The sequence below is a fragment of the Butyricicoccus sp. genome (assembly GCF_050872565.1).
Classification (GTDB): Bacteria; Bacillota; Clostridia; order Oscillospirales; family Butyricicoccaceae; genus Butyricicoccus_A.
This window is the reverse complement of the sequence record NZ_JBNMHC010000001.1, coordinates 1-54,641: the sequence shown is the minus strand read 5'-3', so window position 1 is coordinate 54,641 and position 54,641 is coordinate 1. Positions and strand designations below refer to the sequence as shown.

Genomic DNA, 54,641 nt, shown 5'->3' with positions numbered 1-54,641 from the left:
GCGTGTTGATGCCAAGAACATCGCAAACTGGATTCTGTCTGATATTTCTAAGTATCTCAATGATAAGAATCTGGAGCTGAAGGACACCAAGCTGACCGCACAGAAGCTGGTTGATATGATTGAGCTGATTGAGAAGAACACAATTTCCGGCAATGCTGGTAAGAAGGTTCTGGTTCAGCTGTTTGAGACCGATGATTCTGTTGATACCATCGTTGACAAGCTGGGTCTGAAGCAGGTATCCGATGAGGGTGCGATTCAAAAGCTGGTTGACGAGGTTCTCACTGCCAATCCGAAGTCTGTCGCAGACTATAAGAAGGGCAAGAAGAACGCCATTGGCTTCCTTGTTGGTCAGTGCATGAAGGCTTCCAAGGGCAAGGGCAACCCGAAGATGATTAACCAGCTGCTCAGCAAGACGCTGGATAGCATGGAGTAAAACATACAAGAAAAAGAGCAGGCGCAGAAATGTGCCTGCTCTTAATTTTTAGCTCTTGACAAAAAAAGTTACTCCGTGTTACTGTTACAAAAAGACTAACTATTAAATGTCAAGTTCCAAACTAATAACTAAAGCCCCAATATAGCCGTTCAAAAAAAGTATAGCAAAGTAGACATCCCGGAGGGTGCCTGCATGAGTTTAAGGAGTTAAAGTATATTACGTTGCGCTACGGTATGGCTGCCGAGATTTCTCCATTGCAAAAATCAACCGCACCAACTTCTTTGTAGCGTGAGAGAGTGCGACATTGTAATGTTTTCCCTCCGCACGTTTCTTGGCGAGATAAGCAGAAAAGGTTGGATCCCAAAAGCAGACATATTTGGTGGCGTTATAAAGGGCATAACGCAGGTATCTAGAGCCACGTTTTTCCATACGGGAATAGGGACCAGTGAGTGACATCTGCCCAGATTGGTATGTAGATGGTAACATCCCGGCGTAGGCAAGAATCTTATCCGGCGAATCGAACCGTGAGAAGTCACCAATCTCAGCCAGAATCATCGCACCCATCCGAACGCCAATACCCGGAATAGTGGTAATAGGAGAAGATATTTCTTCCATCATCGCCTGAATGGCAGTTTCAATGTCTAGAATTTCAGAATCCAGTTCCCAAATCAGCCGAATCGTATGTTGCAATTCAAGAGATTTGGCAGGCATAACAGAACCGACAGAGCGACGTGCCGCATCCCGAATGGTCTCGGCCATGGCGCGTCCATAACGGCCTTTGGAGGCGGTGCTCAGAACCGCTTTCAAATGTGTCATGTGCGATCTGGCAATCTGCTTGGCTCCGGGAAGTTCGCTGAGAAGTGCATAAACTGAAGCACCATGCAGCGATGGAACCAACTTTTCCAGTTCTGGAAAGAGGATGCAGATCAATCTGGATACGGATGTCTTTAGCTTTGCTCTCTCACGAACTTTGTCAAATCGGTATCTTGTAAGTGACTTTAACTCCTCATTGTGGTATGATGTGTTTGTGTAGGACTTGAGGTCCACATCAGACAGCAACATAGCTGCGATAGTTCGCGCATCAACACGGTCAGTCTTAGTTTTGCGAAGGCTCAGACTTTTCCGGTAGAGGTTAGTATGTAATGGAATGATGACATAGGTGTCCAGACCTTCATCAAGCAGAAATCCGAGGATGTTGTAGCTGTAGTGTCCGGTAGCCTCAAGCCCTACTTTTATTTTATCTTCTGGATGGGTACAGAGACGCATTGTCTGCAAGAGTGTGTCAAAGCCCTCAGCGTTGTTTTGGATAGTGAATACATCTGCCAGAACTTTGCCTTCTGAGCTGATGATGAAGCAGTCGTGCTTGTCCTTTGCAACGTCAATTCCCACACAAACCATAAAAATACCTCCGATGTGTTTATTTTGATGCTGATTCCACAGAACGCTTTACTCTTGTAACCTTGTTCTACATAAACCGTCTGGCGGTATCTAACTAATTAACAATACTGTAAAGGGCTGTGGTTGGAGCCTTTCTGAAACCGTCTTGCGGTAGGAGGTGTAAACCAATCCACAGCATCCCTTACAGTGTAGCATATATCCTTGGAGTGGGATATTTAAAACTACTACTTTATAATACAAGGAGGTGCCTTTTTATGGAAAAACGCAGAGTATTTGGTTCGTTGCTGGCAGCAGTGTTGGCAGTTGGCATTCTGGCGGGCTGTGGCTCGAACAGCCCTGCACCGACATCGACAAAACCTTCCGGCAGCGGAAGTGCACCGGACACAGTTGGTGTGTCCACGGATCCGGAGAGCTTGACACACGAAGAGCTGATTCAGCGTTCCGATGAAATCGTGATCGGTTCTGTCACAGAGATTTCGGATGGGTATCAGCTCAGTGGAGATTCGAGTGTATACACCGATTACCACATCAAAGTGTCGAATGTTTTGCGGGGAGCAGATGAGTCGGACAACTTGACGATTCGGCTGAGCGGCGGCGAGACAGGGACGCTCGTGATGGATGCAGACGGCGAAGCAAAATTGGAACAGGGCAAGCTGTTCTTGCTGTTTTTGCAGCGAGCGGAAACAGAGGAAGATTGTTATACAGTGATCGGCGCATGGCAAGGTGCATTTGCCCTCTCTGATAAGGGAATGCCGGTGACACCTGATGTACAGGTGCTGACAGACGGGGAAACAACAGATATTACCTGTGTCAATTCGTATAACGAAACAGAAACATGGGCGTTGCAGGATGTTCGAGACAATATCCATACGCTCAGCGAAGACGGCGGTAACGAAGGATAAGCAAACCGGATACAGACAGCAGGCGCAGAGATGTGCCTGCTGTTTTTTCTGCCATTTTTCTGTTTACTTTCACACGTTACCATGTTACAATATAGCTGTTAGTGAGGGAGGCGAGATGGATGAACAACAAACTCAGGGGAAAATCCATGGATAGCCTGTTTCAGGCAATCCTGCATCTGAACACGCTGGAGGAGTGCAGCAATTTCTTTGAAGATCTCTGCACGATTAGCGAGCTGCGTGCGATGGAACAGCGCTTTCAGGTCGCTGCCATGCTGGATGAAGGACGTATTTACAGTGACATCGCAAAGGAGACCGGTGCATCGACCGCGACAATCAGCCGCGTCAACAAATGCTTGACGTATGGTTCAGACGGCTATCGCACGGCACTCGATCGCATGAAGCAGACAGAAGGAAACGATACAGATGAGTGAATATTCAGAGTACGGACTGCTCTCGGAGTACTATGACCGCTTCACCGATGACGTGCCATACGAACGGTGGGCGGATTTTTTTGAGCATATTTTTAAGCAAAAGAACATCAAGCCGTCTGTGATTTTGGATCTGGCGTGCGGCACCGGCTCGCTGACCAGTATCTTGGCACAGCGCGGCTACGATATGATTGGTGTCGATCAATCGGAAGATATGCTGATGATTGCGCAGGAAAACTGCATGGATGCCAATCCGGACAAGCCGGTTCTGCTCCTGCATCAGCCCATGCAGGAATTGGAGCTGTACGGCGGCATAGACGCCTGTGTGTGCTGCTTGGATTCCGTCAACTATGTGGAAGATCCAGAGATGCTGCGTGAGGCGATGAAGCGCGTCTATGAGTATCTCACGCCGGGCGGACTGTTTTTATTTGATGTCAATACCCGCAGCAAGCTGGAACGCATTGATGGGCAGAGCTTTGTCCGGGAAGATGAAGATGTGTTCTGTGTTTGGCAGTGCATCATTGAGGAGAATTTGTGTCATTATCATTTTGATATTTTTGAACTCAATGAGGAGGGTGCATGGAATCGTTATGAGGAACATCATATCGAACGCATCTATGACAACGCAGAATTGATAGACATGCTGCAGCAGGCAGGCTTTACAGACATCGAGCTGCGCGGCGAGCTGTCCGATGAGCCGCCAAAGGAAAAGGAAGAGCGTATTTTCTTCCTTGCCAGAAAACCAGAAGAAGAAGGAGAACCAAATAATGAGTGATAGATTGATTCGTGCGATTTGCCGCAATGCGGAAATCAAATTTACTGCGGTGTGCACAACGGAGACCGTAGAACGTGCCCGCCAGATTCATCGCACCCTGCCGCTGGCAACGGCGGCTCTGGGCAGAACCCTGTCCGCGGCTTCTATGATGGGTCGAGAGCTGAAAGACAAGAGCGGCTCTGTGACGATTCAGATCAAGGGCAATGGCCCGCTGGGTGCCATCACTGCGATTGGCGACTGTGACGGTTGTGTGCGCGGTTATTTACAGAATCCTGCTGTAGAACTGCCGCTGCTGCCGAATGGACATTTGGACGTCGGCTCCGGCGTCGGACGTGGTTATTTGATGGTCATCAAGGATATTGGTGTCGGCGAGCCGTTTACCGGCACAACGGCGCTGCACAACGGTGAAATTGCAGAAGACATTACCAAGTATTTCGCAGAGAGCGAGCAGGTGCCGTCTGCGGTTGCTTTGGGTGTTCTGGTAGATACCGATCAGCATGTCAAGCAGGCGGGCGGCTACATCGTCCAGCTCATGCCGGGCGCAACCGATGAAGACATTACCCGTTTGGAGAACAACATTGCCAAGGCTGGTGCTATGACTACCATGCTGGAGAACGGTATGTCTTTGGAAGACATTGCACACGCTGTCTTGGATGGCTTTGAGGTGGAGTTCTTAGAGGACACGCCGATTACCTATCGTTGCGGCTGTAATCACGCTAAGGTGACTCGTGCGCTTATCAGCTTGGGCAAGGATGAATTGCAGCGTCTGCGTGATGAAGAGGATGGCATTGAAGTCACTTGTCAGTTCTGCGACAAAGTATACAAGATGACACGCGATGATATTGCTGTGATGCTGGAGGCAGCGACAGCAAAAGAGGGGAACAACGGCTGATAGCCGTGAAAAACAGCACGTTTTGCTAAAGAAAAAAGAATTTTGAAAAAAATCAAAAAAACTTTGAAAAAAGTGTTGACAAAACCGCATCCAGTGAGTATACTATAATAGTCGCTGGACGGTACGGAAGTTTAGCTCAGCTGGGAGAGCATCTGCCTTACAAGCAGAGGGTCACAGGTTCGAGCCCTGTAACTTCCACCACCCTGGCCCGGTAGTTCAGTTGGTTAGAACGCCAGCCTGTCACGCTGGAGGTCGTCGGTTCGAGCCCGATCCGGGTCGCCAGTAAACTTCTATCGTTTCATCGTCTTCGGACGGTGAAACGAAAAAAAGTTTTCTGAAATGAAAAAAAGTTCTTGACAAACAGGGGGCTTCGATGATATAATAAATATCGTCGTCTGACAGAAAAACAACTTGCCTCTGTAGCTCAGTCGGTAGAGCAGGGGACTGAAAATCCCCGTGTCGGTGGTTCGATTCCGCCCGGAGGCACCAACAATATGCGGATGTAGCTCATCTGGTAGAGCGCCACCTTGCCAAGGTGGAGGTAGCGAGTTCGAGCCTCGTCATCCGCTCCATACGGTGCCATAGCCAAGCGGTAAGGCAGTGGACTGCAACTCCTTGATCCCCAGTTCGATTCTGGGTGGCACCTCCAATTTGAGTGATGCATTGAGTAATTGAGTTATCTCAGATTCAATGATAAGCTCCACAGAATCACCGTCCGGATGGACGGTGATTTTTTTTATAATCTTTCTGATGATCTGCTGTTTTTCTTCCATCGTAAGATCATCGAATCCAAGGCATACCTGAATTTGTTTTGCAATTTCAGAATTACCTGTGTTTTTGCTCTTTAATTTTATAATGTGGTTTTCTAAATCCGTTTTCTCGGTTTCGAGGGAACGGATTTTTTTTTGCAAAGAATCACTAGGCATGTCGATCAATAGATCAACTGCATGGTCGATTCTTTGTTCAATGCCCTTCAGTTTTTTCTGCAATACAAGAATTTGTTCTTGTCGTTGTTTAAATTCTAATGCGTAACTTTTTTCCAAGGCAGTCTGAATTTCAGAAACAGAAGCAGGAGATAAGAGCTGCTTGATATAATCACATACAGCATGATCCATTCGGTCACGTGGAACGGAGCGAGAATCACATTCTTTTCGGCGTGTATTGCTGGAACATTCATAGGAGTAGTATACGTAATCTTTATGCGGCTTCTTCTGTCGATGACCATATAATTTGCTGCCGCATTTGCCACAATACAAAATTCCTGATAATAAAAACGGTTCTTTGGCTCTTACATATCCATTATGGCTACGCTCTTGCAAAATTTGCTGTACAGCGTTGAAATCCTCATGAGAAACGATTGCAGGCAATGCGTTAGGAACCGTGATTATTTCTGACTTACCTTTGTTGCGAAAACGTTCTCCAACTGGAGAATAGACGTAATCACCGGTATAACGCGGGTTTTTGAGAATGTAATAAAATGCACTGGTCGTAAAGTTTTTTCCAGCTCGTGTTTTTACGCCTTCCTTGCGTAATTCATCCAGTAGCTTATTATATCCTTGTTTGGTTAAACAGGTATTAAAAATACGCCGAACAACAGCAGCTTCCGTTGGATTCAGCTTATATCGTTGATCTGCCCCAACTGTATATCCGTATAGCACTGTTCCACCGGTATATTTAGCTTGCAGCGCAATTTCTCGTAATCCTTTTCGCGTTTCTCGCGCCAGATTCGCACTATAGTATTCAGAAAAACCCTCCAACACGGATTCTAATACGATGCTTTCCGGACTGGAATCCAAGTTTTCCAGCACAGACAGCAGCTGCACACCGTTTTTTCTCAGCTCGCGCCGGTATACCGCATGATCGAACCGGTCACGGGAAAAACGATCCAGTTTATGCACAACAATAGCTTCAAATAATTGCTTACTGCTGTCTACAATCATTTGCTGAAATTCAGGGCGTCTATCTGATCGAGCGGACATAGCACGGTCAATATATGTATTTACTATGACATGTCCGTTTCGTTCAGCGTATTCTGTGCAAGCGCGTATTTGCGCTGTGATAGATTCCTCCGATTGATTTTCGGAAGAATACCGCGCGTAAATTGCAATTTTCATTCTACACCAACTTTCTGCAGTATCGTATGGTTGTTTATGCTCTCATCAACTGCCTTGTTGATGGGAGCTTTTTATTTTTTCAGACTATAATTCCTGTATCCGATGGTATTCTTCAGCTAATACAAAGTTTACGACTTTTTTACCGTGTTCATCAAGAATACGGTATTTTTTTATCAGTTCTAATTCTTCGGAGCAACATACGATGGATTCATCTGATGTGTTGCATAGCATCTCGCCTTCACCAGTCCGAAGCCAATGCTCATTGATCCTGTATTCATCGCAAATTGCCTTTATATTTCTATCCGTAACAGAAGATTGTTTGCTCTCAATTGAAGATAATGCGCTTTGTTTAATGCCTATTTTTCTTGCGAAATCGGTCTGATTCAGTTTTAAAGATTTTCTAATCATTTTCACTCTATCATTAGTGTCCATGTGAAAGCCTCCTTTGATTACAAAAACATTATAACAAATATAAATGAGTATGTAAACTCAAAAAAATTAAAAGCTCATAGCTGCATAGGTTGACAAACGCAAATTTATGTGATACATTGAGTGCACAAACTCAATATATGTTCTTTTAGTGTCTCAGATGAGTATATATTACTTGCGAGTTTCTAAAAAGAACTACTTATGAACAGTATAGAAGCAGTTTGAAAGCATTTGAATCACGTAAACGCTGGAGCGCGGTCGCAGAACATCCTTCAATATTCACCGTATCTTTCTACAAATTTCTTGATATTTCTGTTCGGTTCAACTCCGAACTCCGGCACCAGCAGCCTACATCTGTGATGTATGGTAAATCGTTTGTAATTGTTGATTTTATAAGCCGCAGGCGTAAGCAACGGCTCAGTGGATCGGAAGGATCTGCTGCCCCTGTGCAATTCAGGCAGCCTATTTATTTTAAAGAAAATAGGAGTGATTTGACTATGAAGAGCGGAGGATATTTTAAGAAAAAAGAGGTTCCGTTTACACAGATTTCTAATGAGGCTGTGCGTGATCCTAATTTATCGCTGCGAGCAAAGGGATTGTACTGTATGATTCAGAGTTATATTTTGATTCCGGATTTTACCCTCTACAAGTGGTATCTGAAAAATGAATCGGGTCTCGGAGATACAGCGTTTCAGACGGTTTGGAATGAATTGAAAAACCGAGGATATTTGAAACAGGCACGGGTACAGACAGAAAAAGGAAATTTTGTCTACGAATATGAACTCAAGGAAAAGGCAGACTTAGAAACACCGGCATTTGTATCTGTTAATAGAAACGGAAAAATTACGTCATCCATACCAACTCTGGCATCTAAAAAAGAAAATCTGTCCACACCCCTATTTTCACAGGGGTGGACAAACCGTCCTGTAGCTGAAGGGGAGGGTATTAATAATAATATAGTTAATAATAATTATGCTAAGAGAGATAGAGTGATAGAAGTGGCGGCAGAGCCTGAGAAAAAGAATCAGAATGCACACGGAAACTTTGAGAAAAAGCTGTTTGACCACTTGAATACATATGGAGAACTACCGGTGGATATTGGAACACGGAGAAACTGTACGGAAGCAATGCATTTTCTGCTGGGAGCCGTTGAAGACGAAACTGCTGAATTGTTTAGAAGCAGTTTAATCTGCATGTGTACAACAGAAAAACCGACTGTGTTGAAGGGAGAAAATGTCAGCCGCGTAGATGTAATGAAAAAACTCAATGACCAGTTAGAAATTTATGCCGATGAACATGGACACAATCATTTTAGCTTATTCAATTTCATGTCAACTGTCGTAGATGACTATCGACAGATTTGCATGACACAGAATGTCAAGAGCAAGCAGGCGTGTATGAAGAACTGCATCTGGCAACGAATGAGCAATGCAGTGCAGTGCGGCGTGAAAGAATTTAAACGGAATGAAATGATTTCTCGACAGGAGCTGCGCGACTACCTGATTGAAAATCATGAGTTGCCATCTGCCATTCTGCAATCAGAAACCAGTTGTACAGAAGCTGTGCACTTGTTAACTCACTACGAGCAAAAATATAGCGATGATGAACTGACACAAGCAGCATTTGAGCTGGCAAATTACAGCTTGGTGCAGATGTTGATGACAGAGGAACGGATGAATTTACGTGGAGCAGTGGTTACAGGATCGAAAGTCTTGGAGTTTTTGAACCGTTGCATTGAGTTTACAAACAACGTTTACTATCCATTTGTGTTTGACACAATTGAAGACATCGTTGAAGATTATCGCGCAGCAGAGATGAAAGCAGCAGAGGATAAGCGCACGATTAAAAATAAGATCAGCTATATGCAATCGTGTATTTGGTCTCGATTGGTCACGCAAAAGGTTCATAACGGTGTGATTATGGCGCAGATTAAAAATTGGTGAGTAGCCAGATAGATTGCTGTAATCGGGAGAGATAGCAGCGCTGATCTATCTGTCAAGGGTAAAATGAACGGCGGAAACCGCCGCCCCTGACAAACAGATCATGCGCTACTGCGGTGGCAACAAGGGACGTAAGCCGCAGGGCGGACTTACAGTCCCCACCTGTAAGAAAAATTTGTTTTTGGAGGTAAACAATATGCTGAACGAAGTAATTGTGATGGGAAGATTGACCGCAGAACCGGAGCTGAAGTACACGAGTAATAATATTCCGGTGTTGTCGTTTTCGATTGCAGTGAGCCGGAGCTATGAGACAGATGGAAAAAGAGAATCTGATTTTATCAGTGTGACTGCGTGGAGAAACACAGCGGAATTTGTAGCGAAGTATTTCCGGAAAGGCGCGATGATGATTGTGTTGGGGCATTTGATGCAGCAGCGATGGACGGATGACAACGGACAGAACCATTCTAAAATGGTCGTTGTTGCGGATCGTGTTCGATTTGGAGAGACAAAACGCTGCTGTGACATTCGAGAAACCAATAAGCTGTACGAGAGCGAAGGCATCAAGGTTGACCCGACAACAGGGGAAGTTGTAGCTATGGAAGGAGAGGAAGAATCATGACTGCAATGAGAGATACGTACAAAAAAATCTCACCGGACACGATAGAGCGTGTCCGGCAGATTGATTTGCTGACGTATATGCAGACATATGAAGTGGATAATCTTGTACGCATGGGAGCAAAGACTTACAGAACGCGAGAGCATGATAGTTTGAAAATTTCAAATGGAAAATGGTTCTGGTGGTCTCGTGGTTTTGGCGGTGTATCAGCACTCGACTACTTAATCAAAGTTCGAGAAATGAAGTTCACAGATGCCGTGCAGCTGCTTGCGGGAAGTGGGATTGAATATGAAACATATTCAAAACAAAACGAGCCACCACGGGAAAAAAGATTAGAATTGCCTGCAAGAAATAGAAATTGCAGTCGTGTCATTTGTTATTTGAAAAGCAGAGGACTTCACGAAGCGCTGATTCATGAATGCATCCGGACTGGACTGATTTATGAAAGCGCAAAGTATCACAATGCAGTTTTCGTTGGAAAAGATGAAAAAGGCATACCAAAGTATGCAGCGTGCAGAGGTACTGTGACAGGAAGCTCATTTAAGGGTGATGTTTCTGGCAGCGATAAAAATTTTTCTTTTCGGTTGGCTTCCGCAAAAAAATCTAATTCTGTACATTTGTTTGAAGCAGCGATTGATCTTCTGTCATATGCAACATATTTGATGTGGGAAGGGCAGGATTATCACAGAGAAAATCTTTTGTCCTTATCTGGTGTATATCAACCAAATGATTCCGGAGAGATGAAGATTCCGATTGCGTTGAAATATTTTTTGAAACAGCATGAAGAAATTCAAAAAATTTATTTGCATCTGGATAATGATGAAGCTGGTCGTAGTAGTGCGCAAGCTATTACAGCTGAACTGGAAGATCGGTATCAGGTGATTGATTGTCATCCATCGACAGGAAAAGATGTAAATGATTTTTTGTTGACGTATTTACAATCTAAACGCAGAGGAAGAAACAAAGTTTTCGCGGCGGAGCGGGAATTGGAAATCGGATAAGAAAGAGAGAAAAGTTTAATGGGTATGTTTCTTATAGGATTTTGGTCAGGATGCGTTGCGGGAGTAGTAATTATGTGTCTCATGTTCACAAGTGGAAGAGGAAGATGAGAAAGATGAAAATTAAAAAATGGTTTCAAGTACTTGGATTGTTCGCGTTAGCAGTAGCGGATGTTTGCATTTATTCCTTAGATTACATGCTAATCAAGATATTGCTTTCGCTGGAATGGTAGCAATATTCTTTCGGATTGTTGAGAATATAGGGGCGAAGCCCCTTATATTCGTACAACAAAAAAGAAAAATCACCACCAACGAGGAAGGTGGTGTGCACAAAACAGCAAGCAATGCAAGTGGGTGCCCACTTGCCACTTTTACAGTTTGTTCATAACTGAACAAACTGTAAAAGCAAATTTGGGGACACCCCAATCCCCGAAATATTTACAGGAGATAAAAATGGAGAACAGAAAGAGACCTTTACGAATGATTATTCGTGTAGATGAAAAGGAAAAAGAAATCATTCTCTCAAGAATGAAAGAGGCAAAGCAAAAAGACTTTTCTACATTTGCTCGGCGGATGCTGCTGAATGGACTAATCATTACGCCGAATTGGGAAGAGCTAAAAGAAATTCATAGACAACTCTCTGGTGTCAGTAACAACGTGAATCAGGTTGCGCGAATTGCCAACAGTACACGTAGCGTTTACAAATCTGATGTTGACGAGTTGACACGTCAAGTTGCAGAGATTCGTTCGATGATGTTTGATTTAGTTGAATTGATGGGGAAAATTGAGAATGGCGGAAAGTAAATATGGGTGTTTCTAAAATTCATCCGATTCGCTTTACACTTTCAAAGGCATTGAATTATATTATGAATCCGGCAAAAACAGAAGATGGAAAATTATTGTCAGCTTTTCAATGTACACCAGATGCAGGCATGGCAGAAACTGAATTTAGGATGACTGCACGACTTGCTGAAAAAATGAACAGAGAAAAGACAAAGTTTTCCCATTCAGAAAAGAAAAATATTTTAGCGTATCATATGATTCAATCGTTCGATATGGATGATAACCTAACCCCGGAGCAGGTGCATGAAATTGGAAAAGAGTGGGCAGACGAAGTTTTAGGTGGAAAGTTTGAGTATGTGATTGCGACTCATACAGATACAAACAATCTACATAATCATATTATTTTCAATGCGGTTTCTATTGAAGATTTAAGTAAGTGGCATGTATGGAATGATGCAAAGCTGTTACGAGATAAAAATGACTTGGTTCGGCGTAGACATGGATTGAATATCACGCAGGCAAGACAAAATGAACGATCAAAAAATCCGAAATATCATCAGTCGTTCCGACAGCAGATCAGGAAAAGCATTAATGAATGCATCAGAAAATCTGAAGACTTTGAACAGTTCAAGCAACACTTGGCAGAGCATGGCGTTGAAATGAAAGAAGGAAAATATCTGTCATTTCGTGTGAAAGGGCAGCAGCGTTTTACACGAGATAGATCATTGGGTGATAAATTTTCACGTGTGGCGATTGAAAAACGAATTGAAAAACAACATGCATATCGAAATCGTGTTGCAAAGATGGCTCGATCTACGAAACTGGCGGCAACGAAAGAATTGGCAAATACGTTGTTACTCATGCGGAGTGAAAGTATTCAGCAGTTTTCTGATTTTGATGCGCGGATGGAATCGCTGCAACAAGATATTTTGGATTGTCGATCTACGATGAGTAGATTAAAAGGAAAAGTGCATCAGCATAAACAAGCCGTACAGTTGATTCGTTTGTATAACGAACTCAAACCGATAGCAGATCAATCCGAAAATAAATCTAAAGCGGGATTTCAAAAAAGACGGTTTGATAAGCAGCACGAAAAAGAATTACAGACTTTTGAAACTGTGAATGCAAAGTTGAAACAGTTGGGATTGCGAACAGATATTTCAGATGAAAAATTAAAGCATGTGCTGGAAAACAAAGAGGATGAGGTGATGCAGTTAGAAGTGCTTATTGACCAGATTGCGAAACGTGCTGCGGAATTGGCAAAGGCAAAAGATGTTGTTGCACGAATTGAAAAGGGAGAACAATTTGTATTTGCAAGAGACTTTTCCAAGTACGAGCAGAGCATAACGCAGGAAGAAAAGAAACAGCAGCGAAGAAAGGAAGAACGAGAGCTGTGAGAAGGATTTTAACAGTAATACAGATTATTTCTGTCATTGTCCTTGTCGGTGCGTATGGAGCTTTTGCATACATGCACTGGCAAGAAGATAAGAGTATACAAACGTATCAAGAATGCAGAACATTATATAAAGTGGATGCGATGGACAATAAGATAGAAAATCAAACGACAGAAGATAATAACACAGGACAGGATTCAAGAAAAAACGCGGAAATTGATTTTCATGCTCTGCATGAAAAAAATAAAGATGTGATTGGCTGGATTACGATTCCGGGAACTAATATTGATTATCCGGTTGTACAGGGGAGCAATAATACACATTATTTAAAGTACGCGTACAATCGCAAACGCAGCTGGATGGGAAGTATTTTTATAGATTATCGGAATGAATCAGATTTTTCGGATTTCAATACTGTAATTTATGGGCACGAGTTGTCAACAAAAAAGACAATGTTCAGTCAGTTGAATAAGTATCTATCAAAAACATTTTGGGAAAAGCATAAGGAAATTGTAATTGATACGGATGATGAAGAGCAGCATACATATACCGTTTTTTCCGTTTATGTATCTCCGGCGAAGAGTATAGCGTTTAACCCCGACATTGAAGAAGATATATTCCCGGCGTTTTTGCAGAGCATCAAGGATGCTGCACGATATGACACAGAGATTGAACCGAACGCAGATAATAAAATTGTGACATTGGTTTGCTGCTATGAAAAGAATTTCTCAAAACGAGTTGTTGTACATGCCATGCAAATATCTTAGGAGAGGTGAAAGAAATGCATGAGAGAACAGCTGAAACAAATATTTTACAAAAGGCAGTTGCATTGATTGTATTACCGATACCGGCAGCATTGTTGTTATTGTTTACTGCCGGAAGTTTTATACTGATGATTGCATCTAGCTTATGTGCGATTATGGCATCTATATTGGTATTGTCAATTATTATGCTGCTTGTTACTCATGCAGCCATTACTGTGCAAACTATACTTTGTGGACTTGGTGCTGTCATATTGTTAATGTCTTTTTCGGTTGGGATACTATTTGGAAAAGATGCAATAGAATTTTTGCTGATGCAGACAGTGCAGCGTCTGATGCGTGTAATAGGAGGAGACAAGTGATGAAGAAAAAGTTTTGCGGAATGGCATGGATATTGGTATTGATGTTGGCGTTTACTGGATGTGGGCAGCGGATGGTTGAACAGACTTGGTATAGTGATCGAGATGATCTGAGCACTCTGACGCTGAAAGACGGAAAATATACAGACAGCGGTTGGTTGACAACAGGAGAATATACAATTCAAGGAGATACCATCACATTAACCAGCACGGTGGATGGAACGCATGAGCTGAAAATTCAGAAGGATAAGGAGGGAAAAACTGTTTTATTCTTTGATAATGGAGAACATTCGCATACATACTATGCAGACGCTGGGCGGGCAAAATTTGCGAAAGAAAATCGGGAAGCAGCACAAGAAGCAGCTGATACACTACAAAAAGCGGAAGATAAGAAAAAGTTAAAAGAAACTTTACCGGGGTACTGGATTTCAATAGACACGGAGACGTATCCAATCATCTTTGAAGAAAATGGTACGGTTATCAGTTATGAATTTTTTGAAAATACCGATCACAAAAAGCAGCTTCATACATACAAAGTGACAGATGACGGTATTTCTGTGGTAGTTGATGGAGATACAACCGTTACATGCAAGGCAAAGTTACAGAATGACGGTACGTTACAATTTGACGGAGGGCAGAACATAAATGTGACATATAAAAAGGTGACGCAATTAGAGCTATCTAATGACATTTTGAATGGAGAATGGACAAATAAAACGGGAGATTTGAAGCTGGTGTTTAACGCGGATACATTTTATGTGACAAGCCAAGCCTTGATAGGAACGCCTGAACGCACGGATTATGCTATTGTTGGATATGATACAGCGATGGTAAACGGAGAGATCGAATATCTGTTTCTCAGTGAATCTAAGACAAAATATTATCTGATTACAGTTCAGCGTGTCAGCAAAAATTCGGATGCCAAATGCATTACCATGTGGACGAAGAGAAAGTAGGTGATATATATGAAAAAGCGATCAATGCCGATTATTTTTTTCATTCTGGCAGCGATAGCTGCATTTATTTTATCATTGGTTGCGTATCCAAGCCCGCAGCAATCAACCGAAAAAGAGTCCTCTTCTTCGGTTAGTACAGGTAGCAATGATACTGTCCCAAAAGAAAAAGAAGAGAAACACGAGAAAAGAGCGAGGTCGGCAGACAAAAAATATGATGATGGACATATTGTGTTACATGCCGGACAGAAAAGAATAGCGAAAGATCCATATTTGCCGACTGTAGAGAGTACAGATGACCAAAAATATACTTTTCCACGTAATCCGCCGGATGATAGCGTGGCAGAAGAAGTAGCATCATACGCAATATACTTCTTCCCATACGAGACAGATTATATTTGCTCGTATAACCAAGCTGAAATAAATGGAGAAGATATTGAATTTTACGAGTATTATGATAAAGATAATCTAACGCTGCTATGTGTATTGACACGGGATGAGAAAGAAAACTATGCGTTATATGATGTTACGGATAATTCATATACACCCGTGACAATTAGACATTTAGAAGAAAATGAAGTATCATAGGTTACGAAAGGGTGATTCTTATGCATTTAATCAAGAAAATAGCGAGTGCAGCAATCTCTGGCATGATTCTTGCGCTGGGAACGGTTGCACTGGCAGCGAATGTGCATGTAAATACGTTGAGCGGATCAAAACAAATGATTTTAGCTGAAACATCTTCTGATTCTTCCAGTTATGCAACGATTTCAGCATATGAGGAAATCGGAGAAGGAAATTGGGTGCTCAAAAGAAAGACGGCATCGGGAAGAGTCGGTTCTAATGGCATTGTTCCAATTGAATCACGGAAGCAGGGAACAAAAACAACACCGGAAGGCATCATGCGATTGCAAGCGGCGTTTGGACAGACTGACAATCCGGGAACGATATTTCCCTATCATAAGATTACAAACAATATGTACTGGGATTTGAACAGTGGATCAAAAAATTATAATCGCTTGGTTTATTCTAATCCGGGCGGCGATTATGAACAGTTGATTAAATATAAGACATATAAATATATGTTTACGACAGACTATAATACAGAACAGATCAAAGGAAAAGGTGGAGCAATTTTCCTACACTGTAATGGATCAGGAGCAACCAGCGGGTGCGTATCTATGCCGGAAGAAGATATGAAATGGTGTATGACGTGGCTTGATCCGAAAAAGAATCCGTCATTGATTGTGACAACGATACAAGGTAAATATAAGTACTTGATGCCGGAAAAAACATCTGTAACAGCAGCTTATATTCCGGATAGTGGAAATATTATTAGTTGGACAGATGCAGCAGGAGCTGCGCAGTATATAATTCAGAGAGCTGATAAACCAGATGGGACATATGAAACGATACATACAGCTATCGCCGGTGAAAATACATGGACAGATACGAATGGAAATAAGAGTGATTATTACCGAGTTGTGACGAGTAATACCATAGATGGAAAGACTGGATTTACTGTGGTATCTAAGAACGTATCACCGCAGATGCCGTTTAAAGATGTTTCTTATAACGCATATTATTATGATCCTGTAGTTTGGGCAGCAGAATTAGGTGTTACGTCAGGAACATCAGCAACGACATTTTCCCCTGAAAATGGATGCACAAGAGCACAAGCTGTCCAAATGATTTATAATTATGTTGGTAGACCAGATACAGATGATATGGAGATGTCATTTGCAGATGTGCCTTCTGATGCATGGTATGCAGACGCAGTCAATTGGGCATTCAATGTCGGTGTGACCTCCGGCACATCCAGCGCTACATTTTCACCGAATGATACATGCACTCGTGCTCAAATTGTTCAAATGCTTTGGCGTCAGCAAGGTTCCGAAAGAGTAGCAAAGAAGTCCAACTTTACGGATGTATCTGCCGATGATTGGTTTTATGATGCAGTAAATTGGGCTGCTGAACAACACGTGACTTCCGGCACATCAGCGACGACGTTCTCTCCACGGAATATGTGTACGCGCGGACAAATTGTAACATTCCTCTATAAGAACTTTAATAGATAAATACGCGGAAGAATCCCTGCTGTAGATTTAATCGTGATAGATGATTAAATCTGCGACAGGGATTTTGTTATTACTTATGATTTCTTGTTAGAACGCATTTTTGGTTTGATAGTTTTACATAAAATTAGTAGCAGGTTTTTGAATATAATTTACAAAAATTAAGATGATGTTAAAAAAGTGTTGCAAATATGTTAAAATTTCGTGTATTATATATGATGCTTCTGTGAACGAAAGGACTAAAATAATTTATTAAAGAATGGACGGTGTGTTGGTGAATAAAACGATCATAAGGCGCATTGCGCTATTCATGACAATGTTGATTGGATTGGAGTGCCTGCCTGTAGAAGCGTTGGCGGTGGAGAATCAAACCGATGCTTCTACACAGACTCCAGTTCTTGATGTCAATGAAGAAGAGCCTCCGATTGAAGTGGTTGGAGAATTAGAGGATCAACGAAGTGCATATACAAAGTCATTTCGATTAAGTGACGGAACGATTTCTACGGTTGAATATGAATCGGATGTTCATTATAAGGATGAAAATGGGGAATGGCAGCCGATCGATAACAGTCTGACATTTGAAGATGCCCAAGGAAATGTTGGTGCGGAAGCTGAAGCGGCGAGTGCGGCGGAAGAAACAGCACAGAACGCAGAAAGCGCGGTAAATGCACAGCAGGTGCAAGCTCCAAAAGAAGACGCAGAAGCAACTGAAAATACTGAAGAAAATAAAGAACAGAGTACGGGAGCGGTTCTTGAGGATACCTTAAATAATGAATCATCTGTCAATCAAGAACAGGAGTCTACGGATGAGACGCAAACACAGAGCGAATTGACTGAAAACAGTGATGAAAATTCTATAGCAGTTCAGAGCCAATCGACAGATGATGTTGAAGAGACAGATGGTTATAAAACGGGAGCCGGAAAAGTAAATTTCAAATTTGCGAAGAACGCAAACCAAAAGAATCTTGTTCGTATTAAGCAAGGAAATTATAAACTTTCTATATCGTTACAGAAGAAGAATAAAAATAAGGCTGTGGAAATTGAAAATACAGAGTCTATTACAGCCGAAAACAGTGATGCAGACGATCTGGCAGCTCAGATGTCAGCTAAAAATATTTCATCGTCTGTTATTTATAAAAACATTCAAGACGGTATTGATCTGCAATACGTGACAAGTGGCAGTAACTTAAAAGAAAATATTATTGTAAATCAGACGAGAGATGAATATCAGTTCTCTTTCGAGATTAAGGCACAGAACCTTGCGATTAAACAAGAAAACAATACGATTGTATTGTATGATTCAGCAACAAATAAAAAAATCTATGAAATGCCTGCAATGTATATGGTTGATGCAGACGGAGAACAATCGGATGCCATTACATATACCTTAACACAGAAGAACAAAAAGAAATACACACTTACTATTACTGCGGATGCAGCTTGGATTAACGCAAATGAGCGTGAACTGCCAGTTGTAATTGATCCATCCTTAGATGCCAGCAATACTGGTTCTGGTATGGAAAAGACTGAAATTTTCAACTATTATGCAGCTCAAGGCGGCAGCGTTTATCATAACGGGTACGGATTTTTAGGATATGATAGTTCTGGAGACCATTTATATAGACATATTGTTCAGTTTAAAAGCCTACCTTCGCTTCCAAGAGGCAGCGTTGTTGCGGAAGCAAAGATGTACTATGCTCAGATGGGTTATAGCACAACTGGGCAAAGTTCGTTATGCATTGCAGCTAAAGAAATTCCATCTACTGATAAACAATGGGGTAAGACACAAACATGGTCAAATCTCCCTGCAATCAGTAATACAGTTTCAGACTATCAGAATTTGTCAAAAGATACTACTGGAAAATATGTGGGATGGGACATTACAGAACTGGTAAAGAAACGATATAAGGCAAACGACAACAATTACAGCAGCTTTGCGCTTGTCAATTACGATGAAAGCACATTGAATAACAAAAAATGTGCGAAAGTAACAATTGACCAGAGTAATACGAACGGAAAGTTTAAGGATGGTCATCCAATTCTTCAAATTACATATCGTGATACACGAGGAATAGAAGACTATTATACCAATACATCCCAGTCTGTTGGTCAGGCAGGAACGGCATACATTGGTGACTATAATAATCAGTTGACACTGATAAAAAATGATCTGTCCAATAACGGCTCAGCTATGGATTTTGTGTTGTCTCATGTATATAATTCTGAAACAGCTTATGCGAATTTCACCACGGATGCCAATATGCATACCAAACGGTATACGAATATGAATATTGGCAGTGGATGGCGTTTAAGTATTCAGGAAACTGTAGTTCCGTTTACGATTGGCAGCAAAAAATATTATATCTATAGTGACGGTGATGGTACTGAGCATTACTTTTACTATAACGAAAATGACAAAAAATATGTGGATGAAGATGGACTGAATCTGACTCTATCTTTTTGGACTGCATCAGCAACTGGATATGAGTATATTACGATGCAGGATAAGAAGGGCAATCAAAAAGTATTTATCAACGGATACTTAGCAAAGATTCAGGATTCTCACCAAAATAAGATTTTCCTTGAGTACAACAAAAACACATATAGCAGTAGCACAACGGCGTGGTCTCCTCGACCAGAGACTTCAACAAGTAAACCGGAAAACCGTGTAACTGGCATTGTTCAAGTCAACAATGGTTCTGGAATAACCAGAATTGCTACGCTTTCGTATGATGCGGACAATTACTTGCAGAGCATAACAGATCGCGCAGGAAGAGAAACAAAGTTTACCTATGCAGCTGCTTCTGCAACAAGCGCAAAACTTCTAACGCAGATCAAGCATCCGGATGGAACAACTGCTGATTACAAATATCAATCTGGTGGATATTTGACAGATGCATATGATAATGAAGGAAAAAATGGTGTTCAGTATAGTTATTATGGATGGGCTGTGCGTGGCATTCTGTATGTGACGGAATATAGCAAAGACAGTAAGGATAACGTTATTACTGGAGCTAAAATGTCTATTGGTTACGGCGATACCCATCGGAAAAAGTTCCGAGACTATGGTGCAGATGCAACCGCAAATACCGATGATGACATTATTTCTTATACAACGTTTGATAATGCAGGACGCACGGTCAATACAATCTCACTGGACAAAACAGAAACCAAGCTATATGGCGCGGACAGTTCGGCATACACAACGAATGATACGTCCAGTAAGGGTAATAGCAAAAGTAACAACCGAGTCAATGCAGATGTCGCTATTGGACAACAGGCAATGAACCTTCTGGTAAACCAGAGTGGTGAAAAGGGCAAAGATGGTTCGGCAGAAGACTGGTCAGAAACACATAAAGGAAGTAATGTATCTTGTGCTGTGCGCTCAGATTCGGATCATGCGCGGACTGGTGCACGCTTGTTCCACATTTGGATGGGCGACAGCAGCGATTCGTCCGAAGAAAGAGTCGGAAGCTATAGCCAAAAAATACAGCTGAAGGGCAATACGACCTATACATTTTCAGGATATGTCAGTACCACCGAGTTGGCAAAAGCAGGAGATGTATATGCGAAGATTGTAAGCCCAAGCGGACAGGAGATTGCTAAGAGCAAAAGCATTGATTATAGAACACCGGCAGAAATCGAAGATGGATGGGAACGACTCGGCGTTACCTTTACAACTTCTTCGGCTGGCGCATACAGCTGTGGTATCTATGTAGAAAACGCGCAGGGCTTAACTCGACTGGATGATTTTCAGTTAGAAGAAGCTGATGCTTGCTCGTCTTACAACATGGTAGAAGACGGCAGCATGGAACATGACTGGACATGGAATGCTGATTCAAATTCGGGAATTAAAAAGTTGGATCAGACGAACGTTCATGATGGTTCCTACGCAACAAAACTTAATGGTTCTCCATCTGGAACACAACTGTTTTGGCAGGAGATTCCGGTATATCAGTCTTCGGATAATACCTATGTGCTGTCTGGATGGGCAAAGGCGAACAGTGTACCAGACGTTAGTTCTACCAGTAATACAACGCGCTTTTTTGGATTTTATGCAACCGTTAAGTATACAGACGGAACAGACGATGTTTATTTATTCTCGTTTAACCCGGATATTACCGACTGGCAATATCTAAGCGGAATTATTGCTCCGAAGTCTCCAAATAAGATTATCAAGAGCATTTATGTGCATGGTCTGTACAACAAGAACGCAAATGCAGCGTGGTTCGATGGCATTGCACTGAAGAAGGAACCGGCGCAGACCTATACCTATGATAAAGAGGGCAATCTGGTTGCAGTAAATCAAAAGGGAACGACTCCGCTGAACAGTGTGTATGTAGGCGGAACTGCTGATTTACAGTCCGAAACGGACGGAAATGGCACATACACCTATGAGCACAATTCTACAACACATGACGTAACAAGCGTTACAAATGACAATGTAAAGCTCTCTTTGGGATATGATCCGAAGGGCAATACCACAGGAACAACTCTGGTAAATACCAAACCGGATTCTACGGAAGATTCCGCCAACAAAGCAATTACTAGCACGGCAAGCTATTCTGCTGATGGTAATTATTTGAAGAGCCAGACAGATTCCAGTGGAATTACCACCGAGTATACCAACGATGAAATAAAGGGACTGGTGTCAACCTCTGAGACAGGCGGCACAACAACTCATTACACATACGAAGATAAAACAGATCGACAAAGCTTTATCTACATCGGGGGCAAGTTGGCTGTTCAATATCTATATGAAAACGGAAATTTAAAGGCAATTCAACGTGGCAGTTATGAATCTGATACGGACAGTGAGACAAATTCTTCGCCGCATATTCAACAGACTTATAACTATACTTACGATTCGTTTGGAAATAAAACAAGTGTAAGTGTTGGAAATCGAGAACTGGCACGGTACGAGTATGCGCCGAACAACGGCAACTTGATTAAGACAACCTATGCGAATGGCAATACGGTTGAATTGGTCTACGATGTGTTTGACAGAGTTGTAGAGGAAAAGTATAATGGAACTGTCAAGTACCGATATGTATACAACGGCGAAGGTGATTTGGCAAAGAAGATCGAGGTGCAGCGCAGCGGACTGAGCGAAAAAGAAGTCAATGTAGTCAACTATGAATACGACAGTTTGGATCGACTGATTCACAGCTCAGAAGAACGTATAGAAGACGGCAAGACAACCGAAGTGCAGCGCAGCGAGCACATCTACGATGGAGAAAACCGGATCACCAAGCAGAGCTGGTCTGTTGGCGGAGAAGCTGGACGGTCAGAAAATTATACGTACAGCACAACGGATGGTACGCTTCAAAGCATGAAGACGGCGAATGGAGAAACCATTTCCTTTGGCTATGATGCGCTGAAGCGACTGAAAAACATCAAGAGCAAGCATGGTAGTGGTACTGACTTTATCACGCAGACATATACGTATCATGACAGAGCTGGACAAACGGATGGAAAGCAACTGACAACCAATCAGATTGCCAACATTGCCTATACCGGCATTGCAAATCCTTTTGATCTGTCCTATGAGTATGATGCCATTGGCAATGTATCGAAGGTTTCACAGGGATCGACTGAAATTGCTGAATATCAGTATGACAAACTGAATCAGTTGATTTCAGAGAAGCTGCCGCAGCAGCATTTGGAATACACGTATACATATGATACGTCTGGTAATATTCGAGAGATCAAAACGACCAATACGCAGACGAAGAAAACCACAACGGATACATATGCTTATGAAGATTCCGACTGGAAAGACCTGCTGACAGGCTACAATGGACAGAAGCTCACGTATGATGCCGTAGGCAATCCGCTGACCTATAATAATGGTACAGCATGGAAATTCACGTGGGAAAATGCACATGATTTGGCAACTGCCAAGGGTGATGGCAAGTCTATCTCGTATCATTATGATATGGATGGCGTGCGTGACAGCAAAACAGTTGATGGTGTCAAGCATGAGTATATCACGCAGGGCGGCAACGTTACTTTAGAACGCTGGAATGATGGCGAAGAGAAAAGCCTTGAATTCGTCTATGATAATGGCGGCGCACCATATAGTGTGATTTATTCCCATGGCAATGAGAAGGATACCTATTACTATATCCTGAACCAGCAGGGCGATGTTATCTGCATTGTTGATACTTCCGGCAAGACTGTTTCGGAATATACTTATAACGGCTGGGGCGAAATTCTCAATGTTTCCAATGCAAAAGATTCTGAAATCGGCACACTGAATCCAATTCGCTATCGCGGTTATTATTATGACTCTGAACTGAACATGTATTATCTCCAGAGCCGGTACTACGATCCGGTGATGAAGAGAATGATTGCATCAGATGATGAGAGTTTGACAGATGGTTCAACATTGATTAATAATAACCTGTTTGCTTATTGCGACAATAATCCTGTAAATCGTGCGGATACTGAGGGGGAACTCTGGAATGTTGTTGCAGGTGCTATTGTGGGAGCTAGTATTAATGCTGGAATTGAATTCATTGGAGAAAAAATCGCTGGCGAAGAGGTAAGCGTTAAAAACATAGCTGTAGCTGCGGCAACTGGGGCTGTAGAGGGAGGATTGGCAGTTGCATCTTATAAATGGCCAAGTGCAGCAACATTTGAAAAAATTTACTCTGGAATATCTCAAGTAGACAGTGTTCGGCAGGAAGTAAAATATCAAATAGAAGTGCGTGCCTCAAGAGGAGAAACATCTAGAAAAGATAAAGTAAAGGCTTGTGCGACAGCAGCGGCGAATATAGCATACTCAAAAGCTGTAGATCATTTTACTCCAAAGCGAACCAAGGTGACCGCTGCGGCTGGAAAGGCTGCAAAGAAACCTAGAACAGGATCTAAAATACAGAATAAAGTGATCCGCACCGCTTTGAAAAAGACTAAATGTTTCAAAGACAAGTTTGTGGGAGCAATAAAAAAAGAAATAAAGGAAACATTAACTCAAAGATTGTTTAAATTCCACTTTAAAGGAGCGAAATGGTTTTATAGAAAGATAAGAGATCGGGAAAGGAATTCAAATAAAAAGCGATGACAATTGGATCATATATTCAAACAATATTTTGTTATCTTATTCCGGCGTTCTTTCTCTGGATATCTAGGGATATGATTGTTGATGCCAATTTTGGAGAAAAGCCTGCGGAACGACAGGGAGATTACAGCCTTTTTCGCATGAAAGGAACGAAGAGGTTCATTTATGATTATAGAGTATGTTATCATGTTCTTTTGCTGATTCGGAATATCTGTCGAATATTTTTTGCAGGGTGGATGCTGAATGCTTTGCTGTTATCCCGTATCTATGAAGATACATATGTATTTCGACGGATAATGGATATTGGACAGGGAGTTTCCGGATTTATCGGCATAGATGTTGCATTGATTTCTTTCTACATTGTTGATTCAGAAACAACGCGAACAATGAAGAAAGAATATGATGAAGAACAATACCGAAAAGAGTATATGCGTGCCAAAGATGCATTTAAAAAAACAAATCGTCCGAGAAGAAAAAGAGCACTGTTATATCAGATGGAGCAAAGTATTGCATTGCTGATAGATTATAATGCGCGGATGATAGAAAATGGAAAACTTGGGCGAGCAGATGAACTAGATCAATTGTTTCCACAACTAGAGCTTATTGAACGACAGTTTTTGAGGCTGGGAAATATAAAATCAAAGTATGAAATTCGATGGTATACACAGTGCTTATGGTGCTGCGTTACACTTCCTAAGCAGCGATTTGAAGAGGCAAAACAATATCAGCGCATAGATGCCTCTAGGTGTTGGGACGAAATGACAAATGAGCTTGCGGCTGTAGGTGAAGAATTATATGATTCTCTCATTGCAGCAACAGATGTAGGATATGTGTCTTTACCACAACGAGAGAATATGTATAAAGCATATCACTTATACGTACAAATGATGCAGGAACTGCAGGAGCTATTTCCGCAGGAAACGCAGAAAACAGATTATGAGTTGTTTAAAAAAGATGAGGAAATGTATGCGGATATGTTAAAAGACCGCGAAGAAAATCTCTGGAATCAAGAGAATGATACAAAGGAGTAAACAACAGTGGAAACTAAGAAGAATGCAACTGCGGCATTAGTCGTAGCAATTATCGGACTGATTTTATCTTTACTGTTTGCTTTAGGCGGATTGGTATTGAGCATTATCGGTATTGTTCTGGCTGCAAAGGCAAAGGCACAGCAGTGGAGCAAGGCAAATGCCGCGCTGGTGATTTCTATCATCGGTTTGGTGCTTGCGGTACTTAATATGGTGGTTGGTGCTATTTTGGCAGCAGCTTAACAAAAACAGAGAGATAAAAATGATATAACGGAAAAGAGAAGCAGCTGCGTGGGGCAGTTGCTTCTTTCTGTCTGCGCCGAAAAATTATTCTTCCGGTGCACCATATTGATAGATGATTTCCTGAAAGTCTGCATCCGTCATGACATTCAGTGTTTGCAGAACATTTTTTACGTCTGCAAGGATATATGGATCTTGGATAACAGACAAGTTTTGCTGAATACGAAGAATCGTATTGGCACGGGAATAATCCGGTTCCGCATACATATAAATAATATCTTGTTCAGATATTGGAAGCAGTGCATTCGAGTTCATTATAATTCTCCTTTTCGGGTGCGATAGAGTGTTCCGCGTTATACTTTTTTGCTGTATCTTTGGCAGCAGCAATGCGCTCGTTGAGAGACAATGGTTTGATGCGTTCTGGCTCTTTCTGTTGGACTTGCAAATGATCTATCTCCGAAGAAATTTGTTCAATCAGGTCATTGGCTGCGGTTTGAATAGTCTGTAGACTGTTTTGCAGCTCTTTCAGCTCATAACCGCTGCTCCAAGATGCAATGTATGGAAAAGTATAGTCAGAAGAGTCGATATTGAGAAAGTTACAAACAATAAAAGCAATGCTTTCAGCCTGTACCTCACAGCTTTGGCGGTCCAATTTTTGTTCCGGCGGTAGATTGAGTTGCGGAGCATGAACGACTGCATGTGCCATTTCGTGGATGATGGTCTTTATGGTTTGTTCCTGCGGCATATTTTCTCGGATAACAATTTGCTGCTCTGAAAAAGAGCAATAACCGTGACAATTTGCAGAGTAGCCAGAAAGATCATCAAAGAGAATAGGATAGGGCGAGACAGTGCGGAGAGCGGTCAATAATTGCGTGTATTGACGTACACTGCCGGATAGCTCTGTAGCTAATTTAGGAAGCGGCTCGCCGTCAGTCTGGCTGACATCGTAGACATAAACAGGGCGGTAATAGGGAATGATGTGCTCTATTTCTTCGGTGATAGGCTTACCGGATGCATCGTAAATAGGCTTACCGTGTTGGTCTGTTTTAGGAACACGTTCTTTAAATTTATGCGGCATATAGCCTAAAATCTGGATGCCTTTTTCGCCCTTTTTTACATGCCGATGAAAATTCTTCTGCCATGCATGAAAACCAGCAACATGAGTGGCATCGGGCTTTTGCATAGAAATTAAAATGCAGTTGCGGACGGAATACCGGTGGAATTTGGACATAGTGCGGAGAAAATTCTGATAATTTTCACTGGTGAACACTTCTTTGCTTCCGGTTTCAATGCGTTTTAATAACTCCTGCACTTTTTCAAGATGTTTTTCTTTACTTGCCATGATTTCAACCTTTCTAAAAAAAGTAGGGCAGGGAAAACACTTCCCTGCCCTGCAATTGGTTCTACCTGTCAGAAAAGCAATATAATTACTGCTTCTTGAACTTGCGGCGCAGAAGGAATGCAGCGGCAGCAGCACCCATTAGACCAGCACCGATCAGGATGAACAAGGTATTGCCCATACCACCGGTACCCGGCAGCGTAACGCCCTTCGTATTGGTGATACGGAGAGTCTGCACATTGTCATAAGAGCCGATGGTCAGCGGATTGTTTAATTCGTTTCCATCTGCGGAGATTACGAACGTGCCGTCATATTCGCCTGCGGCATTTTGGGTTGCAGAAATAACGATTGTGTAAACAGCATCGGATTCAGCGTAGCCTTCCGGAGCAGTGATTTCCTTGAGGTAGTAAGTGCCTGGCTTCAGTGTGCTGGATGCAATCAGACCGGTCTTGGCATCGGTGGTCAGCTCTTCAATCTTATTCTTGCAATCCTTATCAGAGTACAGACCAAACGTAGCTGACAGTTTGGTATCTGTGTTGTCCTTATCAACCTTTTCAATACCTACAAGAGTAGTGAACGAAGTAACAATGTCACGAATCTTAGAGGTTGTACCGGTGTAGTAGTTATTGGTGTATTCCAGCATAGCACCATTCGGGTTGCCCTGACCGTTATAGTTTTCATCCAGTACGTCCGTGTAGTCTGGGATGGTCAGACCAGCATTCTTATTTACAATTGCCTTTTCGTTCAGTGTAGCGGTAAAATTCACTGTTACTGTGGCACCGGCAGTGAGCTTGCTGTAGTCAAACTTTACGGTAAAACCGCCGTCCTTATTGCTGGATACAGTGTAGTATTCATTTGCCTTCAGAATGGTTTCACCCATTTTTACTGTGATTGTATCCATCTTCACAGTCAGTGCAGCGGACGGATTATCAGTGATTGCATAGGTGACCTTCGATTGGTCGATGTCTGCACCATATGCCGGTACAGTAGACGTGATCTGATAGTCAATATCACTGCCAATCTTGCTGTTGGAGGTATCTACCAAATTTCCGTCTTCTACGATCTTCTTGGTCAAATCCGTCTTGCTGTTTTTCGGTTTTACGGTTACATCGTATACCCAAGCGTTATTGTCGGTGCTTGGAATAGCAGTCAGAATCGGAGAGGTAACCGTGCCCGGAGTAGCTTCATCGGACTTCTGGACAACCATGTAGTAGCCAATCGGCAGGGAAGCGGCGGTCTTGCCGGTGATCGTGTAATCGGCAGCTACCTTGTTATCGAACTTGCCCATCATTGTGTTGAGAAAATTCTGGACAGCATTAGCATCATAGCCGGACAGATCGTTAGCGGTTACTCCACCGAGCATATCTGCGTACTTATCATTAGCTGCATACGTGTATGTACCATTACCGGCAGTGGCAGTATACAGCTGATATACGTCATAATTGCCGTCATCATTGATGGTAAGGGTACCAGTCTTGGCATCGTGATTAAAGCCAGTCATTTTCTGGGTATCTGCTGCGGATGCACACACAGCAGAACCGAGCATGATAGCACCGGTCAGGGCGATTGCGCCGAACCGGCGCAGGAAAGATTTCAGTTTCATAATGAACTCCTTTTCATTTCTTTGCAGATTTTTTGGTTGCGCATTTGAGAAGGGTAGCACCGACTAAAGTAGCACCGGAACCCAGCATGACCGCCATTGGAATGGAGTAATCCATTCCATCAACACCTGTTTTTGGTGACTGTGATTTGGTAATCGTTGGTGTCGTAGTAGGTGTTTTAGACGGAGTTGTTGGATTCGTTGGGGTTTCTGGCTTGCGCGATGACTTTGGCAATGCAGTAACGGAATATGAACCATCTGTTGATGGAATAGAAATCAAGGATGGTGTTGTATCTTCATATTTGTCTGTGCTTTTTGTCTGGACAAGCAGATACAGTCCTTCTTCTACGTTGCTAAATTCTGCTTTGCCATTGGCATCTGTAGATGCTGATCCAACAGCAGAAAGCTGCTTCTCTGTTACTGCGGATGCCAGTTTTGTAATGTCATCGCTGTCTGGTGTTGTAATATTCACATCCAAGTCGGCAAGATCGTCTACGAGCTGAAATGCCAGTGTCAGGTGCTCTTGTCGGGTTGCTATCTTGTAAATATCAAAAGCTGCGCCGGAGATACCGTTTGTTCCGTCCAGATAGGATACCGTGATGGTTCCAGATTGAACTGTTGGTGAAGTATCATCGGTTGAATTACTATCCGAAACAGAAGTGCTGGGCTGATTTGTGGAGTCCTTCGCAGGACTCTCATCAGCCGCAAATGCATATACCGGCGTGATTGCGGCTACCAATGTTAAACAGAGGAACAACGAACGCATGTGATGCTTAAACTTCATTTTTATAACCTCCTTCCTCATTATGATGCATATTTTTTTTGAAAACGATATAAAAGGAAAAGAAATGCCAGAAGACCAACTGCGGACAGAATAAGATGAGCAAAACTGCTTGTGTATACAGGCTGACTTTCAGATTCTTGTGTATCGCTATTGGAATTGGTACGTACACCGCGAACCAGCAACCGATGTGTGTTGATACCATACGGCGTGCAGGTTACCAAAGTGACGTAATCCTGACCAGATACGATTTGCAATGCACTGACATCTTGCGGGTCAACAACAAGAATTTGGTCAACAGTATATGTCAGCGTTTTATTCAGCACATGAATCGTAAACGTATCGCCTTCTGCCAGCTTGTCCAGATTGTTAAACAGCTTTTTTCCGGGAAGTCCGGTATGCCCTGCAATAACAGCATGTGTACCTTTGCCACCGACAGGGAGAGAAGTGCCGTAAATATGACCAGCACCCTTTTCCAACACAGCATCATCTGTGCCGTGATAGATGGGCAGATAAACATGAATGGATGGAATTTCAATATACGCCATAATACCGTGAGACATATTCAGTAAACGATTGTATTGTTCTGAACCAGTGGTAGTTGATGAAAAAGGATCAGAAATTGCAGAGCCTGCTAACGTTTTATTGTATTCAACCGCCTCCTTCCAAGCCTGATCTGATTCTTCATCCGTAAAATTTGATACGGCGGCATTATAGGTGTCAATTTCTGTGTTGCTGGTTTTCTGTGCGATAAGATTACCGATTACTGGGTAGAGTAAAACTAACAAGCCTGCTAGAAATACAATGCCTATTATCCATACGCTTAAATTTTTCTTCATGGTCATCTACTTTTCTATTACATCGGTTTCTTGCGATAGTGAATGATAGCAGCAGCACCTATCAGGCAAGTGCCAATCAAAATGAACAGTGCATTGCCCATGCCGCCGGTCTCTGGAAGAATGATAAGTGATTCGTCCTCGTCTGTCATTGTGACGGATGCCGCTGGATTGCCGCCAATAGTGACTACATTTCCTTTGTTGTAAGCTGTAGCAGTAAAAGTTATGTCTTCTGCGGTCTTATAGCCATTAGGAGCTTCTGTCTCGTGAAGGGTATACGATTTGCCCGTTACAAGACCGCTCACTACATGTGCATCGGTTGTTGTCGTCCATGCGTCAATGACTTTATCGGAATCATCACGAAGAACCAACTTGGCGCCTGCCAAGGCATTGCCATCTTTATCTACCTTTAAGATCGGAATCTTAGCATTGATAAATGCGGTTCCGTTCGTAGAGATGATAGATGTTTCTCCGGATTTTACTGTAGTTGTATAAACGGTAGAATCCAATGTGTATTCATCAGGCGCGGTCGTTTCTTGCACGAAGTATGTACCAACAGGAACATCTGTCAATTCATATTTGCCGGAAGCTGTTTCCTTTAACTCTCCATATGTAGAATCATTGAAATCATAGGTTCCGTTATTATTGCTATCCGAAAAGACAGTAAATATGGCACCAGAGAGCTTATCTCCATCCGGATTTTCCTTTGTCAGCTGAATATTACCGGTATCCGGTTTGGCAGGCGTATTGACAAACACATCACCTTGATTGGATACGGTGCATGTTTCATTTACTTTTACCGTGATAGGATATATGTTTTCGTCCAATGAATATCCTTCTGGTGCTGTGGTTTCCTGAACGAAATATGTGCCGATAGGGACATTGCTTAGGCTGTAAATACCGGTCTGGGATTCTGACAACATGCCGTATGTGGTGTCTACATCGGCATCATATGTGCCGTTTTTATTGGTATCCTGATAAACAGAAAAGATTGCGCCGGATAGCTTATCTCCATCCGGATTTTCTTTGGTCAGCCGGATATTACCAGTAGCAGTTTCCGTCTGAACAGGGAAATACCGCTTGGTTTCATCTACTGGATATGTACCGACAAGCATTTTCTGAGCAGATGCTTTTGCATCGTTAATCAGAATGACGCTCGTTGGTGCATCTGATGGGAGCTTTTTCGTCATGACGATTTTTTCTGAATCAGATAAGGCTTTAGGCGTATAAATTGTCATGTTATTCCCATCATAAGAGAATCCAATATCTGAATTGGAACAAGATGCAGACCAAGACCAACCATTATTGAGTAATTGATTGGTATCCGTTACAGTAGCCTCATAACGCTGATTTTTATCCGACCATGTTAGCGTGACCGGATTACCCCACGCCCATTGATCGCCAGCGAAGGACGGCGATGCAGTGGTGTTCTTGATATTGTTTAAGATGCCGCAATAGGCAGCTTTGACATTGGCATAGTTCTTTTTATTGATGGCATACCAGAATCGCTGGCGAATATCGAACGAATTATCATTCAAATATTTCCGAAGTGCATCCTGCTGTTCCTTTTCTGTAGATGCATACTGAGCGATAAAAGAACCATTTAATCCGGCGGTTGGATGATCGCCGTCTGCTGAGGTTCGATAACCGAGGGCATATTCCCAGATAATCCACTGCGTTGCAACATACAGAGCGTCTGTATCGTCAATGCCGTAATTAAAGTTTGGATAACCATAAATGGATGTATAGGCAACGCCGGAAATCTGTTCATTGCTCAGACCTGCTGCTGATAATGTCGCAAAGAAGGATGAATTTTCCGTCAAATGAACACCAGTTGACATCGTTTTATGGAATTCCAGACAATATGCAGGCAGACCGGCATATGCACCTTGCGATACACTGGCAACAGTTTCTGCACGATAACCTAGTTTATCTGATTCACCGGAAATGTATTGATACGAAGATTTATATGATTTGACAACATCGGTTGCAGCAAATGCTGGAACCATGCAGCTTAAAACCATGACGGCAGAGAGAATGCCGCCGAAGGCTCGTTTTAAAAATTTCATCGGATAGACCTCCTAAATGCTCTGCATTTAATCATTTCCTGTATAAGAATATGCAGAGACATTGTACATAAACGTAATGATCTCAGCACGAGTACAAGCATTGTCCGGGGAGAATGTCGTTGCAGATGTGCCAGCAGTGATATGATTTTTAGCAGCCCAGTTTACTGCGTTGGCATACCAAGCATCAGAGGATACATCCGTAAAGTTGGACGTTTCATCTACAATCGGTACACCAAACAGTCTCCAGAGCATCTGAACGATCTGAGCGCGAGTGCATGTATCATTCGGAGAGAAAGTAGTATCAGATGTACCAGAGGTTACACCGACATTGAATGCCCAATTGACTGCGTCTGCATACCATGCATCAGAGGATACATCCGTAAACGGCATTTCCATATCATCCGTGTCAGGGTTATCGACATATCCGTAAATCATCTGGACAGCCTGCGCTCTCGTGCAGATGTCTTTCGGAGCGAATGTCGTTTGCGTTACACCATGGATAACACCAGTGTTATAGCCCCAGATCACAGGAGAGTAATACCAGTCGGTGTTATAGACATCCGTAAATGGCGCATCTCCGAGAGCAGCAGCGCTGTTTTCAGCACCCTTTTCCTTCAGGTTATATGCTTTTACGATACCCTGTGCATCAGCAACGCCCAAAGCCTTTAATTTGGCATCAGAAGACAAATAGTTGGTGTAGTCATGCTTGCTGGTGAGCACAGCATTTTCAACGATCATGCTTGGAATATTGGCTTTGGTGCCGTTACGCAAAATACTGTAATAATCCGCAGTCGATCCATCCGGATACTTGGTCGATCCTTCACGTTGGAGATAACCGCGATTTTTCAATCCGAGGGAAACCAAATTGTTATGAATCTGCGTTGCAGATTTTTTGGCTTCGGTCAAAAGGTTGGGGCGATATGTGGATTGAATGGGCAGCAACATAAGCGTTCCATTTACTGACGAGCTATCTGAAGCATCATTATGCATACTGACAATCAGATTGGAATGTCTATCAGCGGCATATTGCACACGATCTGAGAGGGCAACATATGTATCTGTAGAACGGGTCATGTAAACAGTCACACCGTCATACTTTTCCAACTCCTCTTTGCACGCCTGTGCAATCTTCAGATTCAGATCTTTTTCATTTACCGTCTTTCCATTGTACTTAGCTGTTGCACCGGAATCCTTACCGCCATGACCGGGATCAATAGTAACGATCAGATTGCCGTTGGAAGCGGCGTTTTTGGAATAAGAAGATGTTGCAGTCGTGTCAAAGTCCAGCGTGACATCCTCTTCTCCTTCGATACCTTCTGCTGCAAAAGCTGGAAGCATACTGCTTGCTGTGATACAAAACGCGGACAGCAAGCACAAAAGTTTCTTTTTCTTCATGTGAAGACTCCTTCCTTAAAATAAATTGGAATATGTGGTTTGTAGTTTATTTAAACACTCAGATGAGTGGAGTTTTATAGATGATCCGGAAAAAGAAGTTCCGGAAGAGATTGTGATTGAACGTTTCAATCAAAGAGAAGAAAAAAGAATTAAAGCTTAAATGGCTTAATTTTTTTGCGACCAAAGCAAGAAATATGTTCGGCATCGACATACCAAATTTCAAAATATCCGGTTTGTGGTTGAGGGCAATTGTTTTTTATGAATGCATAAAGATAGCCTACATTTTTATCTGTTTCAGGATCAGTTAAAAAATTAAATTCACACAAATGGTATCCAGTCAAATCAAAGTTTTGCTTTTCAATAAATTGAATGGTACGTTTGTACGCTTTTAGTACGGCAGAGAAACTTTCTTCACCCAAGTCTGTCTGTTGGAGAAAAGTTATATCTTGAATTGTGTTGTACATATTATTCACCGTGTATTTGTAGAAAACGGACTTGAATAGATAGAATGATTTGTATCATCGTTGGTGTGAGATTCATTCGCAGTAGTTGCAACAGAGGATACTGGATTCAACACTTTCGGCTCCGCAGAAGGTTCTTCTGCGGAGGTGGTTTGTTCGGAACGCTGATATACAGCCAGAATATCCGGTAATTCGCTGAGAGAAATGTCGCTGCTGCGAACCATCTGAATAATGATTTCTCCTTCGATAGCTTTTACATCGGCGGTCAGTTTGTCCAAACGCCCCTTTTCTGTGTCAATTCTGGATTGCAGCTTGGCAATCTTTTCTTCAGTACGCTTATAGTCAGCTCTCTTTGCATCAAGCTTTTCGTTCAACTTATCAATCGTTGCGTTCATGATTTATCTCCTTTTGGATACTGAGGCACGCCATATCCGCAGATTTGGCTGCTGCCTAAGGTGTATTTGCGTTCGTTTACGGCATCGCTGCTATTGCCTTCGATGGTATAGACCATGCCGTTTTCTACTCTTTCTACAATACCTACGTGGTCAGAATGTCCATCGTTTTCCCAGTCGAAAAAGATAATATCTCCGGGAGCGGGCGTATACGAACGATCTTGCCATTGACCGTGCTGTTGGAACCAAGGAATACCCTGTGCTTGACATGCGGCGAATTTTGGAATGATGCCAGCGTCAATATAGCCGCACTGGTTTGCACACCAGCTGACAAATGATGCACACCATGCGACTCGAGAATGAAAGCCCATGTAACTCCAATATGGCTGACCACCACGTTGACCGAGCTGAGAACGGGCAACTTCAACAATATCTGTGCTGCCTGTGCCGGTTGCGTTGCTGCTGGCGAGTTCGTTATATAAATAGAAGGATGGATTTAAGGATTTGCCATCGTGCGTGTATTCTATGTGCACGGTATTGGTTTCACAAGTCGCTGGTGCACGACCGGATTTGGCAATCACATCTCCACGCTGTACCGTGTCGCCTTTCTTCACAGTGATTGTTCCGAGACTGCCGTACAGAAATTTGTTTTTTCCTTTTTCCAAGACAAGATACGTGCCGTGTTCCGCGTCCGAACCGATTTCTGTGATTGTGCCGGATGTAACCGCAAGAAGTTTTTGACCTGTGCTGACGGTAATATCAATGCCGAAATGCTGGCTGATAGAACCGCTGCTATACTGATAGCCATATCTACGGGCAATGCTCCATGCGTTGCTTTCCAGTGGTGAACCGTAATTCATATGGGTAGTGTACTGACCGAGTTGATTCATCAAATCAGATTTATCCTTTTCATCCTGATTCATCTAATTTTGCAAATATGTAATCAGCGTTTCAGATGTGACATTGACATCCATATGCTTGACTTCATTTTTACTGATTCCCGGAATATAGATGCCGCCGGTTACATTGCTATTCATGGCATACACAGCAGCGTACTGTACGCCAAGGTTATTACACCGCTGATGGTCACTAACGAAAATATCAATTCGATTGCCCTTGATTGCGCCGCCGCAGTCTTCTGCAATGAAATCACCAAAGCCATCAATATGAACCTTTGTGCCGTATGGAATCACTTTCGGGTCAACTGCGATAGTACGACCTTCTGTGGCGGTCACACCAGTTGCCGTTTGCGTGCCCCATTGTTCAGAACAAATCGGGCAGCCACAATAAAAAGTCAGTTTAAATTGACCGAGACATTTTGAATTGTTCAGAATAGCTGTTGTTAATGTGGAACCGGGTTTCTTTGATACAATACCGCCATAAGTAGGTGTGTATGTCAAAATAAGATCGGTATCTTTCTTTTCGTCCGTTTTTCCGTCAGTTGAAGTGCCATCTTGTGTATCATCTTTATCGACAACGGTATCAGTTGTCGTTTTTTTGTCTGCTTCACTTGTTCCGGAAACGTCCTGTACATATTCAGAAACATCTATCTTATAGACAGCGGAATAAATATCATCAATTGCAGATTTGACATCAGAAAATTTATAATCGCCGTATACACAATCTAAATAATTCAAAATTGGATCGGGATTGGTGGTGATTGTAATCGGATCAATTGTTTCAGCACCGTTGTAGGTATAAGAAACAACATCCGCCTTGCTGCTGTATCCGTTGATTTTCTTAGAAAGTTTTGCATCTAATTCCGTGATGTACGTGTATACTTCGGTCAGTGTTTCATCATCGCTTGCCAGTGATGCAGCACCCACAACGGCATATGCAACAGGCATTGCAAGCAAGGTAACAACTAAAAATAACGAAATGATAGCAATGACACCGAAAGAACGTGACATTTTTGCAATGCCGGTAATGGCTTTAGAGAAAGTATGACCGGTATTGGCAACGACTTTTGATACAGCAGATGGAGTCTGGCGCAAAACTTGCAAAAAAGACTGTTTAGGCTTATTCTTTCCGAAAAGACGCTTGGCACCGGATGCCATTCGTGACGTATCACGAACAACATTTTTAGTTTTGATTACAGCCTGCATACCAAGGTCTTCGGAGCCTTCTATATCTTCGGCAACCAGCAAGCCTTCATGTGCTAAACGTTTTCCAGCGTCTTTGAATAGTTCTTTTCCTTGTTTCGCTGCAAATCTTCCATTTTTTAACAGGATAGATTTCTTGTCTGTCAATATCCCATCTTTTCGGTCTTTATGAGACAGAAAAGCAAATTTTCCTTGACGATATGCTGCCTTTGCAACTTTTTTGGATGCACTATATGTCATAGCGGCACCAGTCACAATAGTACGGCGTTCTGCCGCAGCGGCACGGTCTGCATATTCTTCTGATGCACCGCCACCACGGATTGCATTGTGATAGAGTGCGTCTTTTAATCTGGATTTTTTAGGTGAAGAGCTGGACAGAGAATCCGCGTAAATATCAGCTCGACTGGGAGCAATGCTATCTGCGGGTGTTTTAAGATCATGAACTGTATCATGTTTGCTCTTGCTTACTAAGAGAGAATGAGCTTTTTCTTTTGGAGAAATACCGGCATACTCTAATGTGGATTCGTCTGTATGTGGTGTAGAATCTCTATTTAATAAATTTGATGAGAATGTATTTTCTTGGTGAGAAAGAGAATCATGTTTCAGTTGTTCTTTGGACGCTGTTGTGTCAGAAGAAAGTAGACTGGAAGCAAATGTGCTTTCCGGTTGAAAATCAGGATCGGAATCAATAGCACCTTCTTTTTCATCAGATATTAGACTAGAAGTGAATCTGTTTTCGGACTGTGAAGAAAAATCAGAATCAAATATTTCATCTGATGTATGTACAAGCGAAGCTACTGGACTATCAGACAGTGCAGATTCGTGCGGAGAAGCCAAGCTGGAAGCAAAAATACTTTCAGGTTGGTCGTGTGAATCAGAACTGGAAAGCGGTTCCGAAGGATGCACGAGGGAAGCTACTGGACTATCAGACAGTGCAGATTCGTGCGGGGAAGCTAAGCTGGAAGCAAAAATGCTTTCGGGCTGGGCGTGTGAATCAGAACCAGAAAGCGGTTCCGAAGGATGCACGAGGGAAGCTGCTGGATGATCGGACAGTGCAGATTCGTGCGGGGAAGCCAAGCTGGAAGCAAAGATGCTGTCAGGCTGGGCGTGTGAATCAGAACTGGAAAGCGGTTCCGAAGGATGTACGAGGGAAGCTGCAGGATGATCGGACAGTGCAGATTCGTGTGGGGAAGCTAAGCTGGAAGCAAAAATGCTTTCGGGCCGGGTATGTGAATCAGAACCGGAAAGCGGTTCCGAAGAATGTATAAGCGAAGCTGCGGGATGATCGGACAGTGCGGATTCGTGTGGAGAAGCCAAGTTGGAAGTAAAAATACTTTCTGGCTGGGTTGCAGATGGATTGTCATGGTTCGCATGGAAGATAGAGGGTTGTGTTTCTATAGGCACTGGATTACTAAAAGTTTGCCCTGGCAATGATTGCGCCTGAGAATCTGGTGTCAAAGAAGATTCTTGCTGTGAATGAGATTGCTCAGGATCGTCAACTATAGTCATTCCAATTTCCTTGAGAATATCTGCCATCAATGGCTTTTGTTCGCTTGCATTGGCATGGTTAAAATCTTCTTGATGCAGATTTTTGGAAAAAACATCTCCGGTAGAAGAGACCTTTTCCTGTTGAAAGAGTTGAGATTTTTGATTCTGAGAGGAATCATGACTTTGGAAAAATTTGTTCTTCACAGAGAAACTCCTTTCTCCCTTACATGAGAAAAGTCATGTAAGGGATTTTTAAAATATATTACGCGATGATTCGTGTTTTCCAGTCGTTATTTAACAGACAAGCCGGAATAGAAAAATTGTATTTACCATCGTTATCTGCCTGCGTAGTTACAATGGCATTTTCTGGATTGAAATCCGAACAATTAGTGGAAAATAGACCGACATGAACATTGGCTAAGGCATTGCCATCTTCATCCACTTTCTTGCCACACAAGGTTGTGTATTCGATAGGAATCACGATAGGCTCATCAAGGTTCAAGACCTGCTGATATTCGTGCGGATGCAAGGTGAGTGGGATTCGTATTCCGGCTGTTGGGGATTGAGCCACTGGAGATAAGTAAAATTCGCCGGTCAGCATAGTCTCTACGATATAAGCATCCTGCAAATCTTCAACTTGTTCAGCATGTTCGATTAGACTGTTTGCGGAAAGAATTGTTCCATCTTTTGCGACTATATCTTCGGCACAATAGAGACCCATATCAATAAATCGACCTTTTTTCAGACCAAAAGTATCGTCATAACCTGCTTCAACGATAAAATTGATTTTTGTTGATTGTTCCAAGAGAGCGTAGTTTAATTGCGTTGCTTGATTAACAGTAATGCTGCATGATGCATCGTTACTATCAAACAGATAACCATTTGGAACGGAAAGGGGAGTGACTGTATACTCTCCGATAGGAAGATGCAAAACGAATGTGCCATCTGTTCCAGTGCGAATTGTCCATTCTTTATCGGAATCGTTAGAACGAATGGAGAATCCTACATCAGATAGTCCGTCTTCTGTAAATTGTGGAACGCCGGCATCTACAGTCTTTAAGCAACAACCAAATGCATCGAATCGAACAGGATACAGAGTAGGCATGTCTGATTCCGGAACGGTTTGAGAATTGGACACTGGCTGTGATGATACTGGTGAATTGACGGCTTGCGGACGTTTTTGCGCTGCGACTTCTTCCAATTTTGTTGTCATGGCAGCATACAGCTTTGTTTGCTTCGGGAATTCGGAATTGAATGGCACAATACGTCCTTCCACGAACATCAGTCCATGACCGGGCAGCGCATTATCCATGTAGCTCAACTGCTGTGGAGAAATATTCAATAAGTTTGCAAGCTGGGTGCTATCATTTCTCGACTGATTTAGCATGACGATGAAATCAGAGTTGGAGAGCATTCGGCGTGCAGTATCGGACAGAAGCAGCGTTTCTACATTCTGTGTAATGCCGGTTGGAATTGCGCCCCATTTTCTTGCACGCGACCACAACTCGAAGAAGTATTCCGAACAGTAATTGTTGGAAAATAGTAACTGGATTTCATCAATGTACACCCATGTGCGGATGCCGCGTTCTCTATTGCATGTAATGCGATTCCATACCTGATCGAGTACTGTTAACATGCCAACGGTGCGCAGATGCTTGCCAAGTTTCTTGATGTCATAGACAACAAGACGTTTGGATGTGTTTACGTTAGTACGATAGCTGAATACATTCAGCGAACCGGTAATGTATGCTTCCAACTGCAAAGCGATTGCGTGTGCTCGTTGCTCTGGTTGTTGAACCAGCACGTTATAAAAATCAACCAAAGTTGGCATTGGTGTTGATTCTGTATTTGCCAGATAATCTCGATAGGTTTCATGCAACGCACGGTCAATGATGCTGACATCGCTGCCATCCAGACTAGAACGGCTGGACGACAGCAGCTCAATGAAGGAGCAGATAAAATCCAGCTTTGTTGCCAGAGGATCATCACCGTCACCGTAGTTCTCGGAAATATCTAGTGGATTCAAATGGGTATCGCTGCCGCCATAAATGCGCAGCACCTCAGAATCGTTATGGAATACGTCTGCGAGCGGTGCGTATTCGCCTTCCGGGTCGATAATAATGATTTCATCATTCCAACGATTCAAAAATACATTGGTAAGCTCCTGCTTGGAAAACATGCCCTTGCCAGATCCCGGCGTACCGAGAATCATACCGTTACTGGCACGCATTTTTGTCCGGTCAAACGCAATCAGGGCATTGGAACGAGAATTGATACCATAGTTGATGCCGCCCGGTTCCAGCAACTCCACTGCCATGAATGGCATGAAGATACTAACAGCAGCAGTTGTCATAGTTCGTTTGTGCTGGACAAAGTTTCTGCCGAGAGGAAGAATACTGTTCATTCCGTATTCTTGTTCATAATCTAGTGTGCTTAACGTGACACCTTTCTGACGCGCAATCGCGCAGATTTGATCTGCGTTTTTCTTTAATTCATCTTCTGTGTCTGCGTATGTAAAGACCAATAGTGTTGCGCGGAACAAATGCTGATCTTTGTATTGCATGTTATGAACTAATTGCAAGGCTTTTTCGTAGTTGTATTGGAATTCCTGCGACAACGAAATCTGAGCAGCATATCCCTTTGCGCTTGCTTTAGATTGTTTATCTGATGCTTCCTGATCCATGAATGCAATCTGCTTCCGAACATAATCCAGAGCCTTATTCTGATCTTCAGCTTGAACGTGAAGAGAGATGGCTAAATTGATTGGAAGATCGGAGATGTCACAGAGAACTTCATCGGACAGTGTATCTGGAAATTTTGAAGCATATAAAATTTGACCGATTTTACTTCCAAACTGAAATGTCCGTACAGGTTTAAAATCAAAGGACGAAGGGCAGATAAAATCCTTTGTGCTTCTGCCGCTGATAGGCAGCTCATCATAGGTAAAATCAAATGGCTCATCCGGTTTCAGCAAGCTGGACATAACTTCTAAGCGCTGCGCTCCGGAAAGCAAATGAAGATTGCTGCCCATCGCTTTAAACTGCTGGGCAGTATCCGTTTCCAATCGTGACAGCTTTTGACGGACAGCCTGCGGATCGGACGAATGAAGACCGAATGTGATAAAACGATCTCTCACAATATTGTTGTTGCCTTCCAAACCTCGTTTGGAAATGACAGAATTTACTTCTTTTCGGTATGCATCATATCCATCGCCATGCAAGGGATAAAACATCTGTTCCATGAAATTGTTGCTATCGCCGGTACGATTGACGAGTAAAATTTGAAAAAATGTTTCTGGGTCTAAGTAGTTATACATTTCACAGAACTTAATAAATGTCTGTTCCTGATCGTCTCTGCGATTCAGACGATAGTTTACATCATCGAAACGATATGTACGTGAGTACATATCATCTCCGAGAATACACATACCGTCTTGCATCATAGATTGATAAAAAATAGAATCTTGTGCAGTTAAAAACTGACGTTCCTCCTGCTTTTTGCTCTTTTTATTCTGAGATGTCTTCTCTTTCTCTGGATTTGATTTCTTGAAGAGCGGCATTTTTACGCCTCCTATTATTCATTGGGCATTTGATGTAGGGAATGTCGTGGGTATCATCTGGATACATGCTATCTATTTTCAAAAATACTTCGTAAATTCTAGGCTTTTGACTGCGTTTATAATGTCGCAGCCGAAGCATTACATATTTTTCAAACGGATAGCCATGAATTTGAATAAATCCGAGTGCCATAAATGGTGCACAAATGGCAACTACAACATAAGAAATAACGGGAATCGGAATGTGTAGAATATTTTTCATGACGAAAAATGAACCAATACCTACAGTCAGTGCTAAGGCTGTAAAGCCTAACTGCCTGAGAGACATTCCAAAGAATAATTTCTCTTGATAGCTCCGTATCTCATTGTTAACCTCAATTTGAAGCATGATTTCCTCCTTACATTGCGTTGCAAATAGATTTTGCCCACTTCTGTGTAGACCAGACAGCGACAATCAGCAAGATTGCATAGCCGATCATATTTCCCGCGATGACTAAAAAATTATCCGATCCTTCGAGGAAAAAGTCTGCAATAAATGGGAAGAACGACAATACCAGATAGATCAGCGTACCTTGCAGACAAACCGCAGCGAATGACTTGAGAAAATTCTTTCCGATCTGAGACATTTCGCCGGATGGCAATGTTGCCACGGGAATTGGTGCAACACAGAAATACAAATACAATTCCACAAAACGTGCGATAACAATGATTTGTGCCATCTTAACTGCAATTTGCACAATCAGATTGGTAATAAACATGACGATTAACGCCAAGAACTTTGACCAGAAGGACAGACTATCAATGGCTTCTTCAAGCGCATCTAGATCAAAGCCTGTCATACTGGACATAGACAGATATTGCTGCACCTGATTGGTGAAATATACAGTCACATCGTAAATTGCGTTCAAAATAGTTGGACAGTTGTCGATTGCCCAAATGCAGATGGACAATTTAATCAGCAGTGATACCACAAGTTCAACACCCATCGTATTACTGCCAATGTGTTCTGTTCGGATAGATACTTCATACAGAGCAAGAACACAGAACAAAGACAAGATGACATAGGCAATCGGAAGTGCAACATTCGATTGAATGGTTAAAATATACTGATATAACTTGCCGGAAAAGCTATTCATGCCACCTGTCAGCGCACTACTGGCTGACAGGTTGACAATTGAATCATTGATGCTTTTCAGCAGTGACATAATGGCATCTGTCATAGCTGATTATTTGGCGATATTTCCGAACAGCATTGCAGCTGCAATAATTACGCCGCCGCCAACCATTCGCCAAATGCCCTGCTGGATACCCGGTCCATTATGGTCATTTAAGTTTGTGCCAAGGGTAACGGCACCCCATACGCAGGCTAAGCCGCCAGCAATTTTTACATAAGTAGTTAATGTGTTCAGTACAGTGTTGAGCGTATCCATAGTGATTTCTCCTTGTGTAATAAATTTTTTATCTTCAATGTTATTCTTCAAATAACGAATTGAATTCATTTGCATCTTCGGGTGACAAATCCAGTTCATTCACTTGCATCTCAGCGTGATTGGTTTCTTCTTCCGGTGCAGTTAAATTACATTGTTCCAGATGGAATGTATTTTTCTTGTCCGCAAGAGAAGTCTGTGAATAATTTGGATGTTTTGTCGGGTCATATTTCAAAGATCGGAATGGTTTCTTATGAGCCAATATCAATACACATTCTTCGCTGTGCAGACGAGACAGCTCATCCGGTGTAATCAGTTCACGACCAAGGATTTGATCTGCGAGGGAATATGAACCGTGTGAACCCTTACTGACACTAATGTTTTTGTTATCGACCGTTGTTTTACCAATCATCTTTGACACATACTCATTGGTAAAGGTTTCGATGCTTCCTAAGTACAGCAGTGAATCACAGCAGCCAATGATGCTTTCCCAAGATTCTTTGTACATCTCCTTGAGCTGCGACAAACTCTGTAAGATAACATCTGCTGAGATATTTCTGGAACGAATGGTTGCATATTTTTTATCGAAATCTGGAATCTTACCAATGTTTTTGAATTCGTCTAATATGAAACGAACAGGGCAGGGGAGCGAACCGTCATATACGTTATCTGCACGCCAGATTAACGTGTCAAACAATTGCTGAAACATCATAGCTGCTAAAAAATTCAAAGAGCTATTAGTGTCGGATAGAATGACAAACAATGCAACGGGATGCTCTGGATCGTCACCTAAATGATCGAAATGCAGGTCATCTGTTGAGGTTAATTCGGAGACAGAATCTACATAGAACTTGTCCAATCTGCTGTTTGCCGTTGCAAGAATAGAAGCAGCGGTTCTTCCCTTGGACTGCTTGAATTTTTTATACTGAACGACAGCAAAGCAGTCCGGTTTTTCTTTTTCTACATCTTCAAACAAAACATCAAGCGGTGTTTTATACTCGTCATCTCCTTCGTGAACTTCGGCAAGCAACAAAAGTTTCAACACATTTTTCATGGTTCGATCTTCCGGACAAGTTTCGTATAAAAGATACGCAAACAAGGCACAATATAAGCCACGTGCTTGGTCAATCCAGAAGGAATCGCCTTTTGATGCATTTGGCGGTTCAGTATTTTCCATCAGATTGTCTACGAGCCGTAGAATGTCCATATCATCTTTCAAATAACAGAATGGATTGTAATGATTGGATTTTTTTGTATCGACAAGATTGACAACGCGAATGGTATAGCCATTCTCCTGAAGCATGGAACCGACTTGATACAACAGCGTTCCCTTTGGATCGGTGATAACATAAGAGCTATGCATCTGCATGACATTAGGTATCAAATATCTACGTGTCTTACCAGTGCCGGGGGCACCAACAATTAAGACATTATGATTGGGATCATACGTATCTAAGCCGACTTTTACGAATTTGGGATGAATACTGATGTATTCGCTTTGGGTTAGGATAATATTTTCTGAAAATGTTTTATCCTTGAAATATTTGCTATCTTTGGCGGTTCCCCATGCAGCAGAACCATGTTCAATGCCAGGCATGTAGTTGCCATCACATGACAGCCGATACAATACAGCAAGCCAGACAGCAAAACAGGCAGCCATAGATACAATCAAGGCGTTTTGATCTTTGCTGATATACCAAGGATTTTCTTGTATATCCGTGAAAACGGTTTGAAGTGCAGTATTGATATTTAAGATGACATCTCCGGGGAGAGAGATAGCAATGGCAGCAACGCGATTTGCTACATAGGCAGCTAATATCGAGCAGATAGCAGAAAAGATGAGGAACGAAGTTGTATTTTTCTTTTTCATTGCGTTCGTTCGCCTCGTGATTTCTGTCGTTGATGCTGCTGTGATTGATCTTGATTGTGTGCCTTGTTATATGCTTCGGCACGTTGTTTTGCCGCTTGAATCGCTTCATCTAACTTCCGGATGCGTGGACGATCTTGTTCTTTGTCTACGCTTTTTACAACATGTGACAGCGCAGCATATACTCGCTCTACATCTTGTGCTTTGAAGTAGATATGCGTTGATTGGTCTGTTTTGTCACGCAAGACACTGAAATCAACAGCATAAGATTTGAATTCTTTTTTCAGAGCTTTTATATCTTCGTCCGAAACTTTGATAGAAGATAATTCGCGGTTTTGGGCACTTAAATCATGCAGACTCTGTTTGCCGTGTATTGTTTTCCCTTCTTTGCCTTGTACACGCTGGGTGGAATGATACACAGTTGAAAAGATCTGCGGCATAAGCTGCATGATTTCTCGACCCGACGTGATCGCTGCCTGATATGTAATGTGTATCAATTTGTCTTGATAGTCCGTCTAAATCAGCTCCTTATTCTGGATTATTAGATTGCTCATCAGCGGATGCAGCAAGCCTAGATTGGATGATAGGGGCAAAAATATCTGCCAGAAATTCGGCGGACAATTCTTCTGCTTCTACGGTAAGTTCAGGCAGCCAATAAATGGGAGCACTATTTTTAGCCATCTGTTTTCCCTTCTTCCTTCGTTGATGGTTCGGAAAGAGCCAGTCGCGTGACTGTGCCTTGCGCAAACGCGAGGACACGCAGCAATTCTTGCTCCGTCATAGACGGCAACATTTCTTCTAACTGTTCCTGTACGGTTGCCTCTGGCAACTGAATATTGACATTCATAGATATATACTCACCTCCGATAAAAGACATATATTGAGTTTGTGTACTCAATGTACCATATAAAAATGCGTTTGTCAACCCAGTTCTTTGAGCAAACTTTGAGTTTTCTGAGTTTACATACTCATTTTTATTTGCTATAATATTTTTAACATTGGAGGAGGTTTGGCTATGTATATGAGAATTAAAGCAGTGCGAAAGTCTGTTGGAATGTCTCAAAGAGCTTTTGGAGAATCTCTCGGTGCATCTAGAGATATAATTTCCAACATTGAACAAGGACGACAGGCTATTAGTGACACATTAGTACGATTGATATGCAAAGTATATAATGTTAATGAGCATTGGCTTCGGACTGGCGAAGGTGAGATGAGATGCGAAGAAACAGTAGATGAAAAACTTCGTTCTTGGGTAGACGAAGTGCTATCTGGTCGTCCAGAAAATATCCGGTACGCATTTCTGACTGTTATGTCTAACTTAGATGATGATGGATGGAAACGAATCGCAGACTTTGTAGAACGGGTATACTGCGAAACGCATTCGACAACGCCAGAAGAAATTGATCGAGAAAAAGATAGATTACAACTAGCGGATGAAATTGAAGAGAGCGAAAATCAAATGGAAGAATTATATCCTTCCGATGGGCGAAATATCGTTTAAAAAATAAATAAAAAAATAAGCCCTCAATGAGGACTTATTTATAATGCCTTTATGCACATGAAGTACAAGAAGTACATGAAGTTTGTATACAGAACTTTAGATAAATCGAATGGTTTAGATAGCAGCGCCGCGACTACTTATCAAGGGTGAAATAAACGGCGTGTTCCACGCCGCCCTTGACAAATAGTAGCGGCGCTACTGCGATGACGACAAGGGCTGTAAGCCGCAGGGCGGACTTACAGTCCCACCCTGAGAAAATAAATTTTTAACTGGTGCGCTTCCCATCTCATGCACATGAAGTACAAGAGGTACATGAAGTACACGAAGTATAAGAAGTTGGAGGTAATCTCATGAAAAAGATTGTTATCGCAAATCAAAAAGGCGGCGTAGGAAAAACAACAACGGCAAATGCTCTCGCTGGTGTTCTGATGCATGAAGGAAAGAAAGTCTTGATGATTGATGCTGATCCTCAGTGCAATACCAGCGATACATATCAGGCTGCGATTGCGGATACGGCAACGCTATATGATTTATTGTTCAGCAAAGAGCCGGCGCATGATGTCATTCAGCATACAGAAGTAGGAGACATTATTGCTGGTGATCCGCTGCTTAGCCAGGCGGATATGCAATTGACGAAAACGGGTAAGGAATTCACCCTGAAGAAAGCGCTGATGTCGATTCAGGATGAATATGATTTTATCATTATTGATACAGCACCAGCATTGGGAATCCTTCTTATCAATGCACTGACATACGCCGATTCAGTTATTGTTCCTATCACAGCTGACCGATACAGCTTACAAGGATTATCTCAGTTAAATGAAACGATTCAGGCAGTTATGGAGTACACCAATCCTGATTTGAAGATTGCAGGGCTGTTACGAACGCGGTATCAAGCTAGGACGATATTAAGTCGTGAGGTATCTGCTGCTTTACCAGAGATTGCGGAGATGCTGAATACAAAAGTATTTCAGACAGTAATTCGTGAATGCACAGCCGCACAACAGGCACAAACACGCAGGGTACCACTGTTGAACTATGCGCCGAAGTGTACAACTGCTTTGGATTACTTTCAGTTTGTTGGAGAGCTTTTGGGCGAAAGAGGTGAATAAAGATGGCAAAGAATACAACAATGGCACCGGCAGCTGGTTTGTTTTCCAAACCAGCCTGCCATGCACATGAAGTACAAGAGGTACAAGAAGTACATGAAGTTTCAAGTGCAGCAATGCCGCGCACACAAGGCAAAAAAGGTCGAAAGTTGCCGAGAATCAATATGGCATTTACACCAGAAAACTATGAATTTTTACGCATGTATCCGAGAATGAATGGACTAACGATGACTGAGTATGTGAATTCGTTGATTGAAAAAGACAGACAGGAGAAGAAAAATGGCACTTGAAAATAAGCTAGGAATCACCGATTCTGCGGAACTTGCCCGCGAAGAAGAGAAAATCAGTAAGAAAAAAGCTGTATGGCTCTTTGAGAGCGGGACGCTCGATAGGTTGCCAGTGGGAACTTTTGCAGCATTACAGAAGATACACAAGTACCTTTTTGAAGATATTTATGAGTTCGCAGGAAAAGTACGCACGGTGAATTTGGCAAAAGGAAATTTTCGATTTGTTCCGCTGATGTATCTTGAAGTAGCACTAGCGAACATAGATAAGATGCCGCAGTCCACATATGAGGAGATTATAGAGAAGTATGTGGAAATGAATATTGCACATCCATTTCGAGAAGGTAATGGACGCAGTACACGTATTTGGCTTGATCTTATGTTGAAACAAGGCATAGGAAAAGTCGTGGATTGGAGCAAGGTAGACAAAGAAGATTATCTACTTGCGATGGAACGAAGCCCAATTAAAGATGTAGAGATAAAGGTGTTATTAAAAGCTGCGCTGACAGATGATGTAACCAGCCGTGAAGTCTTTATGAAGGGTATTGACCACAGCTATTATTACGAAGGCTATACGACTTTTAAGACGAACGAGCTATAATTATAATAATCAGAATATGCGAATCCGTTGGACAGGAAATATAGATTGTTAGGTAAGGTGATACGAATGCCATTAACGAGAATGAAAATGGAAAATTTCACGGTGTTTGAAAATATTGAGATACCGTTCAACAAGGGCTTGAATGTATTGGTTGGAGAAAATGGCATGGGAAAGACACATATCATGAAATTGGCTTATGCTGCGTGTCAAGCATCAAAGCATGACGTATCCTTCTCGCAAAAGACGACCATGCTTTTTCGTCCGGATCAGTCTAGCATTGGGCGTTTGGTTAACAGAAATAAAAATGGAAACAATACCGCGAATGTTGCTATAGAGTCAGACACAGCCAAGATTGGAATGTCGTTTACAACAAGAACAAAAAAATGGGATGCAGAAGTAAGGTTTGAGGAAAAATGGGAAAAACAGATGTCCGATCTTACCAGCGTTTTTATTCCTGCGAAAGAAATTTTATCGAACGCATGGAATTTGGATGCAGCGGTAAAAATGGGAAATGTAGAATTTGATGACACCTATCTTGACATTATTGCAGCAGCAAAGATTGATATTTCCAGAGGTGTAGATTCAACGGCAAGGAAAAGATATTTAAAAGTATTGCGAGAGATCAGTAATGGAAAGGTGACACTGCATGATGACCGATTTTATTTAAAACCGGGAACGCAGGCAAGACTGGAGTTTAATTTAGTTGCGGAAGGATTGCGCAAGATTGCGTTGCTGTGGCAGTTAATAAAGAACGGAACTCTGGAAAAAGGCTCTGTACTATTTTGGGATGAGCCGGAAGCAAATATCAATCCGAAATATATTCCGAGATTGGCAGAATTGTTGATTATGTTAGAGAATGAGGGCGTGCAGATATTTGTTTCTACTCATGATTACTTTCTGTCTAAATATATTGAGGTAAAACGAAGCGAGACAAGCAATGTTCAGTATATTTCTTTGTATAAAGATAACGACAACGATAAAGTAAGATGTGAAACATCAGCGGAATTTGAACTGTTGGAACATAACACGATTATGGATACCTTCCGCCAACTTTACAGAGATGAAATCGGAGTGATGTTGGAGTGAAGATTATAACAGAGTCTGAAATGAAGTTTGGAAAATTTGATGAGAAAAATCTTTTTCATATCGAAGAATCTCAAATTTATAAAAAACTTGGCACTGGAATTAAAACAGTCGAGTTTGTTTTGAAATATCGTCAAAATAAACTTATCTTTTTGGAAGCAAAAAAGAGCTGTCCTAATGCCCAAAATAAGGATGAAACAGAGGGGAAAAAGCAAAAGTTTGAAGAATATTATTCCTCTATAACGGAAAAATTTATTTCATCCTTGCAAATTTATCTGGCTGCAATTTTGGACAGATTTGAAGATACAACGGAGATCGGCTCTATGATGAGGTCAGCAAATAATATAAAAGATATGCAGCTAAAATTTGTTTTGGTCGTAAAGAATGCAAAAGATATTGCATGGCTGGCAAAACCTCAAGCGGAATTAAATGAACGGCTGCTTCAATTTCGGAAAATTTGGAACATCAAAGTGATAGTTTTGAATGAAAAACTTGCGAGAGAACATGGATTAATATGTTAATGTTATTGCCTTCTGGATAAATGCGGTGCTGAAATATAAATAGTACACGTATTTGAATGAACACAATTGACTTTTATGCCCTAAATAGTTGCAATTAAGGGCATAAAAGTCAATTTACCGTATCAATAGTCAGAACACTTTCAGACTTCAAAATCAATAAAATCGAATGCTTCAAAGCATCTGCCTGATAGATAGGTGCTTTGAAGCTTTTGTCGTACAATATTAGTAGTAAGCACATTGGTTGTAAGATGAACAGGCAGATAAGAAAAAGGGTCTAAGTCCTGTGTGTCACAGAATTTAGACCCTTTTGAATAGCTTTGTCATAATATTGCCTAACGGACGGTAATATATTTTTGATGTTTGCTCTTAGGTTTATCTGGAAACATCATTTTGAGTTTACCAGAGGATAATAAAGGCTTGAGATAAAATTTGCTAAAGTAAGAGCGACTGGAAACGTTGATATATGCCTGCATTTCATCTCGACTCTTAGGCTCTACACAAAATTCCAACAGCAAGTTTTGCTTATTAACCACAGAGGTATCATGTGCGGTATCATGTGCGGTATCATGTGCAGTTCTTCCGCACATGATATAATTTACATTTTTCAAGATGACTCTAAAATCTGTTGCCGTTGAGGAAAATTCAGGCGTATATGCTTCTGTGTATCCGGGCAGCTTTTCGGTCTCGCTAACGATTTTACGCAAACCACTTCCGCGGCGTTCCATGTACTTCATGCGGTGAAACAGGTCAGCAATCACAGGGTTTCGTCGCATTGAACGAATACTGTAAATGTCATATTCCTGAATTGATCCGCCGCCGAACATACCGCCCGGAGATGTGATTTCCACACGATCATCAAACATATCAATGTGGATTTCACTGCCAAGCACGATATAATCACGGTGGATGAGAGCATTGACAAGAGCTTCTGTTACAGCTCGTTCAGCGTAATCCGGCTTGTCTACACGATACTGTGCTTCTTTTACAAAACGAACTTTGGAATTATTGCGAATAAATTCACTGCCGCTCTTCAACAGATAAATCAGATTTCCTTCATATTCCTTGTCATCCAGAGCATCATCGAAGATAGAGCCTTTTTCCAAGCCGTTCCACCGGGTACAGAACATACGGGAATTGTAAACCGTGTGCTGATCGGTCATGAGCTTTCCAGCGTTGGTTAGGAATCCATTCTTATCAGCCAGACCAAAGGAAACATAATCAGAAGGCTCAAAACGGAGACCAGTTCGTTCCAGATAAGTTGCTTCCAAGAGCGTAAAGCTATAATCTTTTTTTGCACCGTCTGTTGTCAGAGTGTCAAAAGACTGGTTAGTTCCCTTGAGGATAAGTTCATTTACAATATAGTCCGGGGCAGGTACACTTTCATTTCCAACGCGAATATATGCTTCCATCACTCCATCTGCCTTGTAATAATATGGAGTGCTACGACCGGGAGAAACTTCCAAAGCTAACAGATTTTTACCATCTTCTTGAAATGGCTTTAAGATAAATTGCGGTAAAGGTGTGATGCGTTCTTTGATTAAGCGACTGATCGCTTCAGCATCTTTTTGAACATCAAATAAGCCGGTAGTTTTTCTGTCATCAGTAATCCCGAAAAATAGAGTTCCACCGATTCCATTGGAAAAGGCACTAACACTTTTTAACCAGCTTTTTGGCTTTTTCGTTTCAAGAGCAACTTTAAAATCACATTCTGTTGCTTCGGCAATTAGCTGTTCTATCATAGAAATCCCTCCTTAGAAGCTATAGAATATCTTTTCTTATTATACCCATCGGAGAGAGTTATTGCAACGATAGGAGTGAATAATTGAGACAAAACAAGCAGAACTATTGATTTTTAAGATGTACTGCGGTAATATTATAGGCAAGTGTATTGAAAACAGTGGAGTTAATATCGGGCTTTGAAGCTTTTTATCTTTTGGATTTGTGGTGCCGTGGCACCTCCATAGCGGATAGCTGAAAAGCTATCCGCTTTTTCTTTATTATATCGCACAATAGAAGACAAAGATAGAACAACAGGCGAGAGGACAAGATATGAAGCAGATAATTGAGACACTTCGTGCACAGCGTGATCTGTCTGATGCAGAGTTGCTTGCGCTGATTACACGGGAAAGCGATGACAGCGATTTGTTCGCTGCGGCGGATGCGGTTCGGCGGGAGCATTATGGAACCGATGTGTTTTTGCGCGGACTCATTGAATTTACCAATGTCTGTCAAAATGACTGCTATTATTGTGGCATTCGCAAGAGCAATACACATGCAGACCGCTATCGGCTGACACAAGAACAGATTTTGCAAAGCTGTGCTAATGGCTATCAAATGGGATTTCGTACGTTTGTGCTGCAAGGCGGCGAAGATCCACGCAATACAGATGCATGGGTTTGCTCTATAGTTGATAAAATCAAGACGACTTATCCAGACTGTGCGGTTACGTTGTCTATTGGAGAACAGTCTCGTGCCAGCTATCAGGCGTATTTTGACGCAGGAGCAGACCGGTATTTGCTGCGGCATGAGACGGCGAGTGATGCGCATTATCGCAAGCTGCATCCAGAAGAGATGCGTCTGGAACATCGCAAACAGTGCTTGTTTGACTTAAAAGACATTGGCTATCAGGTCGGTGCAGGTTTTATGGTTGGCTCTCCATGGCAGACGCCCAAAGAATTGGTCGCAGATTTACGCTTTTTACAGGAATTGCAGCCGGACATGATTGGTATTGGCCCGTTTATTCCGCATCATGAAACGCCGTTTGCAGACAAGCCAGCAGGCACTTTGGCATTGACACTGCGAATGCTGTCGATACTGCGTTTGTTATTCCCGTATGTGCTGCTTCCGGCAACAACAGCACTCGGTACGATTAGTCCGATTGGACGAGAATTAGGTCTAAAAGCCGGTGCCAATGTCATGATGCCGAACTTGACGCCGACAGATGCACGGAAAAATTATGATTTGTATGACAACAAAATCTGTATGGATGAAGAAGCAGCAAAATGTCGGCTGTGTCAGGAAGGACGCGTGCGTTCCGTTGGGTATCAGATCGTCAATGACCGCGGCGATGTGCGCAGATAAATAGAAAGGGGAATGGAACATGGTGCAGAGAGAACGGCTGGTGCAGACCTTCTGCAAGCTAGTTTCGTTTGACAGTTCATCGTATGGAGAGCGAAATATTTGTGATTTTCTCATCGAAACATTGACTGCATTGGGATTGCAGGTACAGGAAGATCATGCGGCGCAAAAAATACAGGGAAATGCAGGTAATTTATATGCGTACCTTCCAGCAACCAAGGGGATGGAGCAGCTGCCGCCTCTGCTGTTTTCTGGACATATGGACACGGTAGAGCCGTCACACGGCAAAAAAGCCATCGTACATGAAGACGGAAGTATTACATCAGACGGCAGTACCGTGCTGGGTGCGGATGACTGTTCGGCATTAACTGCTATTGTAGAGGCATTAACGGTGATTCAGGAAAACCATTTGCCGCATCGAGCCATTGAAGTGTTGTTTTCTGTGGCGGAAGAGACCTATTGTATCGGGGCGAGCGTCTTTGATTTTTCTCAGATTCAGTCCAAAGAAGCGTATGTACTGGATTTGACCGGTGCCGTTGGCGGCGCAGCGATTCAAGCTCCAACGTTGCTTTCATTCCGTATTGCTGTGACAGGAAAAGCCAGCCACGCTGGATTCCATCCGGAGCAGGGTATTCATGCCATTTGCGTGGCGGCATCCGCAGCACGCAGACTGAAAAATGGTTGGCTGGATGAAAATACCACGCGCAACATTGGCACAATTCACGGCGGTACGCAGACCAATATCGTACCGGCAAGCTGTGTCGTCACAGGAGAGATTCGCAGCTTTGACCATGAACAAACCATGCGCACGTGGGAAGAGACCAAGCGCGTTTTTGAAGAAGAAGCGCGCAAATTAGGAGCAGAAGTTGCGGCAGAACATACGGTACATATTCATGCCTATCAGACGCCGGAGCAGCATCCGGTTGTACAGCGGTTTCAGCGCATCTGCGCCAAGCATGGCATAGAAAGTCAGCTGTGCAGCACTATGGGCGGCAGCGACAACAATCCGTTGTCTGAGCACGGTTTAACGGGCATTGTACTGGCAACAGCGATGAACAATTGCCATTCCTGCGAAGAATACAGCAATGTGGATGAGCTAGAGAAAATCACTGCGATTACTGTGGATTTGATGTGTTCGGAGGAATAAATACAGATGAAAACACCATTACATTATCAAATCTCAGAATATGACTGTGGTCCGACAACAATGATGAATGCGATGAGCTTTCTATTTACACGGGAACAGCTGTTGCCGGAAATCGTTCAACATATTATGCTGTACAGCTTGGATGCATACAATGCTAAAGGTGAGACCGGCAGAAGTGGTACATCGCGTATGGCTATGATGTTTTTGTCCAATTGGCTGACGCAGTTTGGCAAAGCCTGTCAATTTCCGATTGAATGTAAATATTTGAGTCAAGATGCCGTGTATTTGGGCGGAGACAGTGAATTGACCCAGACATTGCGTTGTCATGGTGCGGTAATTGTTCGCTTAAATTATGGCGGCGATCATTATGTCTTGCTGACCGGACAAGAAGATGAGCAGATTTCTATGTTTGACCCGTATTTC

Annotated in this window: 47 protein-coding genes, 5 tRNA genes and 4 pseudogenes; 32 read left to right on the top strand and 24 right to left on the bottom strand. The window is 42.4% G+C overall.

What is annotated here, in order from left to right; all coding sequences use genetic code 11:
* Positions 1–433 (top strand): annotated as a pseudogene (locus ACR0P9_RS00280) (Asp-tRNA(Asn)/Glu-tRNA(Gln) amidotransferase subunit GatB); the annotation flags it as partial.
* Positions 434–649: 216 nt separating this feature from the next.
* On the opposite strand, the gene ACR0P9_RS00275 reads toward ACR0P9_RS00280, so the two are convergent.
* Positions 650–1,831: an IS110 family transposase gene (locus ACR0P9_RS00275; RefSeq protein ID WP_432616851.1), complete on the bottom strand. Its 1,182-nt coding sequence runs from the start codon at positions 1,829–1,831 to the stop codon at positions 650–652.
* Between the two features lie 254 nt (positions 1,832–2,085).
* On the opposite strand from ACR0P9_RS00275, the gene ACR0P9_RS00270 reads away from it, so the two are divergent.
* From ACR0P9_RS00270 to ACR0P9_RS00230, 9 genes are all read left to right on the top strand, one after another.
* On the top strand, positions 2,086–2,733 hold the full coding sequence (locus ACR0P9_RS00270; RefSeq protein ID WP_432616850.1) for a hypothetical protein: 648 nt from the start codon (positions 2,086–2,088) through the stop codon (positions 2,731–2,733).
* A gap of 119 nt (positions 2,734–2,852) precedes the next feature.
* Complete coding sequence (locus ACR0P9_RS00265; protein ID WP_432616849.1) at positions 2,853–3,164, top strand: YerC/YecD family TrpR-related protein; 312 nt, start codon at positions 2,853–2,855, stop codon at positions 3,162–3,164.
* Positions 3,157–3,936 carry a class I SAM-dependent DNA methyltransferase gene (locus ACR0P9_RS00260; protein WP_432616848.1) on the top strand — a complete coding sequence of 260 codons (780 nt, stop codon included), beginning with the start codon at positions 3,157–3,159 and terminating at the stop codon, positions 3,934–3,936. The genes ACR0P9_RS00265 and ACR0P9_RS00260 overlap by 8 nt, the downstream gene beginning before the upstream one ends.
* Positions 3,929–4,828, top strand: a complete 900-nt coding sequence (gene hslO, locus ACR0P9_RS00255; protein ID WP_432616847.1) for an Hsp33 family molecular chaperone HslO — start codon at positions 3,929–3,931, stop codon at positions 4,826–4,828. The genes ACR0P9_RS00260 and hslO overlap by 8 nt, the downstream gene beginning before the upstream one ends.
* 125 nt (positions 4,829–4,953) lie before the next feature.
* Positions 4,954–5,029 (top strand) — tRNA-Val (locus ACR0P9_RS00250).
* Positions 5,030–5,033: 4 nt separating this feature from the next.
* Positions 5,034–5,110, top strand: a tRNA-Asp gene (locus tag ACR0P9_RS00245).
* A 131-nt stretch (positions 5,111–5,241) separates the two neighbouring features.
* A tRNA-Phe gene (locus ACR0P9_RS00240) sits at positions 5,242–5,317 on the top strand.
* A gap of 7 nt (positions 5,318–5,324) precedes the next feature.
* A tRNA-Gly gene (locus ACR0P9_RS00235) sits at positions 5,325–5,400 on the top strand.
* Positions 5,401–5,403: 3 nt separating this feature from the next.
* A tRNA-Cys gene (locus ACR0P9_RS00230) sits at positions 5,404–5,477 on the top strand.
* A 448-nt stretch (positions 5,478–5,925) separates the two neighbouring features.
* On the opposite strand, the pseudogene ACR0P9_RS00225 reads toward ACR0P9_RS00230, so the two are convergent.
* Together ACR0P9_RS00225 and ACR0P9_RS00220 are read right to left on the bottom strand one after the other, a co-directional pair.
* Positions 5,926–6,942 (bottom strand): annotated as a pseudogene (locus tag ACR0P9_RS00225) (recombinase family protein); the annotation flags it as partial.
* A gap of 84 nt (positions 6,943–7,026) precedes the next feature.
* Positions 7,027–7,374, bottom strand: coding sequence for a helix-turn-helix domain-containing protein (locus tag ACR0P9_RS00220; protein ID WP_432616846.1), 348 nt, complete (start codon positions 7,372–7,374; stop codon positions 7,027–7,029).
* Positions 7,375–7,592: 218 nt separating this feature from the next.
* On the opposite strand from ACR0P9_RS00220, the gene ACR0P9_RS00215 reads away from it, so the two are divergent.
* From ACR0P9_RS00215 to ACR0P9_RS00155, 13 genes are all read left to right on the top strand, one after another.
* Entirely contained in the window at positions 7,593–9,314 is a 1,722-nt protein-coding gene (locus ACR0P9_RS00215; protein WP_432616845.1) for a hypothetical protein, read from the top strand.
* A gap of 193 nt (positions 9,315–9,507) precedes the next feature.
* On the top strand, positions 9,508–9,930 hold the full coding sequence (locus ACR0P9_RS00210; protein ID WP_432616844.1) for a single-stranded DNA-binding protein: 423 nt from the start codon (positions 9,508–9,510) through the stop codon (positions 9,928–9,930).
* A complete protein-coding gene (locus ACR0P9_RS00205; protein ID WP_432616843.1) occupies positions 9,927–10,928 on the top strand; it encodes a DUF3991 domain-containing protein in 1,002 nt (333 codons plus the stop codon). The genes ACR0P9_RS00210 and ACR0P9_RS00205 overlap by 4 nt, the downstream gene beginning before the upstream one ends.
* A gap of 450 nt (positions 10,929–11,378) precedes the next feature.
* Positions 11,379–11,729: a plasmid mobilization protein gene (locus tag ACR0P9_RS00200; RefSeq protein WP_432616842.1), complete on the top strand. Its 351-nt coding sequence runs from the start codon at positions 11,379–11,381 to the stop codon at positions 11,727–11,729.
* A gap of 2 nt (positions 11,730–11,731) precedes the next feature.
* A complete protein-coding gene (locus tag ACR0P9_RS00195) occupies positions 11,732–13,105 on the top strand; it encodes a relaxase/mobilization nuclease domain-containing protein (RefSeq protein ID WP_432616841.1) in 1,374 nt (457 codons plus the stop codon).
* Positions 13,102–13,869: a class B sortase gene (srtB, locus tag ACR0P9_RS00190; protein ID WP_432616840.1), complete on the top strand. Its 768-nt coding sequence runs from the start codon at positions 13,102–13,104 to the stop codon at positions 13,867–13,869. The genes ACR0P9_RS00195 and srtB overlap by 4 nt, the downstream gene beginning before the upstream one ends.
* Positions 13,870–13,883: 14 nt before the next feature.
* Complete coding sequence (locus tag ACR0P9_RS00185) at positions 13,884–14,225, top strand: hypothetical protein (RefSeq protein ID WP_432616839.1); 342 nt, start codon at positions 13,884–13,886, stop codon at positions 14,223–14,225.
* Entirely contained in the window at positions 14,222–15,178 is a 957-nt protein-coding gene (locus ACR0P9_RS00180; RefSeq protein WP_432616838.1) for a hypothetical protein, read from the top strand. The genes ACR0P9_RS00185 and ACR0P9_RS00180 overlap by 4 nt, the downstream gene beginning before the upstream one ends.
* Before the next feature lie 9 nt (positions 15,179–15,187).
* A complete protein-coding gene (locus tag ACR0P9_RS00175; protein WP_432616837.1) occupies positions 15,188–15,763 on the top strand; it encodes a hypothetical protein in 576 nt (191 codons plus the stop codon).
* 20 nt (positions 15,764–15,783) lie between these two features.
* On the top strand, positions 15,784–17,253 hold the full coding sequence (locus tag ACR0P9_RS00170) for an S-layer homology domain-containing protein (protein ID WP_432616836.1): 1,470 nt from the start codon (positions 15,784–15,786) through the stop codon (positions 17,251–17,253).
* Between the two features lie 271 nt (positions 17,254–17,524).
* The gene (locus ACR0P9_RS00165) at positions 17,525–24,316 is read left to right on the top strand and encodes an RHS repeat-associated core domain-containing protein (RefSeq protein ID WP_432616835.1); all 6,792 of its coding nucleotides are present in this window, start codon (positions 17,525–17,527) and stop codon (positions 24,314–24,316) included.
* Positions 24,317–24,387: 71 nt separating this feature from the next.
* The gene (locus ACR0P9_RS00160; protein WP_432616834.1) at positions 24,388–25,344 is read left to right on the top strand and encodes a hypothetical protein; all 957 of its coding nucleotides are present in this window, start codon (positions 24,388–24,390) and stop codon (positions 25,342–25,344) included.
* A 6-nt stretch (positions 25,345–25,350) separates the two neighbouring features.
* Positions 25,351–25,584: a hypothetical protein gene (locus tag ACR0P9_RS00155; protein WP_216469040.1), complete on the top strand. Its 234-nt coding sequence runs from the start codon at positions 25,351–25,353 to the stop codon at positions 25,582–25,584.
* An 84-nt stretch (positions 25,585–25,668) separates the two neighbouring features.
* Here the strand turns inward: ACR0P9_RS00155 and ACR0P9_RS00150 are convergent, their stop codons facing one another.
* From ACR0P9_RS00150 to ACR0P9_RS00055, 20 genes and pseudogenes are all read right to left on the bottom strand, one after another.
* Entirely contained in the window at positions 25,669–25,896 is a 228-nt protein-coding gene (locus ACR0P9_RS00150) for a hypothetical protein (protein WP_432616833.1), read from the bottom strand.
* On the bottom strand, positions 25,865–26,923 hold the full coding sequence (locus ACR0P9_RS00145; RefSeq protein WP_432616832.1) for an ArdC-like ssDNA-binding domain-containing protein: 1,059 nt from the start codon (positions 26,921–26,923) through the stop codon (positions 25,865–25,867). Before ACR0P9_RS00145 ends, ACR0P9_RS00150 begins: the two co-directional genes overlap by 32 nt.
* 85 nt (positions 26,924–27,008) lie before the next feature.
* On the bottom strand, positions 27,009–28,523 hold the full coding sequence (locus ACR0P9_RS00140) for a SpaH/EbpB family LPXTG-anchored major pilin (protein WP_432616831.1): 1,515 nt from the start codon (positions 28,521–28,523) through the stop codon (positions 27,009–27,011).
* A gap of 13 nt (positions 28,524–28,536) precedes the next feature.
* Positions 28,537–29,304 carry a SpaA isopeptide-forming pilin-related protein gene (locus tag ACR0P9_RS00135; protein WP_432616830.1) on the bottom strand — a complete coding sequence of 256 codons (768 nt, stop codon included), beginning with the start codon at positions 29,302–29,304 and terminating at the stop codon, positions 28,537–28,539.
* A 20-nt stretch (positions 29,305–29,324) separates the two neighbouring features.
* Positions 29,325–30,140, bottom strand: coding sequence for a class C sortase (locus ACR0P9_RS00130; RefSeq protein WP_432616829.1), 816 nt, complete (start codon positions 30,138–30,140; stop codon positions 29,325–29,327).
* Between the two features lie 17 nt (positions 30,141–30,157).
* Positions 30,158–32,206, bottom strand: coding sequence for a SpaA isopeptide-forming pilin-related protein (locus ACR0P9_RS00125; protein ID WP_432616828.1), 2,049 nt, complete (start codon positions 32,204–32,206; stop codon positions 30,158–30,160).
* Positions 32,207–32,233: 27 nt separating this feature from the next.
* A complete protein-coding gene (locus ACR0P9_RS00120; RefSeq protein WP_432616827.1) occupies positions 32,234–33,601 on the bottom strand; it encodes an S-layer homology domain-containing protein in 1,368 nt (455 codons plus the stop codon).
* 149 nt (positions 33,602–33,750) lie between these two features.
* On the bottom strand, positions 33,751–34,065 hold the full coding sequence (locus ACR0P9_RS00115) for a hypothetical protein (RefSeq protein ID WP_432616826.1): 315 nt from the start codon (positions 34,063–34,065) through the stop codon (positions 33,751–33,753).
* A gap of 5 nt (positions 34,066–34,070) precedes the next feature.
* The gene (locus ACR0P9_RS00110) at positions 34,071–34,457 is read right to left on the bottom strand and encodes a DUF4315 family protein (protein WP_432616825.1); all 387 of its coding nucleotides are present in this window, start codon (positions 34,455–34,457) and stop codon (positions 34,071–34,073) included.
* Positions 34,454–34,906 (bottom strand): annotated as a pseudogene (locus ACR0P9_RS00105) (CHAP domain-containing protein); the annotation flags it as partial. The gene ACR0P9_RS00110 and the pseudogene ACR0P9_RS00105, both read right to left, overlap by 4 nt.
* 51 nt (positions 34,907–34,957) lie before the next feature.
* Positions 34,958–35,314, bottom strand: a pseudogene (locus ACR0P9_RS00100) (peptidoglycan DD-metalloendopeptidase family protein); the annotation flags it as partial.
* A gap of 63 nt (positions 35,315–35,377) precedes the next feature.
* Positions 35,378–38,248, bottom strand: coding sequence for a 3D domain-containing protein (locus ACR0P9_RS00095; protein WP_432616824.1), 2,871 nt, complete (start codon positions 38,246–38,248; stop codon positions 35,378–35,380).
* Positions 38,249–38,306: 58 nt separating this feature from the next.
* Complete coding sequence (locus tag ACR0P9_RS00090; protein WP_432616823.1) at positions 38,307–41,603, bottom strand: VirB4-like conjugal transfer ATPase, CD1110 family; 3,297 nt, start codon at positions 41,601–41,603, stop codon at positions 38,307–38,309.
* A complete protein-coding gene (locus tag ACR0P9_RS00085) occupies positions 41,551–41,988 on the bottom strand; it encodes a PrgI family protein (protein WP_432616822.1) in 438 nt (145 codons plus the stop codon). The genes ACR0P9_RS00090 and ACR0P9_RS00085 overlap by 53 nt, the downstream gene beginning before the upstream one ends.
* A gap of 10 nt (positions 41,989–41,998) precedes the next feature.
* Positions 41,999–42,805, bottom strand: a complete 807-nt coding sequence (locus ACR0P9_RS00080; RefSeq protein WP_432616821.1) for a VirB6/TrbL-like conjugal transfer protein, CD1112 family — start codon at positions 42,803–42,805, stop codon at positions 41,999–42,001.
* A 21-nt stretch (positions 42,806–42,826) separates the two neighbouring features.
* Complete coding sequence (locus ACR0P9_RS00075; protein WP_432616820.1) at positions 42,827–43,030, bottom strand: hypothetical protein; 204 nt, start codon at positions 43,028–43,030, stop codon at positions 42,827–42,829.
* Between the two features lie 40 nt (positions 43,031–43,070).
* A complete protein-coding gene (locus tag ACR0P9_RS00070) occupies positions 43,071–44,897 on the bottom strand; it encodes a VirD4-like conjugal transfer protein, CD1115 family (RefSeq protein ID WP_432616819.1) in 1,827 nt (608 codons plus the stop codon).
* Positions 44,894–45,343: a PcfB family protein gene (locus tag ACR0P9_RS00065; RefSeq protein WP_432616818.1), complete on the bottom strand. Its 450-nt coding sequence runs from the start codon at positions 45,341–45,343 to the stop codon at positions 44,894–44,896. Before ACR0P9_RS00065 ends, ACR0P9_RS00070 begins: the two co-directional genes overlap by 4 nt.
* 79 nt (positions 45,344–45,422) lie before the next feature.
* Positions 45,423–45,575, bottom strand: a complete 153-nt coding sequence (locus ACR0P9_RS00060; RefSeq protein WP_432616817.1) for a hypothetical protein — start codon at positions 45,573–45,575, stop codon at positions 45,423–45,425.
* Complete coding sequence (locus ACR0P9_RS00055; RefSeq protein ID WP_432616816.1) at positions 45,568–45,741, bottom strand: hypothetical protein; 174 nt, start codon at positions 45,739–45,741, stop codon at positions 45,568–45,570. Before ACR0P9_RS00055 ends, ACR0P9_RS00060 begins: the two co-directional genes overlap by 8 nt.
* A 168-nt stretch (positions 45,742–45,909) precedes the next feature.
* Between ACR0P9_RS00055 and ACR0P9_RS00050 the strand changes: the two genes are divergently transcribed.
* The 6 genes from ACR0P9_RS00050 (at position 45,910) to ACR0P9_RS00025 (ending at position 49,993) form a co-directional block, all read left to right on the top strand.
* Positions 45,910–46,395: a helix-turn-helix domain-containing protein gene (locus ACR0P9_RS00050; RefSeq protein WP_432616815.1), complete on the top strand. Its 486-nt coding sequence runs from the start codon at positions 45,910–45,912 to the stop codon at positions 46,393–46,395.
* Between the two features lie 350 nt (positions 46,396–46,745).
* Complete coding sequence (locus tag ACR0P9_RS00045; protein WP_432616814.1) at positions 46,746–47,507, top strand: ParA family protein; 762 nt, start codon at positions 46,746–46,748, stop codon at positions 47,505–47,507.
* Between the two features lie 2 nt (positions 47,508–47,509).
* On the top strand, positions 47,510–47,794 hold the full coding sequence (locus tag ACR0P9_RS00040) for a hypothetical protein (RefSeq protein ID WP_432616813.1): 285 nt from the start codon (positions 47,510–47,512) through the stop codon (positions 47,792–47,794).
* Entirely contained in the window at positions 47,784–48,389 is a 606-nt protein-coding gene (gene fic, locus ACR0P9_RS00035) for a protein adenylyltransferase Fic (RefSeq protein WP_432616812.1), read from the top strand. The genes ACR0P9_RS00040 and fic overlap by 11 nt, the downstream gene beginning before the upstream one ends.
* 66 nt (positions 48,390–48,455) lie before the next feature.
* Positions 48,456–49,475 (top strand): AAA family ATPase, encoded by a 1,020-nt coding sequence (locus tag ACR0P9_RS00030; RefSeq protein ID WP_432616811.1) that lies wholly within the window; start codon positions 48,456–48,458, stop codon positions 49,473–49,475.
* On the top strand, positions 49,472–49,993 hold the full coding sequence (locus tag ACR0P9_RS00025; protein WP_432616810.1) for a hypothetical protein: 522 nt from the start codon (positions 49,472–49,474) through the stop codon (positions 49,991–49,993). The genes ACR0P9_RS00030 and ACR0P9_RS00025 overlap by 4 nt, the downstream gene beginning before the upstream one ends.
* 332 nt (positions 49,994–50,325) lie before the next feature.
* Here ACR0P9_RS00025 and ACR0P9_RS00020 read toward each other — a convergent pair whose 3' ends face one another.
* A complete protein-coding gene (locus ACR0P9_RS00020; RefSeq protein WP_432616809.1) occupies positions 50,326–51,732 on the bottom strand; it encodes an ATP-binding protein in 1,407 nt (468 codons plus the stop codon).
* A 310-nt stretch (positions 51,733–52,042) separates the two neighbouring features.
* Here ACR0P9_RS00020 and hydE point away from each other — a divergent pair, with 310 nt between their 5' ends.
* The 3 genes from hydE to ACR0P9_RS00005 all read left to right on the top strand — a co-directional run.
* The gene (gene hydE, locus ACR0P9_RS00015; protein ID WP_432616808.1) at positions 52,043–53,074 is read left to right on the top strand and encodes a [FeFe] hydrogenase H-cluster radical SAM maturase HydE; all 1,032 of its coding nucleotides are present in this window, start codon (positions 52,043–52,045) and stop codon (positions 53,072–53,074) included.
* Positions 53,075–53,093: 19 nt separating this feature from the next.
* Positions 53,094–54,218 carry a M20/M25/M40 family metallo-hydrolase gene (locus tag ACR0P9_RS00010; RefSeq protein ID WP_432616807.1) on the top strand — a complete coding sequence of 375 codons (1,125 nt, stop codon included), beginning with the start codon at positions 53,094–53,096 and terminating at the stop codon, positions 54,216–54,218.
* Between the two features lie 6 nt (positions 54,219–54,224).
* Positions 54,225–54,641 (top strand): peptidase C39 (locus ACR0P9_RS00005; RefSeq protein ID WP_432616806.1); only part of this gene is annotated, 417 nt, incomplete at its 3' end.

Excerpts from the sequence above, each read along its gene's own strand:
- ACR0P9_RS00065 (WP_432616818.1), bottom strand. The coding sequence starts at position 45,343 with ATGCAGCTTATGCCGCAGATCTTTTCAACTGTGTATCATTCCACCCAG.
- fic (WP_432616812.1), top strand. The coding sequence starts at position 47,784 with ATGGCACTTGAAAATAAGCTAGGAATCACCGATTCTGCGGAACTTGCC.
- ACR0P9_RS00175 (WP_432616837.1), top strand. The coding sequence starts at position 15,188 with ATGAAAAAGCGATCAATGCCGATTATTTTTTTCATTCTGGCAGCGATA.
- ACR0P9_RS00220 (WP_432616846.1), bottom strand. The coding sequence starts at position 7,374 with ATGGACACTAATGATAGAGTGAAAATGATTAGAAAATCTTTAAAACTG.
- ACR0P9_RS00140 (WP_432616831.1), bottom strand. The coding sequence starts at position 28,523 with ATGAAACTGAAATCTTTCCTGCGCCGGTTCGGCGCAATCGCCCTGACC.
- ACR0P9_RS00265 (WP_432616849.1), top strand. The coding sequence starts at position 2,853 with ATGAACAACAAACTCAGGGGAAAATCCATGGATAGCCTGTTTCAGGCA.
- ACR0P9_RS00200 (WP_432616842.1), top strand. The coding sequence starts at position 11,379 with ATGGAGAACAGAAAGAGACCTTTACGAATGATTATTCGTGTAGATGAA.
- ACR0P9_RS00145 (WP_432616832.1), bottom strand. The coding sequence starts at position 26,923 with ATGGCAAGTAAAGAAAAACATCTTGAAAAAGTGCAGGAGTTATTAAAA.
- ACR0P9_RS00075 (WP_432616820.1), bottom strand. The coding sequence starts at position 43,030 with ATGGATACGCTCAACACTGTACTGAACACATTAACTACTTATGTAAAA.
- ACR0P9_RS00125 (WP_432616828.1), bottom strand. The coding sequence starts at position 32,206 with ATGAAATTTTTAAAACGAGCCTTCGGCGGCATTCTCTCTGCCGTCATG.
- ACR0P9_RS00085 (WP_432616822.1), bottom strand. The coding sequence starts at position 41,988 with ATGCTTCAAATTGAGGTTAACAATGAGATACGGAGCTATCAAGAGAAA.
- ACR0P9_RS00120 (WP_432616827.1), bottom strand. The coding sequence starts at position 33,601 with ATGAAGAAAAAGAAACTTTTGTGCTTGCTGTCCGCGTTTTGTATCACA.
- ACR0P9_RS00010 (WP_432616807.1), top strand. The coding sequence starts at position 53,094 with ATGGTGCAGAGAGAACGGCTGGTGCAGACCTTCTGCAAGCTAGTTTCG.
- ACR0P9_RS00270 (WP_432616850.1), top strand. The coding sequence starts at position 2,086 with ATGGAAAAACGCAGAGTATTTGGTTCGTTGCTGGCAGCAGTGTTGGCA.
- ACR0P9_RS00185 (WP_432616839.1), top strand. The coding sequence starts at position 13,884 with ATGCATGAGAGAACAGCTGAAACAAATATTTTACAAAAGGCAGTTGCA.
- ACR0P9_RS00275 (WP_432616851.1), bottom strand. The coding sequence starts at position 1,831 with ATGGTTTGTGTGGGAATTGACGTTGCAAAGGACAAGCACGACTGCTTC.
- ACR0P9_RS00090 (WP_432616823.1), bottom strand. The coding sequence starts at position 41,603 with ATGCCGCTCTTCAAGAAATCAAATCCAGAGAAAGAGAAGACATCTCAG.
- ACR0P9_RS00020 (WP_432616809.1), bottom strand. The coding sequence starts at position 51,732 with ATGATAGAACAGCTAATTGCCGAAGCAACAGAATGTGATTTTAAAGTT.
- ACR0P9_RS00080 (WP_432616821.1), bottom strand. The coding sequence starts at position 42,805 with ATGTCACTGCTGAAAAGCATCAATGATTCAATTGTCAACCTGTCAGCC.
- hslO (WP_432616847.1), top strand. The coding sequence starts at position 3,929 with ATGAGTGATAGATTGATTCGTGCGATTTGCCGCAATGCGGAAATCAAA.
- ACR0P9_RS00030 (WP_432616811.1), top strand. The coding sequence starts at position 48,456 with ATGCCATTAACGAGAATGAAAATGGAAAATTTCACGGTGTTTGAAAAT.
- ACR0P9_RS00205 (WP_432616843.1), top strand. The coding sequence starts at position 9,927 with ATGACTGCAATGAGAGATACGTACAAAAAAATCTCACCGGACACGATA.
- ACR0P9_RS00195 (WP_432616841.1), top strand. The coding sequence starts at position 11,732 with ATGGGTGTTTCTAAAATTCATCCGATTCGCTTTACACTTTCAAAGGCA.
- ACR0P9_RS00210 (WP_432616844.1), top strand. The coding sequence starts at position 9,508 with ATGCTGAACGAAGTAATTGTGATGGGAAGATTGACCGCAGAACCGGAG.
- ACR0P9_RS00130 (WP_432616829.1), bottom strand. The coding sequence starts at position 30,140 with ATGAAGAAAAATTTAAGCGTATGGATAATAGGCATTGTATTTCTAGCA.
- hydE (WP_432616808.1), top strand. The coding sequence starts at position 52,043 with ATGAAGCAGATAATTGAGACACTTCGTGCACAGCGTGATCTGTCTGAT.
- ACR0P9_RS00055 (WP_432616816.1), bottom strand. The coding sequence starts at position 45,741 with ATGAATGTCAATATTCAGTTGCCAGAGGCAACCGTACAGGAACAGTTA.
- ACR0P9_RS00110 (WP_432616825.1), bottom strand. The coding sequence starts at position 34,457 with ATGAACGCAACGATTGATAAGTTGAACGAAAAGCTTGATGCAAAGAGA.
- ACR0P9_RS00115 (WP_432616826.1), bottom strand. The coding sequence starts at position 34,065 with ATGTACAACACAATTCAAGATATAACTTTTCTCCAACAGACAGACTTG.
- ACR0P9_RS00135 (WP_432616830.1), bottom strand. The coding sequence starts at position 29,304 with ATGAAGTTTAAGCATCACATGCGTTCGTTGTTCCTCTGTTTAACATTG.
- ACR0P9_RS00050 (WP_432616815.1), top strand. The coding sequence starts at position 45,910 with ATGTATATGAGAATTAAAGCAGTGCGAAAGTCTGTTGGAATGTCTCAA.
- ACR0P9_RS00040 (WP_432616813.1), top strand. The coding sequence starts at position 47,510 with ATGGCAAAGAATACAACAATGGCACCGGCAGCTGGTTTGTTTTCCAAA.
- ACR0P9_RS00045 (WP_432616814.1), top strand. The coding sequence starts at position 46,746 with ATGAAAAAGATTGTTATCGCAAATCAAAAAGGCGGCGTAGGAAAAACA.
- ACR0P9_RS00260 (WP_432616848.1), top strand. The coding sequence starts at position 3,157 with ATGAGTGAATATTCAGAGTACGGACTGCTCTCGGAGTACTATGACCGC.
- ACR0P9_RS00060 (WP_432616817.1), bottom strand. The coding sequence starts at position 45,575 with ATGGCTAAAAATAGTGCTCCCATTTATTGGCTGCCTGAACTTACCGTA.
- ACR0P9_RS00160 (WP_432616834.1), top strand. The coding sequence starts at position 24,388 with ATGATTGTTGATGCCAATTTTGGAGAAAAGCCTGCGGAACGACAGGGA.
- ACR0P9_RS00170 (WP_432616836.1), top strand. The coding sequence starts at position 15,784 with ATGCATTTAATCAAGAAAATAGCGAGTGCAGCAATCTCTGGCATGATT.
- ACR0P9_RS00150 (WP_432616833.1), bottom strand. The coding sequence starts at position 25,896 with ATGAACTCGAATGCACTGCTTCCAATATCTGAACAAGATATTATTTAT.
- ACR0P9_RS00070 (WP_432616819.1), bottom strand. The coding sequence starts at position 44,897 with ATGAAAAAGAAAAATACAACTTCGTTCCTCATCTTTTCTGCTATCTGC.